General features: G+C 64.3%; 49 protein-coding genes and 1 pseudogene (3 of these 50 running past the window's edge). 39 read left to right on the top strand and 11 right to left on the bottom strand.

Annotated features, from left to right (window positions below):
- The 3 genes and pseudogenes from H4W26_RS14030 to H4W26_RS08320 all read left to right on the top strand — a co-directional run.
- Nucleotides 1-1,361, top strand: partial view of an FtsX-like permease family protein gene (locus H4W26_RS14030; RefSeq protein WP_192591598.1) — the 3' portion only. The gene continues 1,255 nt to the left of window position 1, outside the view; the window shows 1,361 of its 2,616 coding nt (coding positions 1,256-2,616); its start codon lies off the left edge, out of view; its stop codon occupies nucleotides 1,359-1,361.
- A gap of 445 nt (nucleotides 1,362-1,806) precedes the next feature.
- Nucleotides 1,807-3,100: pseudogene (locus H4W26_RS08325) on the top strand (IS3 family transposase).
- A gap of 521 nt (nucleotides 3,101-3,621) precedes the next feature.
- A complete protein-coding gene (locus H4W26_RS08320) occupies nucleotides 3,622-4,416 on the top strand; it encodes a hypothetical protein (protein WP_192591597.1) in 795 nt (264 codons plus the stop codon).
- Between the two features lie 747 nt (nucleotides 4,417-5,163).
- On the opposite strand, the gene H4W26_RS08315 is transcribed toward H4W26_RS08320, so the two are convergent.
- The 5 genes from H4W26_RS08315 to H4W26_RS08295 all read right to left on the bottom strand — a co-directional run bounded on the left by H4W26_RS08315 (nucleotide 5,164) and on the right by H4W26_RS08295 (nucleotide 10,826).
- Nucleotides 5,164-6,687 (bottom strand): aldehyde dehydrogenase (NADP(+)), encoded by a 1,524-nt coding sequence (locus H4W26_RS08315; RefSeq protein WP_225939645.1) that lies wholly within the window; start codon nucleotides 6,685-6,687, stop codon nucleotides 5,164-5,166.
- Nucleotides 6,678-7,814: a mandelate racemase/muconate lactonizing enzyme family protein gene (locus H4W26_RS08310; RefSeq protein WP_192591596.1), complete on the bottom strand. Its 1,137-nt coding sequence runs from the start codon at nucleotides 7,812-7,814 to the stop codon at nucleotides 6,678-6,680. The genes H4W26_RS08315 and H4W26_RS08310 overlap by 10 nt, the downstream gene beginning before the upstream one ends.
- The gene (locus tag H4W26_RS08305; protein WP_192591595.1) at nucleotides 7,811-8,722 is read right to left on the bottom strand and encodes a dihydrodipicolinate synthase family protein; all 912 of its coding nucleotides are present in this window, start codon (nucleotides 8,720-8,722) and stop codon (nucleotides 7,811-7,813) included. The genes H4W26_RS08310 and H4W26_RS08305 overlap by 4 nt, the downstream gene beginning before the upstream one ends.
- Nucleotides 8,719-10,062 (bottom strand): MFS transporter, encoded by a 1,344-nt coding sequence (locus H4W26_RS08300; RefSeq protein ID WP_192591594.1) that lies wholly within the window; start codon nucleotides 10,060-10,062, stop codon nucleotides 8,719-8,721. The genes H4W26_RS08305 and H4W26_RS08300 overlap by 4 nt, the downstream gene beginning before the upstream one ends.
- Nucleotides 10,063-10,172: 110 nt before the next feature.
- Nucleotides 10,173-10,826 (bottom strand): GntR family transcriptional regulator, encoded by a 654-nt coding sequence (locus tag H4W26_RS08295; RefSeq protein ID WP_225939644.1) that lies wholly within the window; start codon nucleotides 10,824-10,826, stop codon nucleotides 10,173-10,175.
- Between the two features lie 477 nt (nucleotides 10,827-11,303).
- On the opposite strand from H4W26_RS08295, the gene H4W26_RS08290 reads away from it, so the two are divergent.
- Nucleotides 11,304-12,581, top strand: a complete 1,278-nt coding sequence (locus H4W26_RS08290) for an ABC transporter substrate-binding protein (protein ID WP_192591593.1) — start codon at nucleotides 11,304-11,306, stop codon at nucleotides 12,579-12,581.
- A 550-nt stretch (nucleotides 12,582-13,131) separates the two neighbouring features.
- On the opposite strand, the gene H4W26_RS08285 is transcribed toward H4W26_RS08290, so the two are convergent.
- Nucleotides 13,132-14,112, bottom strand: a complete 981-nt coding sequence (locus H4W26_RS08285) for a LacI family DNA-binding transcriptional regulator (RefSeq protein ID WP_318779849.1) — start codon at nucleotides 14,110-14,112, stop codon at nucleotides 13,132-13,134.
- 224 nt (nucleotides 14,113-14,336) lie between these two features.
- Here H4W26_RS08285 and H4W26_RS08280 point away from each other — a divergent pair, with 224 nt between their 5' ends.
- From H4W26_RS08280 to H4W26_RS08245, 8 genes are all read left to right on the top strand, one after another.
- Nucleotides 14,337-15,455: a Gfo/Idh/MocA family protein gene (locus H4W26_RS08280; protein WP_192591592.1), complete on the top strand. Its 1,119-nt coding sequence runs from the start codon at nucleotides 14,337-14,339 to the stop codon at nucleotides 15,453-15,455.
- 4 nt (nucleotides 15,456-15,459) lie between these two features.
- Entirely contained in the window at nucleotides 15,460-16,437 is a 978-nt protein-coding gene (locus H4W26_RS08275) for a DUF6807 domain-containing protein (protein WP_192591591.1), read from the top strand.
- Nucleotides 16,437-17,201, top strand: coding sequence for a cupin domain-containing protein (locus H4W26_RS08270; RefSeq protein ID WP_192591590.1), 765 nt, complete (start codon nucleotides 16,437-16,439; stop codon nucleotides 17,199-17,201). The genes H4W26_RS08275 and H4W26_RS08270 overlap by 1 nt, the downstream gene beginning before the upstream one ends.
- Before the next feature lie 512 nt (nucleotides 17,202-17,713).
- The gene (locus H4W26_RS08265) at nucleotides 17,714-19,027 is read left to right on the top strand and encodes an ABC transporter substrate-binding protein (RefSeq protein WP_192591589.1); all 1,314 of its coding nucleotides are present in this window, start codon (nucleotides 17,714-17,716) and stop codon (nucleotides 19,025-19,027) included.
- A gap of 52 nt (nucleotides 19,028-19,079) precedes the next feature.
- A complete protein-coding gene (locus H4W26_RS08260) occupies nucleotides 19,080-21,119 on the top strand; it encodes a beta-galactosidase (RefSeq protein ID WP_192591588.1) in 2,040 nt (679 codons plus the stop codon).
- Between the two features lie 810 nt (nucleotides 21,120-21,929).
- On the top strand, nucleotides 21,930-22,925 hold the full coding sequence (locus H4W26_RS08255; protein WP_225939643.1) for an aldo/keto reductase: 996 nt from the start codon (nucleotides 21,930-21,932) through the stop codon (nucleotides 22,923-22,925).
- A 78-nt stretch (nucleotides 22,926-23,003) separates the two neighbouring features.
- Nucleotides 23,004-23,240, top strand: a complete 237-nt coding sequence (locus tag H4W26_RS08250) for a hypothetical protein (protein ID WP_192591587.1) — start codon at nucleotides 23,004-23,006, stop codon at nucleotides 23,238-23,240.
- Entirely contained in the window at nucleotides 23,237-23,383 is a 147-nt protein-coding gene (locus H4W26_RS08245) for a hypothetical protein (protein WP_192591586.1), read from the top strand. Before H4W26_RS08250 ends, H4W26_RS08245 begins: the two co-directional genes overlap by 4 nt.
- A gap of 673 nt (nucleotides 23,384-24,056) precedes the next feature.
- On the opposite strand, the gene H4W26_RS08240 is transcribed toward H4W26_RS08245, so the two are convergent.
- Nucleotides 24,057-24,800, bottom strand: a complete 744-nt coding sequence (locus tag H4W26_RS08240) for a FadR/GntR family transcriptional regulator (protein WP_192591585.1) — start codon at nucleotides 24,798-24,800, stop codon at nucleotides 24,057-24,059.
- A 301-nt stretch (nucleotides 24,801-25,101) separates the two neighbouring features.
- On the opposite strand from H4W26_RS08240, the gene H4W26_RS08235 reads away from it, so the two are divergent.
- From H4W26_RS08235 to H4W26_RS08160, 16 genes are all read left to right on the top strand, one after another.
- Nucleotides 25,102-25,836 carry a sugar phosphate isomerase/epimerase family protein gene (locus tag H4W26_RS08235; RefSeq protein WP_192591584.1) on the top strand — a complete coding sequence of 245 codons (735 nt, stop codon included), beginning with the start codon at nucleotides 25,102-25,104 and terminating at the stop codon, nucleotides 25,834-25,836.
- Nucleotides 25,815-26,693, top strand: coding sequence for a phosphogluconate dehydrogenase C-terminal domain-containing protein (locus H4W26_RS08230; RefSeq protein ID WP_318779848.1), 879 nt, complete (start codon nucleotides 25,815-25,817; stop codon nucleotides 26,691-26,693). Before H4W26_RS08235 ends, H4W26_RS08230 begins: the two co-directional genes overlap by 22 nt.
- 163 nt (nucleotides 26,694-26,856) lie before the next feature.
- Complete coding sequence (locus H4W26_RS08225) at nucleotides 26,857-28,257, top strand: GntT/GntP/DsdX family permease (protein WP_192591582.1); 1,401 nt, start codon at nucleotides 26,857-26,859, stop codon at nucleotides 28,255-28,257.
- 115 nt (nucleotides 28,258-28,372) lie between these two features.
- The gene (locus H4W26_RS08220; protein WP_192591581.1) at nucleotides 28,373-28,846 is read left to right on the top strand and encodes a ribose-5-phosphate isomerase; all 474 of its coding nucleotides are present in this window, start codon (nucleotides 28,373-28,375) and stop codon (nucleotides 28,844-28,846) included.
- A gap of 10 nt (nucleotides 28,847-28,856) precedes the next feature.
- Nucleotides 28,857-29,840 carry a sugar-binding transcriptional regulator gene (locus H4W26_RS08215; protein ID WP_225939642.1) on the top strand — a complete coding sequence of 328 codons (984 nt, stop codon included), beginning with the start codon at nucleotides 28,857-28,859 and terminating at the stop codon, nucleotides 29,838-29,840.
- Between the two features lie 109 nt (nucleotides 29,841-29,949).
- Nucleotides 29,950-31,680 (top strand): dihydroxyacetone kinase family protein, encoded by a 1,731-nt coding sequence (locus tag H4W26_RS08210; RefSeq protein ID WP_192591580.1) that lies wholly within the window; start codon nucleotides 29,950-29,952, stop codon nucleotides 31,678-31,680.
- Nucleotides 31,677-32,447 carry a triose-phosphate isomerase gene (locus tag H4W26_RS08205; protein WP_192591579.1) on the top strand — a complete coding sequence of 257 codons (771 nt, stop codon included), beginning with the start codon at nucleotides 31,677-31,679 and terminating at the stop codon, nucleotides 32,445-32,447. Before H4W26_RS08210 ends, H4W26_RS08205 begins: the two co-directional genes overlap by 4 nt.
- Nucleotides 32,448-33,261: 814 nt before the next feature.
- Nucleotides 33,262-34,554, top strand: coding sequence for a glycine oxidase ThiO (gene thiO / locus H4W26_RS08200; protein WP_192591578.1), 1,293 nt, complete (start codon nucleotides 33,262-33,264; stop codon nucleotides 34,552-34,554).
- 117 nt (nucleotides 34,555-34,671) lie between these two features.
- Complete coding sequence (gene thiS, locus H4W26_RS08195) at nucleotides 34,672-34,911, top strand: sulfur carrier protein ThiS (protein ID WP_192591577.1); 240 nt, start codon at nucleotides 34,672-34,674, stop codon at nucleotides 34,909-34,911.
- Nucleotides 34,912-34,921: 10 nt separating this feature from the next.
- Nucleotides 34,922-35,737, top strand: coding sequence for a thiazole synthase (locus H4W26_RS08190; RefSeq protein WP_318779812.1), 816 nt, complete (start codon nucleotides 34,922-34,924; stop codon nucleotides 35,735-35,737).
- A 14-nt stretch (nucleotides 35,738-35,751) separates the two neighbouring features.
- Complete coding sequence (moeB, locus tag H4W26_RS08185) at nucleotides 35,752-36,933, top strand: molybdopterin-synthase adenylyltransferase MoeB (protein ID WP_192591576.1); 1,182 nt, start codon at nucleotides 35,752-35,754, stop codon at nucleotides 36,931-36,933.
- Nucleotides 36,934-36,961: 28 nt separating this feature from the next.
- Nucleotides 36,962-37,978, top strand: coding sequence for a carbohydrate kinase family protein (locus H4W26_RS08180; protein WP_192591575.1), 1,017 nt, complete (start codon nucleotides 36,962-36,964; stop codon nucleotides 37,976-37,978).
- A 4-nt stretch (nucleotides 37,979-37,982) separates the two neighbouring features.
- Entirely contained in the window at nucleotides 37,983-38,933 is a 951-nt protein-coding gene (locus H4W26_RS08175; RefSeq protein WP_318779811.1) for an HAD family hydrolase, read from the top strand.
- Nucleotides 38,934-39,767, top strand: a complete 834-nt coding sequence (locus H4W26_RS08170; RefSeq protein ID WP_192591574.1) for a glycerophosphodiester phosphodiesterase — start codon at nucleotides 38,934-38,936, stop codon at nucleotides 39,765-39,767.
- Entirely contained in the window at nucleotides 39,752-40,327 is a 576-nt protein-coding gene (locus tag H4W26_RS08165) for an AbrB family transcriptional regulator (RefSeq protein ID WP_318779847.1), read from the top strand. Before H4W26_RS08170 ends, H4W26_RS08165 begins: the two co-directional genes overlap by 16 nt.
- Nucleotides 40,324-40,893: an AbrB family transcriptional regulator gene (locus H4W26_RS08160; protein ID WP_192591573.1), complete on the top strand. Its 570-nt coding sequence runs from the start codon at nucleotides 40,324-40,326 to the stop codon at nucleotides 40,891-40,893. Before H4W26_RS08165 ends, H4W26_RS08160 begins: the two co-directional genes overlap by 4 nt.
- Nucleotides 40,894-40,923: 30 nt before the next feature.
- Here the strand turns inward: H4W26_RS08160 and tctA are convergent, their stop codons facing one another.
- Genes tctA through H4W26_RS08145 form a run of 3 tightly spaced genes read right to left on the bottom strand, consistent with a single transcriptional unit; the run spans nucleotide 40,924 to nucleotide 44,040 of the window.
- Nucleotides 40,924-42,429, bottom strand: a complete 1,506-nt coding sequence (gene tctA / locus H4W26_RS08155; RefSeq protein ID WP_192591572.1) for a tripartite tricarboxylate transporter permease TctA — start codon at nucleotides 42,427-42,429, stop codon at nucleotides 40,924-40,926.
- A 1-nt stretch (nucleotide 42,430) separates the two neighbouring features.
- Nucleotides 42,431-43,027, bottom strand: a complete 597-nt coding sequence (locus H4W26_RS08150) for a tripartite tricarboxylate transporter TctB family protein (protein ID WP_318779810.1) — start codon at nucleotides 43,025-43,027, stop codon at nucleotides 42,431-42,433.
- On the bottom strand, nucleotides 43,024-44,040 hold the full coding sequence (locus H4W26_RS08145) for a tripartite tricarboxylate transporter substrate binding protein (protein ID WP_192591571.1): 1,017 nt from the start codon (nucleotides 44,038-44,040) through the stop codon (nucleotides 43,024-43,026). Before H4W26_RS08145 ends, H4W26_RS08150 begins: the two co-directional genes overlap by 4 nt.
- A gap of 183 nt (nucleotides 44,041-44,223) precedes the next feature.
- On the opposite strand from H4W26_RS08145, the gene H4W26_RS08140 reads away from it, so the two are divergent.
- Nucleotides 44,224-44,589 carry a universal stress protein gene (locus H4W26_RS08140; protein WP_192591570.1) on the top strand — a complete coding sequence of 122 codons (366 nt, stop codon included), beginning with the start codon at nucleotides 44,224-44,226 and terminating at the stop codon, nucleotides 44,587-44,589.
- A gap of 7 nt (nucleotides 44,590-44,596) precedes the next feature.
- Here the strand turns inward: H4W26_RS08140 and H4W26_RS08135 are convergent, their stop codons facing one another.
- Nucleotides 44,597-46,297, bottom strand: a complete 1,701-nt coding sequence (locus tag H4W26_RS08135) for an alpha/beta-hydrolase family protein (RefSeq protein ID WP_192591569.1) — start codon at nucleotides 46,295-46,297, stop codon at nucleotides 44,597-44,599.
- A 173-nt stretch (nucleotides 46,298-46,470) separates the two neighbouring features.
- Here H4W26_RS08135 and H4W26_RS08130 point away from each other — a divergent pair, with 173 nt between their 5' ends.
- Entirely contained in the window at nucleotides 46,471-46,842 is a 372-nt protein-coding gene (locus H4W26_RS08130; protein WP_192591568.1) for a PLD nuclease N-terminal domain-containing protein, read from the top strand.
- Between the two features lie 3 nt (nucleotides 46,843-46,845).
- Nucleotides 46,846-48,258 (top strand): sensor histidine kinase, encoded by a 1,413-nt coding sequence (locus H4W26_RS08125; RefSeq protein WP_192591567.1) that lies wholly within the window; start codon nucleotides 46,846-46,848, stop codon nucleotides 48,256-48,258.
- Nucleotides 48,255-48,944, top strand: a complete 690-nt coding sequence (locus H4W26_RS08120) for a response regulator (RefSeq protein ID WP_192591566.1) — start codon at nucleotides 48,255-48,257, stop codon at nucleotides 48,942-48,944. Before H4W26_RS08125 ends, H4W26_RS08120 begins: the two co-directional genes overlap by 4 nt.
- A gap of 97 nt (nucleotides 48,945-49,041) precedes the next feature.
- Nucleotides 49,042-49,704 carry a cyclodeaminase/cyclohydrolase family protein gene (locus H4W26_RS08115; RefSeq protein WP_192591565.1) on the top strand — a complete coding sequence of 221 codons (663 nt, stop codon included), beginning with the start codon at nucleotides 49,042-49,044 and terminating at the stop codon, nucleotides 49,702-49,704.
- A gap of 129 nt (nucleotides 49,705-49,833) precedes the next feature.
- Entirely contained in the window at nucleotides 49,834-50,583 is a 750-nt protein-coding gene (locus H4W26_RS08110) for an ABC transporter ATP-binding protein (RefSeq protein WP_225939641.1), read from the top strand.
- On the top strand, nucleotides 50,580-53,213 hold the full coding sequence (locus H4W26_RS08105) for an FtsX-like permease family protein (protein WP_192591564.1): 2,634 nt from the start codon (nucleotides 50,580-50,582) through the stop codon (nucleotides 53,211-53,213). Before H4W26_RS08110 ends, H4W26_RS08105 begins: the two co-directional genes overlap by 4 nt.
- A 253-nt stretch (nucleotides 53,214-53,466) precedes the next feature.
- Nucleotides 53,467-54,885 carry a cytochrome ubiquinol oxidase subunit I gene (locus tag H4W26_RS08100; protein ID WP_192591563.1) on the top strand — a complete coding sequence of 473 codons (1,419 nt, stop codon included), beginning with the start codon at nucleotides 53,467-53,469 and terminating at the stop codon, nucleotides 54,883-54,885.
- Nucleotides 54,886-54,921: 36 nt separating this feature from the next.
- The gene (cydB, locus tag H4W26_RS08095) at nucleotides 54,922-55,938 is read left to right on the top strand and encodes a cytochrome d ubiquinol oxidase subunit II (RefSeq protein ID WP_192591562.1); all 1,017 of its coding nucleotides are present in this window, start codon (nucleotides 54,922-54,924) and stop codon (nucleotides 55,936-55,938) included.
- 14 nt (nucleotides 55,939-55,952) lie between these two features.
- On the top strand, nucleotides 55,953-57,671 hold the 5' portion of the coding sequence (gene cydD, locus H4W26_RS08090; RefSeq protein WP_192591561.1) for a thiol reductant ABC exporter subunit CydD. It continues 3 nt past the right edge of the window; the window shows 1,719 of its 1,722 coding nt (coding positions 1-1,719); it begins with the start codon at nucleotides 55,953-55,955; the stop codon falls past the right edge of the window.
- Nucleotide 57,671, top strand: partial view of a thiol reductant ABC exporter subunit CydC gene (gene cydC, locus H4W26_RS08085; protein ID WP_192591560.1) — a 1-nt sliver only. The gene runs 1,778 nt beyond the window's last position; a 1-nt sliver of its 1,779-nt coding sequence is all that appears in the window; the start codon is cut by the window's right edge — 1 of its three bases falls inside, at nucleotide 57,671; its stop codon lies off the right edge, out of view. Before cydD ends, cydC begins: the two co-directional genes overlap by 4 nt.

The following is a 57,671-nucleotide window of genomic DNA, read 5'->3' as shown; positions in this document are numbered from 1 at the left end:
CCGAGGACCAGCGCACGTACAAGCGACGCACGGTGCTCGGAATCCTGTTCACCGCCGGTGGACTGGGCGGGGTGCTACTCGCCGCGACACTGCCTGAACCGCTGCTTGGCGTAACCGGTGCGCTGCTGGGATTCACCGGGGTTCTTGTCCTGGGTCGACGACTGTTGCCAGCCGCAGTCTCAGGGCTGGGACAGGTAGTCGCGATGTGGCCTCGACTTCGGGTTCCTGGGCGGCTCGCGGCGCAAAACGCTAGCGCCGTGCCAGGTCGGACTGCGGTGACTGCTTCGGCGCTGCTAATCGGGGTGACTCTGGTCTCCACGATGACCATGGGTGCGACGACGGCGCAGTTTTCACTTGGTCAGGAGTTGTCCGAACGCAACCCCGTGGACGCCAGTCTCGGTGACTCCTCCGAGGAGATTGATCGGGTGCTGAAGGATTCACCGATCGTGGTCGGTCACCAGAGTCTCCCCGGTGCGCCGGCAACACTGGAGGGTGAATCGCTGGAAACGGGGTCGACCCAGGGGCGAGTCGTTCTTGCAGACGAGTCATCCTTCGAAGACATCACCCGTCGAGACTCCGTGTTCTTGGACGAAACAGGCGGGGGACCGGTGGCTTTGATCTCACCGGACCTTCTCGACGACCGCGAACAAGGACGCATTGAGGTGGCTCTAGTCCCCGCTGACGCCGGGGACGGCCGCGCTTCTGAAGCGACCACGACCCTTCCCGCGGTTGCCACCCCATGGGTTCCAACCGACACGGTGGTGGTGCCTTCTGCTCTGATAGAGGAGGCTGAGCAGTGGTCCTTGGAGAACACTGACGCGATGACAGTCATGCAGATTTCCGAGGCTGCAACGATGGGGGATCTGACCCGCTTGGGAGATGAGGTCGGAGCTTCAGGGGGCGACGTGTTCTTGGACGCGGCGATGGCCCGAGCCAGTTACACCGAGGTGATCGATACCGTGCTGGTGATCGTGCTGGTCTTACTTGCCGCCTCGGTGCTGGTGTCTGTCGTCGGGGTGAGCAACACCCTGGCATTGTCGGTGTTCGAACGGCGACGGGAGGCCGCCCTCTTGCGTGCCCTGGGGATGACCCGAGGCTCTGTAGGGGTAATGGTGACTCTGGAGGCGGTCCTGATGGCCGTGGTCGCGCTTGGCCTGGGTAGTGTTCTGGGAGCGTTTTTTGCCTGGGGTGGCGTCAGTTCACTGGTGGGACGTGATGACGTTTCGGTAGCGCTGAGTGTCCCGTGGGGGCGTATGGGCATGATTTGGGGTGTCACGATCCTGGCCGCAGTTCTGGCGTCGGTGATTCCGGCGCGAAGCCTATCCCGGACCCCTCCCGCATCTGGACTCTCCGCGCAGTAGGGGCAGAGTTTGGATTGAGGCGAAGAATGACCCGTGGCCTGAGGCTGTGAACCCTCTATGAGGGTGGCCTACACCTCAACAGGGTAGAGGCCAGCAAGGGAGCCGTTTCCGCTCTAGGAAGCGACGCCGAAAACAGGTTTCATAGAGCTTAGTGTTTTGAGTCACTGTGTGGCTTTGGTTCACGGGTGGTCTCGGAGCTTAGCGGCGCTCGATTTTGCGTGGGTTGCCAGGTTTCGCTTTGGCCGTGCCGGTGAAAAGTCGCTAGTTCAAGACTGGGGACCCTCATCCCGTGGTCTGATGTGTTCAAGTCTGAGGGTTTGTAGCGTGGTGCCGTGGGCAGGGTTATAGAGATTTGGGAGTGGTTGACCCAGGTGTCTGCATTTCTAGCAGCTGAACCGCCCTGGGATGCTTGGAGACTCCATCGTTTGGAAAGGATGATGGAGACATGCCACAAGAGATTAAACCGGGCAACGCGACCACACGCCGCTACTCCGAGCAGGAGAAGGCCGCGGCGGTGCGGATGGTCCGCCAGCTGCGCCGGGAGCTGGGCACTGACCGCGGCACCGTGAAGAGAGTCGCGACTCAGCTCGGCTATGGCCCCGAGTCTGTCCGGTCCTGGGTCCGCCAAGCAGACATCGATGAAGGCCACGCCCCGGGCCAGAGCACCGAGCAGTCCGCGAGGGAGAAAGCCCTGGAACAAGAGAACCGGGAACTGCGGCGCGCCAACGAGATCCTGAAACGGGCCGCGACTTTCTTCGGGGCGGAGCTCGACCGCCAGTCACCGAGATAGTCGCGTTCATCGACGCCAACAAAAGACGACGTCATCGACGGCCGTCGACTCGGAGTCGAGCCCATCTGCACGATGTTGCAGGTGGCTCCGAGCACCTACTACGCCGCAAAGAACCGTGCCCCCTCGGCCCGGAGCCTCAGAGATGCTGAGCTGATCCCGCAGCTGGTGAAACTCCATGCCCAGAAATTACGGGGTCTATGGAGCCAGGAAGCTTTGGAAGGCAGCGAACCGGGTCGGCCTGAGTATCGGCCGCGATCAGACGGGCAGACTGATGCGCCACGCGGGTCTCGAAGGTGTGCTCCGGCGCAAGAAGATCCGCACCACCACACGTGACCCGGAAGTCCCGCGGCATCCAGACCTGGTCAATCGCGAGTTCACCGCGATCGCGCCGAATCGGCTCTGGGTCACCGATCTGACCTACGTGCCGACCTGGGCCGGTGTCGCCTATGTCTGCTTCATCATCGATGCCTTCAGCCGCATGATCGTCGGGTGGAGGGTCGCTTCTACGATGCGCACCGACACAGTGCTCGACGCGATCGAGATGGCCCGATGGTCCCGAGGCCCTCGGCATGAGCAACTGCGGTGCCACAGCGATGCCGGATCTCAATTCACGTCCATTCGCTACGGCGAGAGACTGGCAGAGATCGGGGCCACCCCATCAATCGGAACTGTCGGGGATAGCTACGACAACGCTCTGGCCGAGACCGTCAACGGCTACTACAAAGCCGAACTCATCCGAGGACCGGTCCGCGCTCAGCGCGGTCCATGGAAGACGGTCGAAGATGTGGAGCTGGCGACTCTGGGATGGGTCCACTGGCACAATACCGAGCGGCTCCATGGATACCTCGGTGATAGACCGCCGGCGGAGTTCGAGGCTGGCTTGCCGTTAGGTGTTGTGCTGCCCGATCACATGCTGCTCAATGACGAGATTCAAGACTTCTTTTCCTAAACCACACACCTGAAGGGGTGTTGATGATGAGTCCTTCGGCGTTCGCGCTCGGGCAACCGGGCCTGGGGAAGTCCTCGCTGATTAAGCGCATGGTCGCGGTCCTGTTGGATTGGGGCATCATCCCCATGGCGCTCCCTGACGCTCGGCCCGATTATGTGGACCTCATTCGGGCTGCCAATGGCCAGGTGATCGAGTTCGCTCCGGGGCGGGCGCATATCACCCTATGGATATGTCAGCCTTCGCGGCCGCGCTGGCGGACGTGAAGAACGAGAACGCCCGGGAAGAAGGGCTCAACGATCTGCGCACGCGGCAGCTCTCGTTGATGAGCGGGCTGGTGGCCATGTTCGCGCGGCGCAGCCTCGAACCGCACGAGACCATGATCTTGTCTCACGCTAGACCCAGAACTGACCACCCCAGCGCTGATCCCGGATCTGACCGAGTTCATTCAGTCCCGGCCGGCAACGCTGCGGACTCTGACCCACGAGGACGAGAACGCCTATGACGCTCGCGTGCGGGGCCTCTTGAATGCGCTGATCTCGATGGGCCCAAATGGGCTCTACGGCCCCCTGTCTTCTCGGCCGACCTCGGCGCACATCATCCCCGGTAAGCCGGTCGTGTTCGACCTCTCCGGCGTCAACGAGAACGACACCGTTCTCATGGCTGCGGTGCAGTCGCTGTGCTGGAACCTCGGCACCGTCACCGTGGCCACCGAGAAGATCGTGACCACGGATCTCGGGATACCGCCAAAGCATTACCTCCTGGTGATGGATGAGCTGTGGAAGGTGCTGCGCGCCTCCGATCAGATGGTCTACTTCGTGGACTGTCTGACGCGACTGAACCGTGGTCGCGGCATCGATCAGATCCTGATTACCCACACCATGAATGATTTGAAGCTGTCTTCCGAGACGCTGACCGATGTGGCGTGGGGGTCCGTGAACCGTTCCGAAATGGTGTTCCTCGGGGGTCTCGCCCCCGATGAGATGGGGAACCTCGAGACCGTGTTCGCCGTGTCTGACACGGAGAAGTCCTGGATCACGGACTGGACGGATGATTCCGGTGGGGGAGCAGGGGTCGAGCGACGCCCCCACACGGGGAAGTTCATCCTTAAGACAGGTAAGCGCCCTGGTATCCCGTACAAGGTGCTCCAAGTTGCGGCGGAGGTGGCATTCATGGATACGGACCAAGCGTGGATCACAAAGGCTCCAGTCCAAGAAAACGTTATCGAACTTGGAGATTTTTCCAGTAACACAGGGATCCAGGAATGCCACCAACGGACGCGGCAGGCCAATGCGTGGGTAGTTGGCAAATCGACGTGACCTACAGACCGAATGTACCGGGGCCGGTTTCTAGGCCCGGAAAGTATCTTGCGCTCCTCCCTTCGCCAGTCCGGGCTCCGGCCGATCCATACGACCCGCAGCGCGACTTTGCGACGGCTGGCCATCACCTGGTTTGAGCACTCGTGGGGATGCGCAGAAGATGCACGAGCAGGTCGCCCAGATGACTCGTATGGTTCCACTCAGGCGGTCGCTGAGCTCTGCGTCACCATCTGGCAGAGTTACCTCACGAGGCGGGGGATACCCCAATCGGACTTCATACTTGCGGAACCAAAGGAAGGCGTCGCCGGGATGCCCGCAGCTTAGATCCCGCCCCATCCGGCTTTCCGAATCCAAGATAAACCCGTAGCGCGTTCGCGATGAGAACCCGTGTCCTTAGACGTTGACCGGTATAGCTGCTAGTTGGTTTCCCCCATGATTTCAAAGATCATCAATCAGCCTCCTTAGGATTTCCGAGGCGGTGATGCCTTGATCGGAGGCTGTCTCGTTGAGCTTCGCGCGGCGAGCCGCGTCCATGCGAAATGTGAAGGGACTTACGTGTTCGCCAATACTTGCCGGTCTGCCTACTCGTGAAACCCGATGATGATCCCGCGTTTCTTCATTCTCGTGGGTCGTGTAGTGGGCCGGCGTATCGGAGGTGGGGCTTAGTGAGACACCCTGTGACTCCTTGGGAGATTCTGTCATATCAAGACATTTCTCCGTTGATGGACGCCCCAAGGATTTGGGGTTTCATCGATGCCTGCTGGGTTCAGTCACTGAGCCTGTAAGCGTGCCGTTGACCCGTGTGGGCACGTCGGCGCTGTGATCCTGCAGCTCGGAGGGGAGCGCGTGTTGTGGAGCGTTTTGCCACACCATGGGCCTCAGAAAACGACGTGTGGCGGTCATGCCCACTGACGAATGCAGAGAGTTTGTTGAGGGCCACGGGCCACCGTGGTGCTGGGCCCAAGACACCGCTACGCCAGTGGGGTAATCGTTGATGAGTACTCGCCCGGCACGACGGCTCAAGGCACTGAACATTGGGGAAGCGGATATGTCTTCGGTAGCTCCGGTGAGCAACGTGGCAGTTAGTGAGCCTCTGAGTCGATTCGCGACGGAGAGCGCTTCATCGTTGCTGGAGTATCGGACCACGACGACCAGGGGGCCGAAGCACTCTTCGAGAAGTTCCTCTCGCGCGTCTTCGGCGTGGACTTCAATCACCGTCGCCTGATTCGACCCCTCGGACGCGTCCTTGCCGACTGCGAGGACCGTGCCCTGTTGAGACCTGGAGGTAGCCCCTCGGGCGTACCCTGACGCCATAACACTGGTCAGCGCCGGGAAAGCTTGTGCTTCGCTCATGTCCGAAGTGATGTGCTCGATCATGGTGTCGCCAGCCTGCCCAGTGGGGATCAGGACGAGCCCTGGCTTGGTGCACAGTTGCCCGCCGCTTTGCAGCACTGATGCCGCCACGCCTTGACCGAACTCAGATCCTCGCTCTGTGACTGCTTGTTGTGTGGCGAACACTGGGTTGAGGCTTCCGAGTTCACCATAGAACGGGATGGGCTCCTCCCGAAGTGCCGCCTCACGGGCGAGCGCTTGCCCCCCGTGCACGGAGCCAGTGAATGCACCGGCTCGGACACTCGGGTGCTGAATAAGCGCGGTCCCCGCGTCAAACCCATGGACGAGAGTAATCGTTCCCGGATGCCAACCCAGGTGAGAAAGAACCTCCGCGGCGAGCTCCACCACCTTCTGCGAGGTCCGAGGATGGCCCGGGTGAGCCTTGACCACGACGGGATTCCCTGCAGCGAGCGCGGATGCAGTGTCGCCTCCGAGGACGGAGAAGGCGAACGGGAAGTTACTTGCGCTGTAGACCGCCACGACCCCTAGGGGTACGAGCATGCGGCGGAGGTCGGGGCGTGGCCCCATAGGGGTTTGTGCTGGAGAGTCGATAGTCGCTTCTAGGTAGCTACCCTCTAGGACCGCAGCTGAGAATTCTCGAAGTTGGAATGCTGTTCGCGTGATCTCCCCGTGCAGCCGTGTACGGGGCAACCGTGTTTCTTGTTGTGCCAGGTCCACAAGCTCGTCCGCGTGCGATTCGAGCGTGTCGGCTAGCGCGGAGAGCATTGATGCTCGATCGGTTCGTGCGCCCAACTGTGGATCTTGGCTCGCGGCTGTCGCTGCGAAGACGATGGCGTTGAGTTCATCGCTCGAGGTATCGGGGATTTCAAGGGAGGGTGGTGCCATGTCGTCGGACTGTGCGCGAGATGTCACATCCATGCAGTCGCTCCGTCCTTTGTCGTGGGGACTTTGCGTTCCCAATGGGTCCAGTCGTCTTGAGTAAGTGCATCTTCATCAATATCTACGCCCCAGCCTGGACGGTCTGGACGTAGCTGGAGGTGCCCGTCGACCGGGAGGTAGGGGTCGGGACACCATGTGGTCGTTTCTGGTTTGTATTCGAGGATGGAAAAGTTCCAGGTCGCGGCAGCAAAATGGAGGTTCGCGGCCGTCGCTAGCGGCCCCATCGGGTTGTGTGGTGCTACCGGGACGTTGTGGACTTCTGCCAGTGTGGCAATCTTGAGCATCTGGGTGAGGCCACCCACGACGCAGATGTCGGGTTGAATGATGTCCGCCCCTCCAGCGTCGAGGAGGGCGCGGAACTCGTGTGGTGAGTAGAGGGATTCGCCGGTCGCCAGAGGTACGGGCATCTCTGAGCGGATCCGCCCCCATGAAGGGACGTGTTCTGGCCGGATCGGCTCTTCGAGGAACAGGGGATCGTAAGGGGCCAGGGCATGCCCCATTTGGACCGCCTTACGTGGCTCCCACAGGCAGGCGTGAGCATCAAAGGCAAATTCCCACTCTTCCGGGTGGCTTTCTCTGATGGCACCGAACCAATGAGAGAGCTCCTCTGTCACGAGCCCGAATCGGGACTTGTGCAGGTCACGACGGTAGGGGCTCAGCTTGAAAGCGTCGACACCGGTTTCCTCATGGAGATGGGCGGTCTGGTCACGCAGTTGGACGACGTCGGGGGCGGCGTACAAGCCGGTATACACGCGCACCCGGTCTCTGACTCGACCGCCAAGAAGTTGATAAACGGGCACTCCTGCAGCCTTTGCTGAAAGGTCCCAGAGTGCGTGATCGATTGCTGCGATAACGGCGAGTCCCAGAGCGCCTTGGGGGAACCGCGCTGACTGGTGCAGACGCTGGTTGATGTAGGCCACCCGGGTCGGGTCGGCACCGGTGATCTGGCTTGCCAAGTATTCGATGATGACGGGGTATGCCAGGTCTGGCCCGTGGTTGTAGAACTCGGCCCACCCAGTGACTCCGGTGTCGGAGGTTATTTTCAACAAGACTCGTGGGCGATCGCCCACTCTTTGGAGGTAAGTATCGAGGCGTTCAATTTTCATGCTCTTGATTCCTCCCACACGGCGAGGATGCGCAGGACGGCCTGTTGTCCTTCGGGATTCAGCGGGGCGCTAGGTGGTCGTACCGAACGATCGCATAGCCCTCGCTGGTGCATCGCTTCTTTGACGACTGAGACATTGTCGGCATCGCGGTTGCGTCCACGCAGGTCTTCGAACTCGCGGATCTGACGCCAGAGGCGGAGGGTTCCTTCTCTGTCCTGGCGCTGCAGCGCGGAGAGCAGGTCCAGAGAAATCTGGGGATCGACGTTGACGAGCCCGGAGGTGAAGGCCTGGGCTCCGGATTGCCATGCTGACGGCGCGTAGGATTCTGCCAGTCCCGCGATCCACAGCAGTTCCGTCGGGCTCTCTTGGACTGTGCGGGCGAACCCGACTGGATCAGGCACTGAGTACTTGAGGCCGACTACGTTGACGCATCGCTGTGCGAGCTCGCTGATAGCTGCGCCGGTGATCACTGGTGAGCTGACGTAGGGTACGACCGCATGGTCGGGGACCGCCTGAGCAATGGTTGCGACATAGTCGACCCACCCTTGTGGGGACATATACGGCAGCACTGGTTGGTGAACCATGATCGCGTCTGCGCCCTCCTCGACAGCGAACTGAGCCTCGTCTACTGCGGTAGCCAGGTCGAGCCCGACACCGGCGATCACTGTGGCTCGGGAGTCGACGCCTTCGATCACTCCGGTGACCGCGGCACGTCTCTCTCGGGGCGCGAGAGCGTAGAACTCGCCGGTGTTTCCGTTGGCCGTCAGAGCGCGCACCCCAGAGGTCACCAGTCGGTCTGCCAGCACTCGAATCTGGTGTTCGTCGAGTTCGCCGTCGGGCCGGTAGGGGGCCACCGGGATTCCTACGACTGTGCGCAGTGCTTGGGCGGTGTTCTGTATCGAGGTCATGATGCTCCGTTCTGGACGTTCTCCGAGGCTTGGTAGACCTGGACGGGTTTGATGTTGACCCATAACCCGTATATGGCTGCACTGATGAGGCAGCTGAGTGCTGCGAAGATCATCGGTCCGGTGTAGGAGCCATTCGAGAAGGTCAGGAAGAGGCCGATGGCGATGGGGCTGGTGAGGTTGCCCAGCTGTGATCCGAAGTTTTGGAATCCGCCCAGGGAGCCAACCTGCTCCGGTGACTTGGCGACTTCAGCAGGAAGACTCAGAATGGCTGCGCCCGCGAATGAGTGGGCCGCACTGGAGACGACCAGGATCGTCATCACGACGGCGTTGCTGTCGACGAATGGGCTGAACCCAATGCAAGCGCTAAGTACCAGCCCCGAGAGGATCGGGATCTTGCGGGCGAGGTTCGGGGAGAAGTTCGCGGCCAACAGTCTGTCGGAAACGATGCCGCCTAGGACGGTGGATCCGACGGCAACGAGTGCCGGCAGCGCCCCGACCATCCCAAATTCGGCTTCGCTGAACCCGCGCTCATTGAGCAGATAGCTCGGGTACCACGTGAGGAAGAAAGCGCCGGCGAGGGACCGGAACGTGTATCCCAAGGTGAGGGCCCATGTCTGGTTGTTGGTCAACAAATCCCGCCAGCGCGGCGCAGATCCCGGCTGTTGGACCATCTCAGCTTGATCAGATCGGATATAGGTCAGTTCTTCGGCGTTGACGCGCTTATGCTCCTCGGGTTCACGGTAGATCGCCAGCCACCCGATCACCCAAAGGAACCCGACGAGCCCGATGAGGACGAAGGCCCAGCGCCAGCCCGCGAAAACAGCGATCGCGGTGACTACGGGGATCGACAGTGCTTGTCCGATCTGTTGGCCCATATCAAAGAGACTGGAGGCGAAAGCCCGCTCTCTGCGAGGGAACCAGCGAGAAACCACCTTGATGTTCGCTGGCTGGACCGGCGCTTCGCCGATGCCCAGTCCGAGCCTGAATACGATCACGCTGGTCACACCGGTGGCCGCGGCCATGAGCGCCGTCCAGATCGACCACCAGCCCACGGCGATCGGGTAGATCAGGCGGGGACCGAACTTATCAAGCAACCAGCCCGAGGGAATCTGAAAGAGCGCATACGTCCAGAAGAAGGATGACAACAGGAGGCCCTGGACTGCCGGGCTGACATGAAATTCTTCGGTCATGAAGGGCAAAGCGACGCTGAGCGCCGCACGATCCAGGTACGCGATCGTCAACCCCAGGGAGGAGAATGCGACGATAGAAAATCGCATGCGGCTTCGGCGCACTCGTGCGCCATCGGAGCGCGCCGGGCGCGTCCTTGTATCATGAGTCATAGTTGCTCCTCGAGTAGCGTCACTTCCCGCATCGTGGGGAGCGAATTAGCCGAGGTGCGGTCCTGGATCTTGGCGGTGAACGGGCCGCACCTCGCGTGATGGGCCGCCTTCTAGACGGCTTGCTTTCCCTCAGGAAGGCGGTCCAAGAAATTCTTGATATGTATGTAGGTAATTCGTGAAGCAGTCTCTGCGTCTCCTCGCTGCGCTGCATCGAGGATCTCCAGATGCTGTCCCGCCTCATCGCGCCAGCGCGGGTCGCGGTTCCACGTCGCGACTGTGACAAGAGCCGTTTGGTCCCTGAGACCTTCAAGAATGTCGACCATCACGTGGTTTCCGCAGTTAGCCCAGAGGCTCGCGTGGAAGGCTCTGTTCGCGAGGCTGCGCGCCGGAGCATCCGCCGCTGCCTCCGCTTCAGCAAGAGCCTCACGCGCACGAGCGACATCCACACCACGACCCACGCTGCTTCGCACCGCTTCAGGCTCAAGCAGAAGACGAGTTTCGTAGATCGCGATCGCGTCGTCTCGATTGAGTTCGCGAACCCGCGTGCCTAGGTAGGGCCGAACAATGACCAGCCCACTTCTCTCCAGAGTCTTGAGCGCTTCTCGCACTGGGGTCTTAGAAATACCTAGTTCTGAAGCGATTTCCGTTTCAACCAGCGCCTGCCCCTGGGAGAGTCGTCCACCGAGGATTGCCCCCTTGATATAGGCAAGCGCATACTCAGTCCGAGAAGGTAGTGGAGTCGGCATCGACGCAGTGGTTGGCATGAGATACATCATATATGAGATGCCACACATTCCAAGTTTGCATGTTCTAGGTCCCACAAATCTTCACTCAGGCGCCAGGTCCAGGATGGACATGGGGGTCCCCGCCGGCCGAGTGACAGTCAGCGTTAGCAGTCGGTCACGGCGCCTTGCACATTAGGCAGATCCATCCACTCGCGTCGCTCCCACTGGGCGCTATGAGTTAAACGACCAGCGTGCAGGATATGTCGATCGGACGAGCGTCGGGTCTCTCATATTTCTGGATCCCTCTATTGCCTGACTCTCCAACGACAAGGTCCAGCGCGGTGCCTCGTGCGCTGCGGACTTTCAGAAGCAGCCCCTCTTGAAAGTCTTTGCCGGCGACCTCGCGCATACCGGGGAATGGCTGATGCCGACCCACGCCGCGGAATTGGGTGTCTGGCGTCTCATATATGATGCGTGATATATGTGTAACGCAGATCACAACTAAAGGGGACTGATATGAGAATCACGAAGAGCCAGGGCACTGCATTGGGATTACTTGCGGTGCTTGCACTGTCCGGGTGCGGGGCGAGTGGCGAGGAGGGCGACTCCGACACCGGCGATGTAACCCTTCGATTCGCGTGGTGGGGGTCGGATCACCGGGTCCAGCAGACTCAAAAGATCATCGAGATCTTCGAGTCCGAGAACCCTGGCATCACTATCGAAGGGGAGTACCGCGACTCCGGTGCCCACTGGGACACCATTGCGACTCAGACCGCAGGGGGTGAGGCGCCCGACATAATTCAGATGGACGACAAGTATCTTCGGGAGTACGCAGACCGCGGAGCTCTTCTCGATCTTGCGGAGGTGGATGTTTCAGAGTTCGACCCGGCGGTCGCTGAGAACGGACGGACCGAGGACGGGATGATGGGTGTCACCACAGGCACGAATTCCCAGGTCCTGATGGCCAACCCCCGTCTGTTCGAGGAAGCCCAAGTAGAGTTGCCAGACGACACGACCTGGACCTGGGAGGATCTGCGCGAAATCACCATAGAGATTAGTGATTCAGTAGATGATGCCTGGGGCATGGCAAACCCCAACGAGCCTGCGAGCTTCCAGGTCTGGCTCCGTCAACAGGGCAAGAACCTCAGTACCGAAGACGGCGAGCTGGGGTTTGAGACAGGTGATGCTCAGGAGTACCTGCAGATGTATCTCGATCTCATGAAGGCCGGCTCCCTGCCCCCGGCTGAGGTCCTCTCTGAGGTCCAGGCAGCTCCCTCGGATCGGTCCCTTACCGGCACGGCCCGTGCCGCTTTGGGGCCATGGTGGACCAACCAGCTTCCAGGTCTTTGGGATGCTTCTGGTGATGACCTCGTTCCTCTGCGTTGGCCCAGCGAGACAGGCGACGTTGAGGACAACGGGATGTGGTTTAAGTCTTCAATGTTCCTCTCAGCTGCTGAGAGCACCGAACACCCACGGGAAGCTCAGGAGTTTATCGACTTCTTCGTGAACTCCGAGGAGGCGGGCCTACTGAACATGGTGGACCGAGGCCTCCCAGCGAATCTCGAAGTACGAGAAGCGGTCTTTGAGGAGCTGGAAGGCGCAGATCTCCTGTCATCGGAAATCATGGTGGACATGGAAAGTGAAATCACTGAGGCCGAACCCCTGCCTCCTGTCGGGTTCAGTGCAATGCAAGAGATCATCATGCGGTACGAGCTCGAGGTCTTCTTTGAAAGGCTTTCGCCCGAGGAAGCGGCCGAACAGATGGTCGCTGAGATGAGCGCTGAACTGCTTTAATGCCACGTCGGCTCGTGGGTCCGCGCGGATAAGGTGTTGGAGAACCGTCAGCGCTCGGGTGTCGAAGTGGGCCCGAGCGTCGGCGAGTTCGTCCATCTCCTGCGATGACAGGTCCGTTGGTTTTTTGACCAGCGCCGTGACGCCGCTGCGGATGACCTGGGTGGTAATCGGGCTATGGGTCTGAGGCGACCCCAGCCACTCGGGCGGACGCAGCAGCTCTCGTTGATGAGCGGGCTGGTGGCCATGTTCGCGCGGCGCAGCCTCGAACCGCACGAGACCACGATCTTGTCTCACGCGATCCGCACTCTCGACCCAGATCTGACTACCCCGGCGCTGATCCCGGATCTGACCACGTTCATTCAGTTCCGGCCGGCCACGCTGCGGACTCTGACTCTGACTCTGACTCTGACCCACGAGGACGAGAACGCCTATGACGCTCGCGTGCAGGGACTCTTGGATGCGCTGATCTCGATGGGCCCAGATGGGCTCTACGGTAACCCGTTCTCTCAGCCGACGTCGGCGCACATCATCCTCGGTGGGCAGGTCAGCTTCAAGCCTCCTGCAAAGGGGCAGGGCCTGTGGTCTCTCGTAGAACAAGCCGATTCGCCATGGGCGCACCGGATACTCCATCATGCTTTTCTAGCAATGCGACCAGCCTGTTCATCGCGTAGCTCCCTTGACCTCGGTGATCTACTGACACGGTGGACAGAGACGGGGTTCCGTATTGCGCGATTCTAAGGTCATCCCACCCGACAACACTTATCTCCTTGGGCACTTGCCAGCCGCGTTCGTGGAGGGCGCGAATTGCGCCGACAGCGACGAAATCATTAGCCGCAATGACGGCGGTCACAGCACTAGAGCCGCTGAGTCCATGAATGGTTCGATAGCCAACCTCGGGGTCCCATCCCGCCTCTTTGGACGTTTCTGCGGTGAGACCTAACCTTTGGATTGTCTCGTTGAAGACATGTTTGCGAGCTCGAGCTGACGACCAGTCTTGAGGGCCTTGGATATGCAGAAAGTTAGTGTGCCCCCATCGCGCCAAAGTCTCTACTATCTCCGCCATGACAGATGCATCCGTAAGCGGTCCGATATTTCGCAGATCGTCGTCGAACTCCTCGATGACCATGAGCGCTGCAGCGCTGGACGGTCTCATCGCAGGAATTCCCGCTGGAAGTGCTGCGAGACTCAGGACGCCTTCGACACGCCCTGAATTCAGGAGCTCCATCACTCGCACCGCCCGATCTTCGGAATTGCCATCGACTACAGCCGTCTCAACCGCGTATCCGGCGGCGTGTGCAGCATCGGCAGCACCCGCCAGCGTAGGGGTGGGTAGTGCAGTGGGTTGGGCCGGAAGAACCACAGCGAGAACCCCTGAGCGCCTAGTGCGCATCGACCGAGCGATCGTGTTTGGCCGATAATTTAGCTGCTCAACAGCGTCCCTCACTCGGGCCCTATTCGCAGGTTTCAGTTGATTGTGATCGCGCAAATAGCGCGACACCGTTTGGTGCGAAACACCGGCCAGCCTCGCCACCTCATAAATCGTGGCAGCTCGTGCGGGCTCCTGGATATCTTCCACTTTCGGTTCCCCTCATCGTGTCTCGCTAGGGAACAGCACCAAGCGTGATCCACGCTACATTTTTTGTTGACAGCAGACTACATGCCTACATACTCTACGAGATGACAAAGTGATCGATAACTCAGGCGTTCCTGCTAACTTCCGTTGACGCTGAACCGAACTTAGGAGATTACCTTCTCGTGAAGCCCACGAATTCATTCACGCCCCGCCTCAAAGCGGGGCTCATCGGCGCCGGCGGCATCGCCACTATCGCCCATCTACCCACACTGAAGGCCCACCAGGACCGCGTGGAGGTCGTCGGCATCGCCGATGTGGACCCCGATCGGGTGGGTCAGGTCGCCGACGAGTGGGAGATCCCCGGCCGGTATGCCTCCGCCCAGGAGCTGCTCGACGCGGAGTCGCCCGACCTGCTGATCATCTGCACCCCGCCCTCGGCGCACAAGGACGCGGCCATCCAGGGTCTGCGGGCGGGTGCCTGGGTCTGGTGCGAGAAGCCACCGGTGCTCACCCTGGCCGAGTACGACGCGGTCGCCGCCGAGGAGGTGGAGGGCGGTCCCTACGCCTCCTACGTCTACCAGCACCGCTTCGGATCGGGCGCGAAGACGCTGAAGAAGCAGGTCGCCGAAGCCACCCTGGGCCGCCCGCTCGTCGCGCTGTGCAACACCCTCTGGTATCGCCCGCACGCTTACTATGACGTGCCGTGGCGCGGGAGGTGGGCCACCGAGGGCGGCGGACCGGCGATGGGTCACGGGATCCACCAGATCGACCTGCTCCTGGAGGTGCTGGGGGAGTGGGCAGAGATCACCGCTGTTGCCGAGAAGCTGGACCGCGATGTGGAGACCGAGGACTTCTCCTCCGCCATCGTGCGCTTCGCCAGCGGGGCCATCGCCACGGTGGTGACCAGTGTGCTCTCCCCCCGCGAGGTCTCCTACCTGCGCTTCGATTTTCAGGACGCCACTGTGGAGGTGGAGCACCTCTACGGCTATGACAACAGCTCCTGGACCTGGACCCCGGCACCGCACGCAGCCGAGGATCTGGCCACGGTGGACTCCTGGTCCCCGCAGGAGAACGTGCCTTCATCGCACCGGCAGCAGCTGTCCGAGCTCCTCGACGCGATGGAGGCCAAGGAGCGCCCGCGCGCCTCCGGGGAAGAAGGACGCCGCACCCTGGAGTTCATCGCGGCGCTGTATCAGTCCGCCGAGACCGGGCAGCCGGTGAGACGCTCCGAGATGCGTCAGGACGGCACCTACTACACCGGGATGCACGATGAGTCCTATATCTACGGAAAGCAGAGCTGACCCGATGCGCACCGAGCAGAGCACGCTGGCCGCCACCGGCCCCGCGGCCGAGAGCGAAACCGGCCCCGCACGATTCGAGGTCACCGCCGGAGAGAAGGAGATCGCGGTGACCGCCGCGGGCACCGAGATCCTGCGCTACGTCACGCACTCGGACTCCCCGCAGGAGGAAGCGCCCAAGCCCTACCTGTATCCGCTGCGGTTCCTCGACGGCGGAGAGGCCTCCGTCCGCCGCCCCTGGGATCACCGGTGGCACACCGGGCTGCAGTTCACCTGGTCCCATGTGGCGGACCAGAACTTCTGGGGCGGGCCCACCTTCGCCGCCGATGACGGCTACAAGATGCGCGGCAACCTGGGACGCATGGTCCACACCGGGTTCAACGTCACGCCCAGCGGTGGCGACGCGGTCACCTTCGACGAGACACTGGAATGGATTACCTCCCGCGAGGAACACTGGATCGACGAACATCGTGTCCAGCGCGTGCACTCTCTGGACGTGAAGCGAGGCATCTGGGCCATCGACCTCACCACGGAGCTCACCAACGTCTCCGGGGCCACCCTGCCCCTGGGCAGCCCGACCACTGCAGGACGCCCCAATGCGGGTTACACCGGGTGGTTCTGGCGCGGCCCTCGGTCCTGGACCGGCTGCCAGGTGGTCAACTCGGCCGGGGCTCAGGGCGACGAGAACACCATGGGCCAAACGGCGGACTGGGTTGCCTTCTCCTCGGAGCACGATGGCCTCGACGGAGGCGGCACCATCATGGCCTTCGCGGGCACCTCGGAATGCCCCGGAACCGCGCTACCGCCGATCAAGTGGTTCACCCGGAGCTCGATCTTCGCCGTGGCCAGCCAGTCTCCCGCTTTCGACGAAGAGATCCATCTTTCGGCCGGATCCACCCTGCGTCTGCAGCACCGTTTCCTGTTCATCGCCCGGGTTCTGGAACCTGAGGAGCGGATGCGGATCGGGCAGGAGTTCACCCTCTGATGTCGGCTCAGAATCCGATCCCGAGGCCAGCACACGCGGCGCTGCCGCGGTTTCCCGGCGGGACCTCGCTGAGCCACCTGTGCGTGTACGACTGGGAGACCCACGATGGACTGCACGGCGGTTCGCCGCATCTGCACACCGTCTCCACGGAGGCCTACGTGGTCACGGCCGGCCGAGGCGCGGTGCACACCATCAGTTCTGTTGGCTCGGCCGTCGACGAGCTCGCCGCCGGGTCGCTGCTCTGGTTCACCCCGGGCACGGTGCACAGGCTGGTCAACCACGACCAGCTCCAGATGCAGGTCATCATGTCCAACGCGGGTCTCCCCGAGGCGGGCGACGCGGTGCTGACCTTCCCTGAGGAGGTCGTCGCGGACCCGGCGCGCTATCAGGAGGCCGTGACCCTTCCCTCCAAGGGCAACGAGGCGACCCGGGCCGCTGCGGCTCGGGCGCGGCGAGACCTCGCCCTCACCGGCTACGAGCAGCTGTTGGCCAGGATCCAGACCCAGGGTCCGGTGGCCATGCAACGCTTCCACGACCTCGCGGCGGCCCTGATTCGCCCGCGAGTGGCGGATTGGCAGCAGATCTGGGAGCACAATGTCGAGGCCGAGACCGAGCGCACTCGGACGCAGCTCCGCGCGCTGAGCGCCGGGGACGGCGCACACCTTCGCGAGGCGGCGGTCATACGCGGCGAACCGAAGCCCGAGCCTCGGCTGTGGGGCATGTGCGGACGGCTGCAAACCTGGACTGGTCAAGTCTCCTCGTAGAAGTCCTAGCGACATTGAGGGGGCGAGGCCAACATGAAGCGCATGCGCGCGTCCGCTAGAGCGCGCTGCCTCTTCAACCGGTATTGCAAACGCAGATCGGAGACATTCTTCAACATGGGGCCCTACGCATTCGCCTGCGGAGGGACACGGATGTGTGTCGTCACTCAGGCCGAACGCCCCCGAGAGCTTTCGCCGATGAATGTGGCTCGGGTATAAGCGGAGCTCCAGACCGGTGGGGGGGGCGAAGGCCCTCAGGCGGCCATGGCGGCGCACCGCAGATGGGCGAGCGAAGTCAAGGCACGAGTATTTTTGCCCCGCCCATAACTTTCCAGGGAAAAAGGGCCTGGGGGTTGACAGCCGACCTAATGTGACCGATAACATATAAATGTGCCCTAGGTCACATAAAGCCTCTAAGCGTGGCGTAAAGTCCGCTGCTCACCAAATTGTTTTCGATCACACAACCTCGGTTGCACCAGACCCATAAACTCGCAAAGCCGACAGGAGCCACCACCATGACAACCTCACCTCACAAGAGCAGTTCACACCGGGCCCACTCCCGTGCCGGATACAAGGCCACGGGGGTCATCGCCGTGAGCGCGTTGCTTCTCTCCGGATGCGGAGGCGGCCAGGGGGACGACGACTCGGTGGAGCTCCAGCTTGGTTTCTGGGGTGCTGAGAACCGCGTCGAGAACACCGAGGAAATCGTCGCCGCTTTCGAGGAAGCAAACCCGGGAGTCTCTATCGAGGTGTCATTCTCCGACTGGGGAGGATACTGGGATCGACTGACGACCCAAAGCGCCGGCGGTGACGCTCCAGACATCATGCAGTTCTCAAACCCCTACCTGCGAGAGTACGCCGAACGTGGCACGCTGCTCCCACTGGACCAGGTGGAAACCGCGTCCATTGACGAAAGCGTCGTCGACAGCGGCGTTGTCGACGGGGAAATGTACGGAGTCCCTGTGGGAGTTAACATCATGGCGATTGCCGCCAATGAAACACTCTTCGAAGAAGCCGGGGTAGAGATCCCTAATGATGAGACGTGGACCTGGGAAGAGATGGGCGACGCGGCTGCTGCCGTGGCCGAGGAGACGGGCGTCTACGGGATGGGCGCACCCATCCAGGAGGCGACCTTCGAAATTTGGCTGCGTCAGGTCGACAAAGGCATCACGGACGCCGACGGGGAGGTGGCCTTTGAGCCTGAAGACGCCACTGAGTACTTCCAAATGCTGCTGGACTTCGAAGAACAACGGGTTCTTCCTCCAGCTTCGGTCATCTCCGAACAAAACTCCGGCACCCTGGATCAGCTGCTCATCCGGAACAACGAAGCAGCCTTGGGCATGGAGTGGAACGCCGGTTTCGGCCTGCTTACGGAAGCAAGCGGTGAAAGCGAGTTCGAGATCCTACGCTTCCCCAGTCGAACCGGAGAGGCCGAAAACAACGGCCTCTACAACAACGTCTCGATGTTCTTCTCCGCCTCGGCCAACACAGAGCACCCTGAGGAAGCGCAGGCTTTCATCGACTTCATGGTCAACAGCGAAGAAGCTGGCGAGATCAACCTGATCGAACGCGGCTTCCCCGCCAACACAGAGATCCGCGAAATGGTCCTCCCCGAGCTCGAGGGCGCTGACCGTCGGGCTGCAGAGTTCCTCAACGACGTCACCCCAGAACTGGGCGAACCGCGCCCCATCACACCGCTCGGATTTGAACCTATTCTCGACGAGATCTACAACCACGAACTGGGCGTGCTCTTCGGAGACATGACACCCGAAGAAGCCGGGGAATCGTTGCACTCGACGGTGCAAGAACTGATCACCAGCGCCCAGTAAGTCCACGACCCCTCCTCTGAGTAAGTCAGCACAATGCAACCGAAAGGTTCCCATGACTAGCCCGACACGTCAGCGCTCGAAGATTCTCTACGGCGGCGACTATAACCCCGAGCAGTGGGGGGAAGAGACCTGGTCGGATGACTACACGGCGTTCTCCGAAGCCAGCATCGACACTCTGACACTGAACGTATTTGCATGGTCCCACCTACAGCCGGCAGAGGACACTTTTGACTTCACTCGCCTCGATCGGAGCATCGAGCAGGCGGTGGCCCATGGCAAGAAGATCGTGCTTGCCACGGCCACCGGGGCATTGCCTCCGTGGCTTGCCCATCAGTACCCCGAGGTGACTCGCGTGGACTTCGAGGGACGCAAACACGTCTATGGCCAAAGGCACAATCACTGTCCCAGTTCACCGGTCTTCGCGCGCCTCTCTAAGGATCTCGCTGGACGCATCGCTGAACGCTACGCCGGCACCGAGGGGCTCATCGCCTGGCACATCGGCAACGAATACGGCGGCGCCTGCTACTGCTCACAATGCGCAGCCGGCTTCAGAGTCTGGCTCCGAGAGCGCTACGGCTCCCTAGATCGGTTGAACGACGCATGGAACTCGATGTTCTGGTCACATTTGTTCACCGACTTTGAGGAGATCGAACCCCCGAATGCCCTTTCCGAACATTGGAAAGGACCCAACCACACTGCCTTCCAAGGCATCACTCTGGACTACCTTCGATTCATGTCCGACGCGATGCTGAAGAACTACCGCACCGAAAGAGACGCGATCCGGGACCACGATCCCGACACGCCAGCCACCACGAACTTCATGGGCCTGTTCCGGCCGATCGATTACCACCGGTGGGCCGAGGACCTGGACTTCGTCTCCTGGGACAACTACCCACCCGGTCAGCAGCAATTCCCACGCATGGCTCTAGCCCACGACCTCATGCGAGGTCTCAAAGGAGGCCAACCGTTCTGGGTCATGGAACAGACTCCCACCATCACCGCCAGTCGCGACGTCAACCCGGTCAAGCGCCCTGGGGTCCTCAGGGCCTGGTCCTGGCAATCCGTAGCGCACGGAGCAGACGCCGTTCTGTACTTCCAGATGCGACAATCCAAGGGAGCCTGCGAAAAATACCATGGGGCGGTCCTCGATCACGCGGGGCGTCGGGACACCCGAGCCTTCAAAGAGGTCGCCGAACTCGGGGGCGAGTTCGAGACAGTCGGCAAAGAACTGACTGGTGGGCGCACACCCGCGCGAACGGCGCTGGTTTTCGACTGGGACAGTTGGTGGCTCGCAGAGAGTACCGATGGCTTCAACCGTCATGTCAAGTATCCGGACGTGGTGTTGCGCTATTACGAGGCACTCTGGCAAGCCAACATTGACGTCGACGTCGTGGCCTCTGATGCGGACCTCTCCGGATACGATCTCGTGGTCGCACCCCTGCTCTATGTTCTCAAGGGCAGTATCGCCCAGCGCCTGGAGCAAGTCGTAGAACGCGGCGGCTCAGTGGTCGCTAACTTCTGGTCGGGCCGCGCCGATGAGGATGGCAACGCTCATCTCATGGACGCCCCGGGCCCGCTTTCCTCGATGATGGGTGTCCGGGTCGAAGAGACCGACTCAGCCCATCCAGGTGAGACCAATCCGGTCGAGCTGAGGACAAGTACCAACAGTCCCACGTTCTCGGATGCTGAACTCGTCATGGAGCTACTTGTTCCCGAAGGTGCGGAAGTCATGGGAACGTACCAGAGCGATTTCTACTCTGGTAGAGCTGCAGTCACAAAGAATGCGCATCCCAGCGGCGGTGAAGCGTGGTATGTGGGCACTGATTTAGATCTCTCGGGTGTCTCCTGGGTGCTTCGCGAGGCAGCAGGAAGCCACGATCTGGTGGGCCCCTACCAGGACTACCCCGATCTCGAACTGTGCGTTCGCGTGGTCGGGCTGCAGCGATTCTCCTTCGTCATCAATCACTCCTCGGAAGCACGCTCCATAAGCATTCATACTGCTGGTACGGATCTTCTGACAGGGCGGCGTTTCGTGAAGGGAGAAAAGGTCGGTATGGACTCCCAAGCGGTTCTCGTCGTCCGAGAGGAATGAACGCCTCGTCCTAAGAGAGCCGTAGAAAGCTGCCCCGGCCACTTCCCCGAACCGCCGATGCAGCAGGCTCATTTTCTCCTTCGTCGCAACGACTCAAGGGGATAGTCACACCTTCAGACGCCGAAGAAAGACTTCTCCGGCGTGGGAGGGTATTGGCGGCTCCCCGTTGACCCCGAAGAAAAAGTCACAGGTCACCAAAATGACCTTCGACGCGAGCTGCGACAAGCAAGAAGGTCTGTCAGAGACACCTCTCGCTACCACCGACGCCAGCATGGACGGGTTCCCGACCTTGTTGGTCTGGCCGTCGAGATCGCCTTCGTCACGCGATCACGAGACAGAAGAGCGGAAAGCGGGAGGTAGTTCCCACAACATGATCTGGGTCGATCGGCGGCCCTGTCAGTGGGAACAGACTGGCGTTGGACCCGAGAGGTCCAACGCCAGTCGCACTTTGCTCCCCCCGGCGCAATAACAGTTTCAATGATTCTGCACGGACCCGGGGAAGGAGATGGCAAGAAGAAGCTACGCAGCAGAGCCCAACTCGCAAGGACCGCGCTTCACACGGGACACGGCCGCGCGAACGCCCACGACGAGTCGGCCCACCAGTAGCCAAATGTCTAGCTCCTGAACCATAAGACCGGACCAACCATACGGAGTTCCCGGGACCAGACCTGGACGAGAACGCCGAATTCCCCGCGGAAGAGAAGCATTCCGCGGAATCGATCCCGAGGCTCATTACCACGACCGTATAACCACGGCGTTGGCTCATAATCGGCCACGGGGCACCGAATTCCGTGCTCCACCAAGCCTCGTATGACCGAGACCAGCACTTCGTCGGAGGCACAACCCTGTACTGGCGACGTTGCGAGCAACCACAGGGATCACTACATCTCACAAGATTTCAGGGGAAGTCTCATGTTTAACAAGACATCTATTCAGCCTGTGACGCTTGGGACAACAGGTTTAGGGCAACGTGAAGGAGCTGATGCCAGCCTCGCAACTGCGCTCCTTGCTTCGCCAGTCCATCAGATTGACACCGCGAACATGTACGCAAACGGATCCAGCGAAGCGCTACTAGGCGAAGCAATCCATGCTAACGGAGGTCTACCCTCGCACAAGCTCATTTTCTCTAAAGTGGATCAGGATCCGACCACGGGGCAGTTCGACGGCGATAGAGTGAAACGTTCGTTTGAGGAAACGATGGCGCGGCTCGGACTCGAGACACTACCCCTGTTGCATTTTCATGATCCCTACACAATTGGGGTTGCTGAGGCGATGGCTCCTCGTGGGGCCGTCGAAGCCCTCGTTTCCCTACGCGAGGAGGGACTCGTTGGGGCTATTGGTATCGCGGCGGGTCAGCGCGATCTGGTGGAGCAGTATGTCAGCACCGGTGTCTTCGACGCCGTGTTGACTCACAACCGCTATACCCTTGTCGACAGAAGCGCCGAGGAGATTCTTCGACTGGCGACCGAACGAAACATGATGGTTTTCAACGCGGCGCCGTTCGGCGGTGGGATTTTAGCCCGATCGGGTCCGCACGGCGCTAAGTACGGATATCGGACAGCCTCGACGGACTTACTGATCTTTATTGAGCGACTACACGAAGTATGCGCTGCCCACAGTGTCAACATTGCCGCGGCAGCCCTTCATTTTTCGTTGAAAGAACCACGCATCCACTCGACCATCGTAGGTATCTACTCCCATCGCCGTCTCGAGGAGCTCCTCACCATAGTTAAGAGCCAAATTCCCGACACGTTCTGGGAATCAGTGGAAGCACTTGGCACTCCGCCAGCCTCCCCGACAGACTAACTGCGGTCGAGCCAGCGACTCCTCCCGCCTCCGCAAAAAACGCCGCAGGCCCGGAGCTGTGACGGACAACCAACCTCGGTGCACATCATCCCCGACAGGCCGGTTGTGTTCGACGTCTCCGGGGTCAACGAGAACGACACGGTGTTGGTGACGGCAGTGCAATCGTTCTGCTGGGACCTCGGGACAGTCACTGTGGCCACCGAGAAGATCGTGACCACCGATCGCGGGATACCGCCGAAGCATCACCGTCTATTGACGGGTGAGCTGTGGAAGGTGCTGCACGACTCGGCGGAACCGGGGGAGGGATGCCGGTGAGTGACTTGAAGCCGTCGTCCGAGATGTTGAGTGATGTGGTGGGGGGCGTCCGCGCCGATACGGTGTTCCTCGGCGGGTTCGCTCCCGATGAGATGAGGAACCTCGAGACGGTGTTTGCGCTCTCGGACACGGAGAAGCCGTGAATCACCGATTGGACCGATGATTCCGGTGGGGGGAGCGGGCACCGAACGACGCCCCAACGCGGGCGAGTTGGTCTTCAAGACGGGAGAGCGCCCGGGCATTCCCTTCAAGGTGATCCAGTAGCGGTAGAGGTCAGGGTGACTGACATCAGTCAGGCGTGCATCACGCACTTTAACCCACCGCTTAGGTAAGCGGACTCTTGTCCGAGGTTGCTGGCGAAGAGTTCCCTCACGTCGAGCAGTGAACCCCAACGACGCCGAACCATGGACTGCCAATACTGTTGCAGGGTCTTTAGGTGCTCGGACGGTTGAGCAGTCCATAAGCGCACGGTATTCAGCCAAAGTACGACATGCATTTTGCTGGCTGTCCACACTGCAGTCGAACCACACGCAAAGCAGGGGGTGCGCACTTTATAACAGGCCTGTCAGAGTTGAATCCTTAGCCACGTCCGCAATGTCTTGGTGGAAACTCGCGTAAGGCTCCCCGCATTTTGGGGATTCTCACGGTCTACACGTTCCGACAAGTTAGTGACGGGGTAGTGGGGAAGGATGTGCTCCGCATCGCCGTTCTGTGCGGCGAGCCGGGCAGCCAAGACCTTCAATGAAGAGCAGAACTCCACCCGCTTGCCACGTCTAGGTGCTCTTCCCCAGCTTGCGTCCCCAACCTCACGGGGAACTACAGCTTGCGTCCCCCTTTGCTGAGTAGTCGTTCATTCGCGGTTTCCATGTGGGACTCCATGGCCTGCCGGACGGCTGCAGGATCGCGAGTAATCAGTGCGCTCAGGACTTCCCGGTGCTCTGCAATTGCGTCACGAGCCTCTTTCTGATCGCTGATACTGCGATCCACCCAAATCCGAAGCAACGCGCGAACGCTCTGCAGAATACTTCCCAGAGTCTCGTTTCCAGAGATGGCAGCCATCTCTTGATGAAAACGCATGTCCGCCTCAACGAACGCCCGATAATCACCCTGGTGGGCTTCCATTTGCACCAAGTGAGCCTGCAAGGCTGCGAGGTTCTCGGGTTCAATTACCGACGCGGCGCTCTCAGCGGCAAGCACTTCAAGTGCAGTTCGGATCTGGAGCAAATCCTGGACTCGTTGTTCACCAAGCATCAGACCCCAGCTGAGGGTCTGAGGAAGTAGCTCGGAGGCACTGGCCTTCAAGTATGTGCCTGAGCCGGGACGAACATGGACGATACCCAAAATCTCTAGGGCAGCCAGGGCCTCACGCACAGCAGACCGACCCGTGCCCAGCATCTGTGCCAGTTGCCGCTCAGGGGGAAGCCGTGCACCGGCCTCCAGGTCTCCACTTGTGAAGTACGTCAGGAGCTGCGAAGCCACCGCACCCGCCGGCGTATCCGCGGGAACGGCCGAAAGCTTCCCCTTCAATTCGAGCGTCGGGTTCTTGGGATAGGCGGGCATAGCTTAATCTTATCCTTCCCAAATTGGTCAACCGGTTGACAGATGTGAGCCACGCAACATACCGTTTCTTCCAGTCCGAAAGGGCCCACATTCGGAACCGTCGAACCTTGAGAGTTTCCCTAGGTGGGAACACACCGCAAAGAGAGCGAGATGAGATGAGCAGCCCAGCCCGCGCATCAACGCGCATGTGTGCTGAGAACTCCACACAGCCAGCTCACCGATCGACACGCGTGGCGGAACAGTGATCGGACTAAGCACCTACGCCTACTTCTGGCGATGGTCTTCGGAGAGCCCGGAACCTATGGACCTCCAGCAGATGATGGAGGATGCCAGCGCCCACGGAGTCAATCTTTTCCAGATCTGCGACTATCCGCCCCTAGACCACATGTCGTCCCTCCAGCTTTCCGGCGTCAGAGAATCCGCAGCTGCCCTGGGGATCACTCTCGAGGTCGGCACCCGAGGCACAGACCCCGAACATCTCATGCGCTACCTCAACATCGCCGAGCGGCTCGACGCGGGACTCCTGCGCTCGATGGTCCAGGCAACTCCTAAATCACCAGTCCTTAAAGACGTGATGGAGGCCATAGCGGGATTGTTGCCAGAGTTCGAGCGCCGAGGAGTGACCCTCGCCCTGGAGACCTATGAGCAGGTCCCCACCGAATTTCTCGTGGAGCTGGTCGAGCGCCTCGATCATCCATCACTGGGAATAGTGCTTGACCCAGGCAACTGTGTAGCTGCACTGGAGATGCCCACCGATGTCATCGCCCGCACAGCGCCATATGTCAAGAACATCCACGTCAAAGACTTCGCCTTCAGTAGGCGGGACGGATGGGTTGGCTTCACCTTCACCGGGACACCCCTAGGTGAAGGCCTTCTCGACTACGAGGCCTTGCTGCGCAAGGTCCGCCCGGAGGAACGCGGCATCAACCAAGTCATCGAACACTGGCTGCCCTGGACCAACAATCTCGCCGACACGATCCAGCTAGAACAAGCCTGGACACAACACAATCTGGAATACCTGAGGAGCAAATCATGATCGACATCAATGACTTGACCATCGCCGTCATCGGCGCAGGCGGAAAAATGGGACAACGCGTCTCGAACAACTTCAAAACCACCCAGGCCAAGGTGTTCTACGCCGAGGCATCCCCGGTCGGCCAAGAACGAGTCCGGGCGCTGGGATTGGAGGTGACTCCCACGCAGGAGGCGGTCATCACGGCCGACGTCGTCGTCCTCGCCGTGCCCGACACCGTCCTGGGATCCGTGAGCGAGCAGGTGGTGCCGTTAATGAAGAGCGGAGCCATCCTCATGACCTTAGACCCGGCCGCAGCCTACGCCGGGCTCTTGTTCACTCGCGAAGACATCGAGTTCGTCTGTGCCCACCCCGCTCATCCATCAATCTTCCTCGAGCGCACGACCAAGGAAGAATACGCAGACACCTTCGGCGGCATCGCCGCTCCACAGAACGTCGTAGCTGCGGTTGAATCTGACAGCGGCGACGTCACAGAACGGGCAGACGTCATCATTCGGGCGATGTATGCCCCGGTGATCGACGTGCACTGGGTGACGATCAAGCAGCTGGCAGTGCTGGAGCCGACGTTGGTCGAGACCATCGCTTGCATGATCGGTGAGCTGCTCAAGGAGGCGCTGGAAGAGACCGTCAATACGGTGGGAGTTCCGCGCCCCGCAGCTGAGGCACTGTTCTATGGCCATATCCAGGTCGCCCTCGCCAATGCGCTTCGGGGGGACAACCCGTTCTCCGAAGCGTGCCACATCGCCATGGGGCATGGTCGCGAAATGATCGTGAAGGACGACTGGAAGCGCGTGTTCGACGACGCCGTCCTGGACGACACGATCACCAAGATGCTCAAGATCGATGCCATCAGGCGCTGACCCTTCGCTCCGGTGATCGCGTTTCGCCAGACGGGCCGCCGCGCAGGATCACCCATCTGAGGCGGAACGCAACATGGTGGCTCCTCAACCATCCATGTGCGATCTCGCCGCCCACTTCACCCAGAGTCAGTCGTCTGATGGCGCACGGAAAAGAGAGCCCACCATGAGTACGTTCTATCTGATCGGCATCGCAGTCGCCGCGATTGCAGTCCTGCTGTTCCTTGTGATGAAGCTGAAGATGCCCGCCTTCATCGCCCTGTTGCTGGTAGCTGTCGGGACAGCACTCGCGACGGGCGTGCCGATGCAAGAGATCATGCCCCTGGTCGTTGAAGGAATGGGCGGGACTCTGGGCAACGTGGCCCTGCTGGTGGGGCTTGGTGCGATGCTCGGCGCAATCGTCGAGAAGTCGGGCGGCGCCGAGGTCCTCGCTGAGCGATTCACCGCGAGATTAGGCAAGGAGCGGGTCGGCCCAGCACTGCTATTGGCCTCGGCGGTGATCGCCGTCCCGATCTTCTTCGACGTCGCTTTCATCATCCTGGTACCCATCATGTTCAGCTTCGCCAAAGCGGCCGGACACCGATCGCCAATCTACGTGGGCGTTCCCATTGCAGGGCTCATGGTCTTCATCCACAACCTGATCCCCCCGCATCCAGGGGTGACCGGCAGCAGCACACTTCTCGGCGCCGACCTGGGCCTCGTCACCATCGTCGGTCTGTTGATCTGCCTCCCCATTGGCGTGTTGACCTACTACGCGAGCAAAGTCATCACGTCCCGACGCGACTTCCCCATCGCACCTGCTGTCCAGCGAAACTTTGATCACGCAGGGGCCGCTGACATCGTGGTGCAGGACCGGGAGAGCCCCGGGAGCCTCAAGGCCCAGGTGATCACCAAACCGGGTGCCGTGGCCGTGTTGACGATGATCCTGGTCCCGATCCTGATGATTTCAGTGGGCACCATCGGTGCCATCGTGTTGGAGGAAGGGACGTCCACCGCCAATGCAATCGCCATGATCGGGCAGCCAGCGTTCGCGCTGCTCGTCGCCGTGGTGCTCGCGATGTACGTCCTCGGTGTGCGTCACGGGTGGGGGAGGGAAGAGCTCGGCGGTGTCATGGACTCGGCACTCGCCCCGGCGGCAATCGTGGTGTTCGTGACCGGAGCGGGCGGAGTCTTCGCCCGAGTGCTCACCGAGAGCGGCATCGGGGACAGCGTCTCCGAGAGCCTCATCAGTCTTGGTGTGCCGATCCTGCTGCTGGCGTTCCTGTTGGCGACCGTCTTCAAAGTCGCCCAGGGTTCCGGAACCGTCGCGACCCTTGCCTCAGCGGGACTCCTCCAGTCGACGGTGACGGACGGCAGCTACTCCTCGATTCAAGTCGTCTTGATCGTCCTGGCCATCGGGTGCGGATCAGTCGCGCTCTCCCACATTAACGATTCCGGGTTCTGGATCTTCTCGCGCTTCATGGGGCTGTCGGTGGCCGATGGACTGAGGACCTGGACAGTTCTGGCCACAGTGATCGGCTGGACCGGATTCTTGATCATCGCCGGGGTATGGCTGCTCGTCTCTTGACGCACGTGCGGTCGGTACCTGGACGACTCAGGGTCTATAGAGCCTAGGACTTGTTTCGGGATGGGCCCGCCAACCCAACGAAGCACACCACCTTTAACGAATAGGGAGAACTGTTGTGAAGAGCCAATTTCGCATCGCCATCGGAAGCGACGAGGCGGGATACTCCTATAAGGGCGCGCTGAAGGCAGATCTGGAAGCCGATCCGCGGGTCTCAGAGGTGATCGACGTCGGCGTCGGGGACGACTCTGACAAGACCGCGTATCCCAACATTGCCGTGGCCGCGGCCGAACATGTTGCCGCCGGCCGGGTCGATCGCGCGCTGCTGGTCTGCGGCACCGGACTGGGCGTGGCGATCTCCGCCAATAAGGTCAAGGGCGTGCGTGCGGTCACAGCCCACGATGCCTACTCAGTGGAGCGTGCGGTGCTCTCCAACAATTCGCAGGTCCTGTGCATGGGTGAACGTGTCATCGGCAAGGAGCTCGCGCGCAAGCTCGTGGACGAGTGGCTCAAGCACAAGTTCGACCCCTCCAGCGCTTCGGCGGAGAAGGTCGGCGCGATCACGCGCTATGAGGACACCGGCAGCTGCTAACGCTTGGGCCATGGAGGCAACTGAGGTCATGAAGGAGGCAGCGACGAGCACGTCCGAGCTCGAACGGCTCTACCGCGCCGCCCAGCTCTACTACGAGCAGGGCGCGACACAGGCCGAGGTGGCCGAGCAGCTGAAGATCTCGCGCCCGTCGGCGAGCAGGATGCTCGCCGAGGCGCGATCGCAGGGGATCGTGGAGATCCGCGTCCATCGACCCGCCTCGACGGGCATGGATGAGCTCGGTGAGCGGCTCAAGGCCAAGCTGGGCCTGGACGCCGTGCATCTGGCGCCGGGGGATCAGTCCCAGCGCGTCGGGCTCGGCCTGGGCCCGGTGACCCGAGCCGCGCTGGCCGGAGCGAATCTCCGCGCCGGCGACGTATTGCTGCTGGCCTCGGGGGAGACCACCTACGCCTTGGCGCAGCAGCGGCTCGGGAACTTCTCAGAGGTCGTGGTGGCACCGACAGGAGGCGGGCAGGCCGAACCAGATCCGTGGCACCAGACCAACGAGGTGGTCCGCGCCTTCGCGGCAACCTCAGGCAGCTATCCGCACTATCTGTTCGCACCGTCGTTGCCTTCCGAGGCGCTGCTCTCGGCCCTGCAGGATGACCCTGGGTACCGTCAGGTGGTCGCCGACTGGAACTCGGCGAAGGCGGCGCTGGTGGGTATCGGTGCCACACCCCACTCACGGAACTCGATCGCCCAGTCAGTGCCGCGGCATCACCCGAATCTCGCGAAGTCGATCGGCGACGTATGTCTGGCGTTCTACGACGCGCAGGGCGATGAGGTCACCTTCCCGGGCAGCGAGCGCATGGTCCGGGTTCCCGGTCAGACGCTGCGCGCCGTCCCGACGCGGATCGCCGCCGCAGTGGGTGCCCACAAGGCAGCGAGCATCATCGCAGCCGCCAATGCCAGCTGGTTCAACATCCTGGTGACTGATGAGTCCACTGCTCGCGCAGTGGATCGTCACCTCGAGTTGCAAGAAGCGACCTATAGATGATCAGTCGCAAGTCAATATTTATTCGCTATTCGTTTATTCATCGTGAAATACAACGCATATCTGCACTCGATTTTGTAAATAGTGTGGACCCAAGAACACAAGGACAGTCATGACCTACCTGCTCAACTCTGCATCTGATTTCTCCCACGAAGCGGTGTTAGGCTTCGCCGCCGCGAACTCCCAGTACGTGACCGCAGTGCACGGGGGAGTGGTCCGCTCGACCCAGACCCCTGCCGGTCAGCCTGCACTGGTGATCGGCGGTGGCTCCGGACACTACCCGGCATTCGCCGGCTGGGTCGGTCCCGGCATGGGCCACGGAGCCCCGTGCGGAAACGTCTTCGCTTCACCCTCGGCCTCACAGGTGTACTCCGTGGCCCGCAACGCGGAGAACGGCGGCGGAGTCCTCATGGGATTCGGAAACTACGCCGGAGACGTCCTGCACTTCGGAGCGGCCGCGGAGAAGCTGCGCGCCGAGGGCGTGGACGTCCGGATCATCCGGGTCAGCGACGACATCGCCTCCAACACCCTGGAGAACCATCGCGACCGTCGAGGCATCGCCGGGGACCTTCCGGTGTTCAAGATCGCCGGGGCCGCGATCGAGGCGGGCGCCGATCTCGATGAGGCCGAGCGCCTCGCGTGGAAGGCCAACGACGCGACCCGCTCTTTCGGGGTGGCCTTCGACGGGTGCACCCTGCCCGGCGCCGACGAGCCGCTGTTCCACGTCCCCGAGTCCACCATGGGGGTCGGGCTCGGCATCCACGGCGAACCCGGCATCCGTGACATCCCGATGGGAACGGCCAGCGAGGTCGCGGACCTGCTCTTCGAGGGGATCCTCGAAGAAGCCCCCCAGGACCGCTCCGGGCGGGTCGCTGTCCTGCTCAACGGTCTCGGCCGGGTGAAGTATGAAGAGCTCTTCGTCGTCTACCACCGCATCGCCGAGCGTCTCTCCGAGGTCGGACTCACCGCCGTCGCGCCTGCGGTCGGCGAGTTCGTCACCAGCCTGGACATGGCAGGACTCTCACTGACCCTGGTCTTCCTCGACGAGGAGCTCGAGCAGCACTGGACCGCCCCCGTGGACACCCCTGCCTACCGCCGCGGCGAGCTGCGCGACCTGCCCGCCCACGCCGACCGCGCCCCGCGCACCGAGTCCTACACCCCCGGTGCGGAGCAGGTGCCCGAGGCCTCGGCGGACTCACAGGCTGCGGCCGCTGCCATCCAGGAGATCATTGAACTCTTCGCCGAGGTCTGCGCCACTCACGAGGCCGAGCTGGGCCGCCTGGACGCCGTCGCCGGCGATGGCGACCACGGCCAGGGCATGGTCCTGGGCACGCGCGGCGCCGTGGAAGCAGGGAGCACGGCGCTCGCACGCGGAGCCGGAGCCCGCACGCTGCTGGTTCATGCCGGCGCGGCCTGGGCTGAGTCTGCAGGAGGCACTTCAGGGGCGCTCTGGGGCTCGGCGCTCACCGCGGCGGGACGAGCACTGTCTGACGATTCTGGCGTGGACGAGGCTGCTGGAGTTCAGGCCCTGCTCAATGCCGTCGAGGCGGTCCAGCGACTCGGGGGAGCCCGCTCGGGAGACAAGACCATGGTCGACGCCGCGGCGCCATTCTCCGAGTCGTTGAAACAGCGGTTCGACGCAGGTAATGGACTGGCCGCTGCTCTGGCGTCTGCTGCGACGGTGGCGACCGAGGCTGCGGCCTCGACCGCCGACCTCAAGGCGCGGCTCGGCCGTTCCCGGGTACTGGGGGACAAATCTCTGGGCACTCCCGATCCTGGCGCGACCTCTTTCGCGCTGCTCATGGAGGCCCTGGCGGACCACCTGAACAAGGACTGTGGATGACCCGCTGGATAGGCACCAGCTGGAAGATGAACAAGACCCTGGCCGAGGCGCGCACCTACGCCCGGGGACTGCGCGAGGAGCTCCGCAGCCGTCCAGAGCTCATGGATGGGGTGCAGCCGTTCATCATTCCACCGCACACCGCGCTGACCGCGGTGGCCGAAGAGCTCGGCCCACGAGACGCACACCCGATCCTGATGGGCGCACAGAACGCCCATTGGGAGGACAACGGTGCCTGGACCGGGGAGGTCTCGGTTCCGCAGGTCGCTGACGCCGGGGCCGAGCTGGTCGAGATCGGACATTCCGAACGCCGCGAGCACTTCGGCGAGACCACCGAAATCACCCGGCTGAAGGTGGCGAGTGCGCTGCGCCACGGCCTGGTGCCGCTGCTGTGCATCGGTGAACCTGCCCAGGTCCAGGAGCGAGGTGAGACCTCCGCGTACATCCTGGACCAGGCACGTGGAGCGCTGCGCGGTCTCCGCGCGGACCAGCTGAGCCGGGTGCTCATCGCCTACGAGCCCATCTGGGCCATCGGCGCCCAAGGCCGCCCCGCGACAGCGGAAGAGCTCCGCGGGCCATTCGAGGTGCTGGACGCTGAGTTCGGCGGACGAGTGCAGGCGCTGCTCTATGGCGGGTCCGTCTCCAGCGACAACGCTGTAGAGCTTCTTCTCATCCCCGGGGTCGAGGGTCTCTTCATCGGTCGCGCCGCCTGGACCTTCCAGGGCTATCTGGAAATCCTCGAGATCACCTCCGGGATCGAAACGCACTGATCCTAGGACAGGGGTAATGGCCTGATTCGCGAGAAGAGATACTCCTGTTCTGAGCTTCCAGCTGTTACTAAGAAGACGCATCCGGTGAGGGTGGGCCCGGCGGACGGACGGGTCTGCCTCACCCCTAAGAGGCAATGACAAGCTGGTCGCAGGTCGAATAGACACTTTTACCGGAATACAGATTTACAGTAATACCGGGATCCAAAAATCCGGCACGTCGGAGATATAGGACGGATTGGCTTTCGCGCCCTTCAGCTAAACCTGACACGAGGTAGGTCATTAGATAGCAGTACGGGGGCCGCACCGTCTGCCAGGGTCACGAAACCTGGCACTCGCGAGGAACCCAGGCCACGTGACCTGGATTGAACGGGCATACCACCGGCACATGAATCAGAAAGAGCTCGGGAGGTTGCCCCGGTAGCCATCGAAGACAAGAACCTCACTGCACCATCGACCATCTACCTTCAACCTGACATAAGATAGACGATCGGCGTTTCAGTTGCTTGTCCTAAGTCTCGCCGGCGACCAGTTCACACTGAACAGGCCCGACGCCACCAAGGCTCTGGTGTCCAGAGGGGTGCTCCCAACTTTTACCACTGTGATGCCGGCGCCGATATCCTGTCAGTGTCTCGAGCCATAGGTCACGCCAAACCCTCGGTCATTTTAGATAAGGACGGACATCTGGCGACTGCGGGTCTGGCGCCGCTGATGGCGCAGATTGGCGGGTTCGCCACGCCCCTGAGCCTGAAGACTGACCATGTGCGCCTCGGGCGCGTTCCGGGGTTTGGTTGACCCTTCTCTGACTAGGAGTGATATGTCACCCGACACTGGGCCCCAAGCAGAGGACGCGGGTTTGATTCCCGTCGCCCGCTCTGTGAACACCCCAGCGAGCACGGCAGTGATCGGCGCGGGCGTGGTCGGGCTGCTGACCGCCTGGCAGCTGCGCCTGGCCGGTCACCACGTCGCCGTCATCGCGCCGGACATCGCCCAGGACGCCTCCTATGCCGCGGCCGGCATGCTCGCTCCCATCAGCGAGGTCCAGTACGGCCAGGACGAGCTCTGGCCCATCATGACTGCCTCCCGGACGGAGTATCCCCAGCTTCTGGCCACCCTGTCTCGGGCCACGGATGTCCCCACCGGCTATCGCGAGAACGGCACCCTGCTGATCGCCGCCGACCGCTCCGACCGTGACGCTGTGTCCGAGCTCGCCGTTCTCCAGCGCGAACACGGCATGGAGGTCACCGCGCTGACCAGCTCCACCCTGCGACGTCGTGAGCCTGCACTGGCCCCCGGACTCTCCAAGGGCTGGGATGTTCCCAGTGATCACCAGATCGACCCGCGCCAGCTCGTGGCCGCGGTGCGCGCCGCACTCGAGGCCGACCTGGACCCGCAGGACTTCCCCGGTGCCGGAGAACCCGCGCAATGGCTCACCGCGACGGTCACCGCCGTCGAGGAAGCGACGGAGGCCCCGGGTCACGCATCCGGGTTCACCGTCACCACCGACGACGACGTCGCCCGCCCGTTCTCCGCCGTCGTCCTGGTCCCGGGCCTGGGCTACGCGGGGATCCGTGGTCTCCCGGAGACCTCCCCGCTGGACCTGCGCCCCATCCACGGCGATGTGCTGCGGCTGCGCGTGAACCCCGCCCAGCTCATGCCCGGAGAGACTCACATCCTCGACGCCACGGTCCGCGCCAAGGTCAACGGCCGCTCCGTCTACCTGGTCCCCCGCGCCGATGGGGGACTGGTCGTCGGCGCCTCCTCCCGGGAGGACAGCCTCACCGGCACCCACGCCGGCTCCGTCCAGGAGCTGCTCAGCGACGCCGTGGCCGTGCTCCCCGGGGTCAAGGACATGGAGCTGACCGAGATCACCACACGGGCCCGCCCCGGCACCCCCGACGAGCGCCCCTACCTCGGCACCCTTCGACCCGGCCTCGTGGTCTCCACCGGATACTCCCGCCACGGGATCCTGCTCGCCCCGCTGGCCGCCCGGCTCGGGGCCGCGCTGCTGGATCATTCACGCATCGACACACCACCACAGGCGGCTGCGCTGACCGCAGCCGACGAGGAGCTGCTGGCCAGCATGAGCCTGACCCGGGGCAGGTCCTGACTCACTAGACTGGTCGTGGCCCGCACTCGCTGGCCCGAGGCCTGGATCGGACCAGGAACACACCCGGCCCGTGCCGTGTTGTGCCAAGACCACCCGCACCAGACGACGTGGAGAACCATGCTCACCGTCCGCATCAATGAAGACCATGTGAAGCTGCCCGAGAACGCCACGGTGGTCGACGCCGTCGCGCAGACCATCGGACGCAGCCTCAACCCCGACGGCACCCCCGCCGACGGTGGCCGGCTCGGCGTCGCCGTCGCGCTGAACGCCGCAGTGGTTCCGCGCAGCCGCTGGGCAGCGACCACGTTGACCGGAGGCGAAGAGATCGAGATCGTCACTGCCGTCCAGGGCGGCTGAGGAGAGAGCTATGAGCACAGCACGCGGCATCGTGTCAGACATGCTTCCACCCCTGCAGGTCGGGGACTACACCTTGGAGAACCGGCTCATCATGGGCACCGGCGGCATCACCGACCTCGACGCGCTCGAGCGTGCCCTGGTGGCCTCCGGCACCACGCTGACCACCGTGGCGATGCGCCGCTACAGCGCCGAGACGAAGACCTCGGTGTTCTCCATGCTGCAGCGCCTGGGCATCGACATCCTGCCCAACACCGCGGGCTGCTACACGGTCAAAGACACCGTGCTCACCGCCGAACTGGCACGCGAGGCCCTGGAGACGAACCTGATCAAGGTCGAGGTCATCGCCGACGAGCACACCCTGCTCCCCGACGTCATCGAAACCCTGGAAGCCACCGAGCAGCTGGCCGATCGCGGTTTCGTCCCCATGGTCTACACCTCCGACGACCCCGCGGTCGCGCTGCGCCTGGAACAGGCCGGAGCCGCTGCGGTCATGCCGCTGGGAGCCCCCATCGGCACAGGCCTGGGCATCCTGAACCGACACAACATCGAGCTCATCACCTCCCGCGCCGGGATTCCCGTGGTCCTCGACGCCGGGATCGGCAGCGCCTCGGAGGCCGCGCTGGCCATGGAGCTCGGCTGCGACGCCGTGCTGGTCGCCTCCGCGGTGACCCGCGCCCAGCAGCCCACCGAGATGGCCACCGCCATGCGAATGGCGGTCCACGCCGGCTACCTCTCCGCCCGTGCCGGACGGATCCCGCGGCGTGAGCACGCGCAGGCCTCCTCGGCTTTTGCCGGCCGCATCTCCCCGATCGACGAACTGACCTGAGGACCCACGCACCGATGAATGATCTCTCCCAGTTCTCCGCCTCCCAGATGGAGCGGTTCCAGCGGCACTTCTCGCTCGACGGCTTCGGCATCGAGGCCCAGGCCAAGCTGCTGAACTCTCGCGTCGTGGTCATCGGCGCCGGCGGGCTCGGCGCGCCGATCCTGACCTACCTGGCAGCCGCCGGCGTGGGCACCATCGACGTGATCGACCATGACGTGGTGGACCGCTCCAATCTGCACCGGCAGGTGATCCACTCCGAGGCTGGCATCGGCCAGCCCAAGACCGCCTCGGCCGCCGCCGTAATGCGCGGCCTGCACCCCGAGATCGTCATCCACGAACACCGGGAGCCGATCACCGCGGCCAATGCGCTGGAGCTCATCGCCGAGGCCGACATCGTGGTCGACGGCTCGGACAACTTCGCCACCCGCTATGTGGTGGCCGACGCCTGCGAGATCGCCGACAAGCCCATGGTCTCCGGATCGATCCTGCGCTTCGCCGGGCAGGTCAGCCTCTTCTGGGCAAGCCATGGCCCGACCTACCGGGACCTCTACCCCGAGGCGCCCGACGCCGGCGAGGTCCCCACCTGCGCCCAGGCCGGCGTGCTCGGCGTGCTGCCCGGAGTCATCGGCTCCATCATGGCCACCGAGACCATCAAGTTCCTCACCGGGATCGGACGCACCCTGCTGGGCCGCGTGCTCACCTATGACGCGATGAACTCGAGCTTTCGCGAGATCACTCTGCATCCGGACCCCGCGCGGAAACCCGTGACCACCATCGGGGCTGACGTCACCGGACTGGGCGGCTTCAATCCAGACCCCGAGCCCGAGGTCGAGGACCTCGAGTTCAACCCCTACACCGGGGAGCCCAAGCTCGCCGACGAACTCAGCCCCGCACAGCTGCGCGAGCTCATCGATGCCGGGAAGATCGGCGGCATCCTCGACGTGCGGGAGCCCTGGGAGCACCAGATGGGCACCATCGAGGGTGCGGTGAACCTGCCGCTGAGCGGTCTCATGGGCGGTGCGACAGCCGACGACGACGCCGCCTCCGGACTCGACCAGGCGGCCGGAAAGCCGGTGGTGCTCTACTGCAAGATCGGGGTCAGGTCCCGTCAGGCACTGGAACTCCTGCGCGAGCAGCACCCGCAGGCGGATCTGCGCAACCTGATCGGTGGCTATGAGCTCTACAAACAGCTCTGAGCACGGGCTGGTGCGGTAGTTTAGTGGGGTGAGTTCATACCTAGCGGTCATCGGCGAGTGCTTGGTGGATGTCGTCCAGTCCGAGACATCTGCCCCCAAGGCGCACGTCGGGGGCTCACCGTTCAATGTCGCAGTGGGGCTCGCCCGATTGGAGCACGACGTCGTCTTCGCCGGCCGCCGGGGAGATGACGAATACGGACGCATGATCGCCCGCAGTCTCCGGGCCCAGGGCATCACCGCCCTGCTCGAGGCCGACGCTTCCCCGACCTCCGTGGCTCGAGCCACGCTGGATCCCACCGGGCAGGCCAGCTACGAGTTCACCCTGGACTGGACGCTGCCCAGCGCCGATGAGCTGGAGAAAAAGTTCTGCACTCTCGCCGGAGAGGCCGGACAAGCCGGCCACGCCGGGGGCCTTTCACAGGACCAGGCCCCCAGAGATCAGGACTCCGGCCCGCTGGAACACCTGCATGCAGGCTCGATCGGGGCGATGCTCCAGCCCGGCGCCGAGACCGTGAAGAACGTGATCGACCGCGCGCACGCCGTCGCCACGGTCTCCTATGACCCGAACTACCGGCCCACCCTGGTGCCCAATCGAGATGAGGCGCGCCGCCAGGCCGAAGAGTTCATCTCCCGGGCAGACATCATCCAGGCCTCCACCGACGATCTCGACCTGCTCTACCCCGAGCGCAGCCACCGGGAGACGATGGATGCCTGGCTGCAGATGGGCCCCTCCCTGGTCACCGTGACCCGAGGGCCCTCTGGTGCGATGGGCCTGACCCGCGCGGGCTTCGCCGAGCAGGAGGCCTTCTCCATCGAAGTCGCTGACACGGTGGGGGCGGGCGACTCCTTCATGGCGGCCACGCTCTCCACGCTGCGCGGAATGCATCTCCTCGGCGCCTCCCGTCGTCCAGCCCTGCGCGAGATCAGCACCGACCAGCTCAGCACCGTGCTGCGCACCGCGGCGCGCGCGGCCGCCATCAACTCCTCACGCTTCGGGGCTCAGCCGCCGACCGCTGAGGAGCTCGACCAGGCTCTCCGGGGCTGAACCCGTGACCGAACTCTCGCTTCCGGCGTCCACCTCCGCCCTCGGAGACGTGCAGCTGATCGCCAGCGACATCGACGGCACGATCCTCAGCTACACCCACACCGAGACCGGCTCGGTCTCCGCCAGGACCGTCGAGGCGTTTCAGGCGGCGCAGTCCGCCGGGATCCGTGTGGTGCTGGTGACCGGCCGACCGGTGCGCTGGCTCAAGCACATCAGTGCGACCCTCGGTCAGCCGGGTACGGTCATCGCCTCCAACGGCGCGGTGATCTACGATCTCGCCACCGATCGGGTGGTGCATGAGACCGCGCTGGACGCTGCCGCGCTGTTCACCGTGAAGGACTTGATCTCCGAGATCGACCCGCAGGCCTCCTTCGCCGCAGAGACCCTGGAACACCTGCACATGGAGGAGCCCTTCATCGCCGGCTCGCTCTTCTTCGAAGAGAATCGACGCCGCGCCGCCGGAGTCACCGAACAGGAGCTCCGGCTCGGCCCGCTGGACGAGACGCTGGAGCGCGACGCGCTCACCCATGCGGCGCAGACCCCGGACAGCGACGTCACCAGCGCCCATGTGACCGACCGGGTGGTGAAGCTGCTCTGCAAGACCGAGGCCATGGCGCCCGATGAGTTCCTCGGCAGGGTCCAGTCGGAAGTGGGGGACCTGCTCACCGTGACGCACTCGGCTCCCGGGATCAGTCTCCTGGAGCTCTCCGCCCAGGGCGTGAACAAGGCCTCCGGTCTGGCCCGGTATGCCGCCAGCCAGCAGATCGCGCGTGACCGTGTCATCGCCTTCGGCGACATGCCCAATGACATCGAGATGCTGCGCTGGGCGGGAAGGTCCTGGGCCGTCGGCTCAGCGCACCCACTGGCCCGGTCCGCCGCAAACCACACCGCCGCCTCCTGCGACGACGACGGCGTCGCTCAGGTGATCGAGCAGCTCCTCGCCGGAGAGCTGTAGATGGCCACACCCTACCGTCGCCACACCTATCGCGAGGTTCCCTATCTGCTGAACTCCCGGCCGGGTCCGCTGCACCACAGCCCCCTGGCCTTTGCGCACCGCGGAGCTGATCCGCGCCGTGAGAACACCATGGGCGCCTTCCGTCGGGCGGTCGATCTCGGGTATCGGTATCTGGAGCTCGACGTGCGCACCTCCTCCGACGGCACGCTGGTGATCTTCCATGACGAAGAGCTCGATCGCGCCACCACCGGCACCGGCAAGCTCAGCGAGAAGACCTGGGAGGAGCTCGCCCAGCTCCGGGTCGGGGCCGAGGGCGAGTTCGCCGAAGAACTGGTCCGCTTCGAAGATCTCCTGACCACCTGGGACGATGTCCACCTCAACGTGGACCTCAAGGACGCGGAATCCGTCCCCGAGTTCACCCGCATCGTGGAGAAGCACCAGGCTCACGATCGCGTGCTCGCCGCGAGCTTCAACGATGCCCGCCGACACCGCGTGCGCAGACTGCTCTCCCACCCGGTGGCCACCTCGGGAGGCTGGGTGGCCACGGCGATGATCGTGCTGCTGGGCCCGCTGGGCATGATGCGCCGGCTGACCGGGCGGGTCGCAGAGATCGACTGCGTGCAGGTCCCGATCTCGCATGGACGCATCCGCGTGGTGACCCCGCGGTTCGTGCAGCGCTGCCATCGAGCAGGGCTGCAGGTCCATGTCTGGGTGGTCGATGATCCCCTTCAGATGCATGGGCTTTTGGACATGGGAGTGGACGGCCTGATGACCGACGACGCCGAGGCGCTCGCCGACGTCATGCGTGAACGCTCGGTCTGGCCGCAGCGCTGAAGGGCGCCGATCCGGGAGGAGACGAACTGGAAGCCACCGACGAGGGCGCGCGCCCAGCGGGACTGCTCGGCATCGGCCGACTCCTCCTGGGCGGCGCAAGCGGCGGCGCGCTGCTCGAGGTGCTCGGGGTTCCGGCAGGAATGCTGATCGGCAGCGTGCTGGGCTCGGCGCTGGTGAACCAGCCCTGGACTCGTCGCATGAGGCCCGCCAGGCTCCCGCTCGCGGCCCGGCAGATCGGGCTGACCACCGTAGGACTGGCCTCCGGGGTGCTGCTCACCCTGGACTCGATCATCAGCACGGCAGCGATCGCCGTTCCCGTGGTCCTCGCCTACCTCGCGCTCACGGCGCTCAACCTCGTGTTCATCACCATCTTGATGTCACGCTATCGAGTGGACCCGGTCACGGCGGTGTTGGCCGTGACCCCAGGTGGTCTGGCCGAGGTCTCCGCGATCGCTCTCGACAAGGGTGCCGACGTCGGAATCGTGCTCAGCGTCCACGCCGTGAGGCTGTTCTCGCTGGTGCTCGTCGTCCTTCCCATCCTGCTTCTGGTGCTCTCATGAGCGAGCTCCTGCCGCTGCTCGCGGTGATGGCGGGCTCCGCGACTGCCGCCATGCTCTTTCGGTGGTGGCGGATGCCGCTGTGGCCGCTCACCGGAGGCCTCCTCGGGGCGGCTGCGGTCAACCTCGGATTCGGTCTCGCGGTGCAGGTGCCGAACCTTGTGGTCCTGCTGGCCCAGCTGCTGGTGGGGACCGCGATCGGAGCCACCATCGCCCCGGACACGTTTCGGCAGTTCAGGCGCTTCCTCGCCCCGGGTGCGCTCGCCGTCGGGGCGGTCCTGGGGGCGGGCGTCCTCTTCGGCTGGGCCTTCGCCGCGCTCGGGATTCTGGAACCCGCAGAGTCCATGCTCTCGCTGATGCCAGGAGGCGTGGCCGAGATGGTGACCGCCGGCGTCGCTCTGGGCTTCGACGGCGCGGTGATCATCGGCGCGCATATGGTGCGCCTGTTCACGGTGCTGCTGAGCCTTCCGCTGGTGCTCTGGGTGGCCGCAAGCATCCACCGGCGCTGGATCGCCGATCGCGGGACCCCCGACCCAGAGACTCCCAGTCCAGAGACCCCCGACGCCTAGCCGCTTGCAGCTGACTGCCATGCCCCGGGATCAGATGTCCTGGCGGCTCCGCTTCACCACCGCTGCGCGGACCGTGAAGGCCAGCACCAGCGCGAGCAGTCCATAGATGAACCAGGTGATGGGGCTGTCGATCAGCGCGGAGTAGTCACCGTCGGAGGACAGCAGCGCATCGCGCACCGAGGTCTCCGCCAGCGGTCCAAGCACCATGCCGATCATCAGCGGCGCCAGCGGGTAGCCGTAGCGCCGCATCAGGAAGCCCAGCACGCCGATCCCCAGGAGCAGCAGCAGGTCGAAGACCCGACCGGAGGTGGCATAGACACCGAGCCCGCAGAACACGGTGATGCCGGCGTAGAGGTAGGGCTGCGGGATCAGCAGCAGCTTGGACCACAGCTGGGCGAACGGCAGGTTGATGATGAGCAGGACGACCATGGCGATGAAGAAGCTCGCCAGCAGCGCCCAGACCAGATCCGGATTGCGGTCGAACAGCAGCGGACCCGGCTGCAGCCCATACTGGCGGAACGCCGCCAACATGATGGCCGCCGTCGCGGAGACCGGCAGTCCCAGCGCGAGCAGCGCGCCCATGGCCATGCCTGTGGTGGAGTTGCCGGCTGCTTCCGGGGCCGCCAGACCACGGATGGCGCCCTTGCCGAACTTCGGGAAACGACGACGACGGTCCAGGCGCCGCTCCACATCGAACGCCATGAAGGTGGGCACCTCGGATCCGCCCACCGGGATCACGCCGAAGGGCAGTCCGATCACGGTGCCGCGGCCCCAGGCCGGGGCTGCTTCCTTGAACTCTGCCCACTTCAGCCAGGGGCGTCCGGCAGAGCGTGTCTTCAGGTCGCGCTTGTCCCGGCGCGCTCGCGATGCCACGTAGAACACCTCACCGAGAGCCAGGATGGCCACGGTGACCGTGATCAGCGAGATGCCCTCGAAGAGCTGCGGCGCGCCCAGGGTGAAGCGCTGCGTTCCGGTGACGGAGTCGATGCCCACGGTGGAGAAGCCCAGACCCAGCACCAGGGCCGCCAGGCCCTTCGGCACGGACTCCGAGACCACCGAGGAGGTGGCGATGAACGCGAAGACCGCCAGCGCGAAGTACTCGGCCGGACCGAAGTAGCGGGAGAGCTCGGCCAGCGTGGGGGCGAAGAAGACGACGATCGTGGAGGCGATGATGCCGCCGATGAACGCGCCGATCGCCGCCGTCGCCAATGCCTGGGGTGCCCTGCCGTCCAGGGCCATCTTGTGGCCCTCGAAGGTGGAGGCGATGGCCGAGGCCTGGCCGGGGGTGTTCATCAGGATCGCCATGGTGGAGTCGCCGAAGAGTCCACCGAAGTACACACCGGCGAACAGGATGAACGCGGCCGTCGGGTCCAGGGCAAAGGTCATGGGCAGCAGCAGGGCCACAGCCATGGAGGAACCCAGGCCCGGCATGACGCCGACGGCGGTGCCCAGCAGACACCCCACGACGACCCAGAGGAGGTTGATCGGGGTCAGCGCGCCGCCGAATCCTTCCATCAACAGGGAGAGAGACTCCATGTCAGAAACCACCTCCAAGGATGCCCGAGGGCAGGTTCAGTCCAAGTGCGACGCTGAACGCGAGATAGACCACTGAGCTCATGAAGAGGCTGACGAGGATGTCGAACACGGGGCGGCGGGAGCCGAAGCCGCGGGCGGCACACCAGAAGGCCACGCCGCCGGCGAGGATCCAGCCGAGCCAGGGCAGGAGCACCGCGAACGCGAGGAACCCGCCCACGGTCCAGCCCAGGGCCTGGAAGTCAGAATGGAACCGCCACGTCCTGCCGGACTGGTTCTCCGGGTGTTCCGGGTGACGCAGGATTCCCGCGGCGATGATCGCCGCCAGGATGAGGCCCAGCACGGCGAGGATGGTCGGGAAGAACCGCGGTCCCGGGAAGTCTGCCTCTCCCACATCCATGGTGAGCACGCCGATGAGGATGTAGAGGCTGAAGGCGGCGATCACGCCAGGCATGATCAGTCCCGAGCGCCCATGCCAGAACGTCCCTTCCCCGGCGGGAGCGGGACCGGGAAGCGAGCTCTGCGGCGTCGTCTCGGTGGAGCTCACCGGGGGTGGAGAGTCGGTGTGAGTGTCAGGTGAGGGGTTCATCGGTGTCGTCACTGTCCCATCTCCTCGAACAGGCCGGCGATGCGCTCGGTCTCCTCGGCGATGTAGTCATCCAGCTCCTCGCCCTGCAGGGGGGCTTCTCGCCAGTAGTTCTGTTCCACGGTGGCCTCCCATTCGGGGGTCACCACTGCCTCGTCCACCACCTGGGCCAGTTCGGCGATCTCTTCCTCCGTGGCGCTGGGTGGCGCGAAGAGGGCTCTCCAATTCGTCAGCGTGACGTCGTAACCCTGTTCGGCCAGCGTCGGGATGTCATCCACGCCTTCGAGCCGTTCCTCGGCCACGACGCCCAGGACGCGCAGCCGCCCGGACTCGACCTGTGGGTACATGTCGGCGAAGCCGCCCGCCGAGGCTTCTGCGGTTCCGTTGAGCAGCGCCTGGATCGCCTCGCCGCCGCCGTCGGAGGGGATGTAGGTCATCTCGCTGGGGCTGATGTCGGATTCCAGGGCGGTCTCGGTGATCACCAGCTGATCGAAGGACCCGCCTCCGGTCCATGGCGTGCCGCTCGGGTCCTCGCGCCACGCCTCGACCAGCTCGTCCATGGTCTCGTAGGGCGAATCAGCAGGCACGACGATGATGTCGTACTCCTCGAGCACCTTCGCGACCGGCAACACGTCCTGCAGCTGAGATTCTGTGCCGAACTGGATCTGGGCTGCGATCTGCCCGGTTCCGCCGACCATCAGATTATTCGCGTCCGGGAGCGAGGCCACATTTCCGATCGCGATCGTGCCACCGGCCCCGGGGACGTTGATCACCTGAACATTGCTCACCAGGTCGTTGGTCTGCAGACTCTGCTGCAGCTCGCGCTGGAACGTGTCCCACCCGCCGCCTGCTGCTGCCGGTGCGACCAGCGTCATGTTGCTGCGCACGTCTGTGCCGCCGGAGGCCGACTGGACCGAGAAGAATGACGCCGAGCCGATGCATATCACCGCAACCACGGCGAAGATGATGGTCGAGATCTTCCTGAACGTGGAGCGCGAGGTGGAGTCGGCGTTCACCGGATGACTCATCAGATCCCTTCGGGGCCGAAGCGCATCGTTGCGTCTCGGGCTTGGCGTAGACATGGCGGTCCCGGGTGAGACGTTCGTGATCAGCGTCACCCGGGTCGCGCTTATCCTACAATATGTCAGAGACTTCACCCTCGGCACCGTCGTCCTGGCGCTGCGCAAGAGCCGATCGCAAGGAACCCACCTATGACAGTCCTTATTGCAGGTACCGACTCCGCCGAAGGACAGGCGGCCTACGCCTACGCACTTGCTGAGGCCGCACGTCGTGGTGAGGAGCTGCTCTACTTCGTGCTCAGCGGGGACCGTCCGTCGCCGAAGACCGCAGCGGACGCCGGGGTGACCGAGACCTACGCGGAGCCGGATTCGCGCGGCAAAGACGGTGTGGGCGATCTCCTGGACATGGCCGAGCGCATTGACGCCTCCGCGATCGTGATCGGCATCCGCCACCGCACTCCGGCGAGCAAGTTCATCATGGGTTCGGCCGCGCAGCAGATCATCCTGCAGGCCAATACGCCGGTCATCTGCGTGAAGCCAGGGACCTCCCCGTTCTAGAGCCCAATCATTCCCAGGCGGGGTCCTGACTGTCGATCTGTTCGATGATGCTCTGAATGGCGGCCAGCTGCGCGCCATCGCGATCATGACCGGGCAGCACCTGTGCCCAGCCGTCGACCGCGACATCCCCGAAATTATGGCCATGGCTCGGCGGCACCGCTTCGCTCATGAGCATGTCGGTGACCAGGTGCAGGAAGGTCACCCCCGGGATCCACTGCATCGCATCGCTCACATCCGCCCCGCGTCCGCCGGCGGCCGCGGGGCCCGCCAGCCACGCGGGACGCTGGAACAGCACAGCGGGCTCGAGCCAGGTGATGGGGTCCGTGGCGTGTTGGAGATAGCCGATGCGGGGTTGCCGCCACGGTCCGGGAAGCTCGGCGAAATCACCAGGTTTTGACTGCCACCGAACCTGCTCGCCGGCCTGGTAGACCGGCTGCCACACGGGACTTTCGGCGTCGCGAGCTGCCTGCAGTCCGCGCCAGGGCTGTGAGTTGGCGGGAGGTCCTGTGAAGAGTGCCGCGTCTGTCCGGGTGAGCAGATCATCGAGGCCCTCGAAGCTTCCTGCCATGCCCTGGGCGCCGAGGCTCAGTCCGTAGACGGCCAACCGAGGTCTATCTTCCTCTGGGATGGCTCGCCAGCGGTCATGGACGGCGTCAAAGAGCGCCTCGCTGGAATCCACTGCGAGTCCCGGGCGGAAGAGAAACGAGACCCAGCTTGGCTGGGTGGAGTACTGCATCGACGCCGTCGCGGTGTCACCGCCGTAGAGGTATTCGAAAGAGGCGATGGCCTGCGGTTCGAGCCATCCGGAGCCTGTAGGAGTGGCGACCAGCAGCACTTCGCGCTCGAAGGCGCCGGTGCGCTCAAGTTCATCGACCACCGCGGCCGCGCGGGACGCGGCGTCCGGCGCTTGGGACAGGCCGGCGTACACGCGGATCGGCTCGAGGGCGGGGGTGCCGGTGACATTCGCGATCTGGGCTCCGCTGGGACCCCCGCTGCTGAAGGCCCGCCCATGGCGGCCGAGCCCCTCCCACGTGAGCGTGGAACCGGGCCCGCCCGACCGCTCGGAAAGAAAGGGTCGGGATATCCCTGCCGGCGTGTCGGCGTCTCGGTCCTCGTAGAGCGTGTTCACGGCTGCAAGACCCGCCCCGAGGAACCCGACCACCAGAATCAAGACAGCAGCCACGGAGGAAGCCTGCCCGGCGGAACGCGCCAGGACTGCCGATCCGCCGCCACGTTCAACGCTCCGAGCTATTGCCGAGCGGAGAGCCCCGATTCCTCCGGCGATCCCGTAGAAGAGAATCATCGTCGTGAACATGCTCAGCAGGAAGGCCGCATGCCCGGCGCCGTCTACCGGTTCCATCTCCACGAGACGTCTGACCTCGTTCTGCCATGAGACGACCAGCGCTCCGTATCCGACCACGTAGGCCACAAGGGCGATTCCCAGAACAATGGGACCGGCCGCACTCTGGGGCCGCCGCCGGGCGCGTCCGGTCTTCGCCTCGCTCCTGGGGCGAATAAGTCCTCTCCGCTGAGCCAGTGCACGGATGCCCTCGCAGGCTGCTTGTGCGGCCCATCTGAGCAGGAAGCCGAGCTGGAATCCGATCATGAACCACAGACCCGCAAGGAATCCTTGGAACACTGTGGGACGAGGCACCAGAGACGGAGTCAGCGCGATCGAGGCCAGCGCCAGAGCACACAGCAGATTCACCGCGTGCACCCTGAGAAGGGGGACTCTGCCCTGTACGAGCTCCACGTGCTGGTGATCTTTCGACTCGATGGTGACCGTCGTGCCTGTGCACGATGACCGAAGTGTATTCCCCCGTGCTGATCTGGTCCCACGGTATGAGGACACCCCCTGGTGCCTGCTTCTAGACTGGAGGTGTGAATCCTCCAGTTCTCTCCGCCATCGGTCGCCTGCTCTCGGACGGGAACTCCGTCTGGGCCTGGGCGATCGCCGTGGCGGCCGTCGGACTGCTGATCGCCGCGCTGATGGTGCTTCTCCAGGACAAGGCGCTGCCGCCGCACAAGGGTGCCATCTGGGCCGTCGTGATCTTCGCCCTGCCGATCTTCGGACCTGCCGCCTATCTGGGCTGGGAGACCATCCGGTTCCGCAGTGAACACGGCCGCGACGAGAAGGGCCCGGTGGAGAAATACGCACCGGAAGAGGTGGCGCAGCGCAGAGAGACCGCCGAGCGCAATCAACAGGGCGCCCGGGAGGCGGACCAGCCGGACCGCCCGCACCAGTCGGGCTGAGCGATGACTCTGCTCACGGATACTCACGAAGCTAGGAGTCGCCATCGCCAACGGCTGATCGACGCGTTGGTCAAGGTCCTTCCACTGCTGGCGCTGGTGCTCTTCTCCCAGGTCAGTGGGGGTGGGTCTATGTCGGGCATCGGACTGACCATCCCGTGGTCGGCGAGCGTCCTCCTCGAGCTCCTCACCGTGTTGCCGCTGGCCTTCTCGCGGACCAACCCGGGGCCTGCCGCCGGCACGATGGCAGCCCTCTGCGTCGCACAGCTGATCACGGGCACGGCGCCGGGCGTTTCGGGCTTCGCCGTGCCGCTGATGGTCTACGCCTGCGCGAAGTACGGCACGTCGCGCGTCTCCCGGGCCTACCTGGTGGTGGCGCTGCTAGGTGCTCTTGCGCTTGGCGTGTACTACGTGCTCCTCGACCTCTCCTACGCCAACCAGTATCCGGACGCGGGCCTTGTTGAGAGCACCCTCTGGGGCGTGCCTGTGCGCACCTGGGGCAGTGCCGGGTTCACCGGAGGTTTCGCCGCCGCCGTCGTCCTGGTCCTGTGGCTTGCCGGGCATCTGGCGGGGCGCCGTCGTCGTGAGCTCAGTGCGGTTTTCGAACGCAATCAGATGCTCATGCGGGAGCGCGACCAGGAGGCGCGGCTGGCCGCCGATGCCGAACGCATGCGCATCGCCCGCGAGATGCACGACGTGGTCTCCCACTCCATGTCGGTCATGATCGCCCAGGCCGACGGCGGGCGCTACGTCCTGCAGCAGAGCCCGGATCGCGCGGCTCAGGCCTTCGAAACCATCGGTGAGACCGGTCGCGAGGCGCTCACCGAGATGCGCCGGATGCTCGGAGTGCTGCGCGAGGACGACGGCGCGCTGCAGAAGCGACCGGCACCGGGCGTACAGGATCTGCAGCAGCTCATCGAGGATGTGAGCGCCTCGGGGCTCGACGCACGCCTGAACATGCTCAGCGATTCCATTCCGCGGCTGCCCGAAGGTGTGGGACTCGCGGCCTATCGGATCGTCCAGGAGGCGCTGACCAACACGCTCAAGCATGCCGGACCAGGGGCGAGCGCCGAGGTCTGGGTCGCGGTAGCCAGTGAACCGGACCCGGCCCTGATGCTGGAGGTCCGCGACACCGGACGCGGAGCAGCGGCAGAGAGCGACGGCGGCGGCTCCGGCCTGCTGGGGATGGCGGAGCGCGCCCGGCTCTACGGCGGGACCGTGCAGACCCGCGCCCATGAGTCAGGATTCGATGTGCTGGCCCGGTTCCCGCTGGACGCGCGCACTTTCGCGAGCAGGCCGGACGTGAGACCTGAGAGCGGACCAGAGTCCCCAGCCGTACTTGCTTCCGAACCTCCGGCGACCCGGGCCGCGCCTGTCCAGCACCCCGAACCCCACCCCCACCAGGAGGACGCAGGATGAGCACCGAGCAGACCCCGCTGCGCATCCTGCTCGCCGACGACCAGGCCCTGCTGCGTGCGGGCTTCGCCATGGTCATCGATTCCCAGCCGGACCTGCGTGTGGTCGATCAGGCGGGCAACGGACAGGACGCGCTCACCGCCGCCAGGGTGCACCGTCCCGATGTGGTGCTCATGGACATCCGGATGCCGGTCATGGACGGGCTGGAGGCCACCCGGCTGATCACCGAGGACCCCACGCTGGGCGCCACCCGCGTGATCGTGCTGACCACCTTCGACACCGATGAGTACGCCCTCCAGGCGCTGCGCGCGGGGGCCGCCGGCTTTCTGCTCAAGGATGTGAAGCCCGAGACCCTGCTCGACTCCATCCGCACGGTGACCACCGGGGGCGCGGTCATCGCGCCCACCACCACCCGGCGGCTGCTCGATGCCACGCTGGGCAGCGGCGCTCAGGCGCGGCGACGGACCCCGGATGTCCACCAGCAGGGCAAGCTTGATCGACTCACCAATCGGGAGCAGGAGATCCTGCTCGAGCTCGCCACCGGAGACTCCAACGGCGAGATCGCGGCGCGACTCTTCCTCTCCGAGGCCACGATCAAGACCCACGTGGGACAGGTGTTGGCGAAGCTCGAGGTGCGGGATCGCGTGCAGGCCGTGGTCTTCGCCTATGAGACCGGGCTCGTGTACTGAAAGACAGAGCTTCGAGAGACAGACTGCCAGCGTGCTGAAAAGCCCCGGGCCTGCCGGGGAGGTGGGCATGTGCGCCGGAGCAGGGCAGACTTGGCCTATGGCCGACGCAGCAGAGATCACCACCGAAAATTCCACGCTCGAGAAGTGGACAAGTGCGCTCGCAGAACCCGTCGGCTCGCCCGGGGGTGGCGCCGGCGCCGGGGTGATGCTCGCGATCGCCGCCTCGCTGACCTCCATGGTCGCCGGGTACACCGAGCCCGCCGACGAGCAGCGGGACGAGCTCGACGCCGTCATCGCCAGAGCGCAGAAGCTTCGGCAGGTGGCTCTGCAGCTCGCCGATGAGGACGCCGAAGCCTCGGAGGCATTCGGCAAGGCCTTCGCCATGGAACGCGGGGCCGAGCGCAAGAAGGCGATCCGCGAGGCTTCCCTGGGTGCCGCGCGCTCCTCGGTGATCCTCGGCGAGCACGCAGCCGATGCGATCGATGACCTCTCCTGGCTCGCCGAGCACGGCAACTCCGCACTGATCGCCGACGTCGTCGTCGCCTTCGGTGCGCTCCGCGCCGCCGTGACTGGTGCCCGCACCAACGCCAGCTTCGACCTTGCGGCACTGAAGTCCTCCGGCTCCTCGCTCGAACAGGTCCGTGAGCAGCATCCGAAGCTCTGGGCCAGCGTCGAAGCGCTGGACACCGCCCTTGACCGCATCGACGCGGCGACGAACGCCGTGGACGATCGAGCCGCGCCCACCGACGTGCAGGGCTGAGACCGCGCAGGGCTGAGACCGGGCGGACTGAGCCCCGCCGCGATGGTCCCAGCTCATCCTGCAGGATGAGGTGCAGACCGGCCTGTAGTCCGATGTGGAAGACCCTGGGTGGTTCGTAGGGTGAACAGCATGATGACTGCACTGATCCCCGCGCTGCGCGCCAGGGACCTGAACAAGACCTACGGCTCCGGAGACGCGGCCGTCCATCCGCTGCGCTCACTGAACATCGACTTCCCCGCCGCGCGCTTCACCGCGGTGATGGGACCCTCGGGCTCCGGGAAGTCCACCCTGCTGCATGTGCTGGCGGGACTGGACACCGCCGACGACGGCGAGGTCATCCTCTCCTCCTCGCGCGGCGAGACCACGCTGAGCGGGCTCAACGAGAAGCAGCTCACCCGCGTCCGCCGCGAGTCCATCGGCTTCATCTTCCAGGCCTACAACCTGGTCCCGGCGATGACCGCCGAGGAGAACATCCTGCTGCCCACCAACCTGGGCGGCAACGCCGTGGACAAGGCGTTCTACGCGCAGGTCATCGAGCGGCTGGGGCTGAAGGACCGACTGGGGCACCGCCCCTTCGAGCTCTCCGGCGGGCAGCAGCAGCGCGTCGCCGTGGCCCGCGCTCTGGTCTCGAAGCCCGCAGTGATCTTCGCCGACGAGCCCACCGGCAACCTGGACCAGGCCACCGGCGCAGAGGTGCTGGGACTGCTGCGCACCGCCGTCGACGAGTTCAGCCAGACCGTCATCATGGTGACCCACGACGCCAATGCCGCCGCCCAGGCGGACCGCACGGTGCTGCTGGCCGACGGCCGCGTCGCAGGCACCCTGGAGAACCCCACGGCCGCCCAGCTTGCCGCAGCACTCGTCGAGGCCGGCTCATGAGGCGCAACCCCGTGCTGCAGGTCAATCTTCGCTCAGCCGGGAAGAAGCTGTTCGCCGCGGGGGCCGCCGTCGCCATCTCGGTGGCGTTCATCGTGGCCGGGATGCTCATGGTGGACTCCTTCAACCGCGGCCTGACCCAGCAGATTGAGGCCGAGGCCGCCGGCAGCGACCTGATCATCGACACTGCCATGGCCATGACCTGGGATGAGGACACCGAAGACTATCTGCGCGACGACGTGCCGTTGGCCGAGGAGATCGACGAGCTCGACGGCGTGGACGTCGCCGACGCGGTCAGCGGTGCCTACCTCAGCGACGTGGAAGAGGACGGCTCCGCCACCATAGGGCTTCCGGTGACCGAGCAGTCCGAGACGCGGGAGGGTGAGATCAGCGCGGGACGCGAGGCTCAGGCCCAGGATGAGGTCGTGGTCAGCTCTGCCGCGGCCGAGGGCCAGGGAATCGAACTCGGCACCACGCTGACCGCGCAGGAGTTCGTCTACGAGGAGGGTGCCGCAGAGGATGCCGAGCCCACCGTGATCGAAGAGGACTACACCGTGGTGGGCGTGATGGACACCCAGGGCTCGCCGCGCGGATTCGTCACCCCCGAAGGGATGGAACGCGTCCCCGCCGGCGGGAGCCCGGTCGAGATCCGCGTGAAGCTGAGTCCCGAGGGTGAAGCGACCGAGGTGCAGGAGCAGATCCGTGGGCTCATCGACGAAGCGGTCGCAGGTCTGGAGTCCACCCGGGCCGCGGACCTCGGGTCCCTCGAGGTGAGGACCATTGAGGAGATCGTCGAGACTCGCATGGCGGAGCAGACGGGCAGCGGCGATGCCCTGGGCTATTTCGCCCTCGGCTTCGGAGGCATCTCGGTGTTCGTCTCCGCCCTGGTCATCTCCAACACCTTCCAGGTGCTGGTGGCCTCGCGTCAGCGCACGCTCGCGCTGCTGCGCGCGGTCGGCGCCACCTCGGCGCAGCTCAAGCGCGCCACGCTGATGGAGGGGGCCGTGCTCGGGCTTCTGGGCGGCGCTGCCGGTGTGGTGCTCGGCACCACAGCGGCACTGGGCTTCTCCGCCATCGCCCGGGCGACGTTCGCGCCGGACCTTCCCCTCGCCGGACCCACGCTGCTGGCCACGGTGGTGGGACTCGGGCTGGGTCTGCTCGTCACCGTGTTCTCCGCCCTGCTCCCGGCGCTGAAGGCCGGACGGGTCTCTCCGATGGCGGCTCTGCGCCCAGCAGGGCTCGGTGCCGCCATGCCGAAGATCTCGATCCTGCGGGTGAGCATCGGACTGGTCCTGACTCTTGGAGGCTTCGGTGCGGTCCTGGCCGCCGCCCTGCTCGGTGGGCCCGAGGGCTCGCTCCCGGTGCCTGCCCCGCTTCTCGGCGTCGCCGGTGCTGCGCTGGGCTTCTCCGGGGTGCTCGTGCTGGCGCGAATCGCAGTGCCCGGGTTGGTGGCCCAAGGGGGCCGCCTGCTCGCACGGATCCCGGGGCTGCGCGTCAACGCGCGGCTCGCCGGTCAGAACGCACGGCAGGTGCCAGGACGCACGACGGCGACCGCCTCGGCCCTGCTGGTGGGCGTCACCCTGGTGGGCACCATGATGGTGGGGGCCTCCACGGCACAGACCGTGCTCTATGACGAGCTCGCCGAGCGCTACCCGGTGGAGGCTTCGGTCGCCGCCGTGGGTGAGGATCTTCAAGCGGATCTCACCGAGAGTGATCTCGTCGAGTCCTTCACCAGCGCGCAGGGAACCTCCGCCACGCTGACTGGGGAACTGGGCAGCGCAGAAGGTCGTGTGGTCCTGGTGGACGAGGAGACCTTCGCTGGGGTGGCTCGTGTCGGGGGCCTCGCTCCCGCACCTGGCCAGGCGCTCGTCGCCGGGCAGCTCAACGGCGAGGTGTACTCCGGCAGTGGTGCTGAACTGGAACTCATGCCCTACGGCACGGCGTCCTCCGGCGCCGAGGAGCAGGCGATCACCGTCGAGGCGTCCATCGCGTCCTGGCTGCCTGGGGACACGGTGCTGATCACCGCGGAGTCTCTGCCTGAAGAGGCGCTGGCCGAGGAAGGGTCTCCCTGGACCTTCAGCGATGCGCAGGGCATCACGCTCATCCGCGTCGCCGAGGGCGTGAGCCCCGATGAGTCCTACGGTCTGGCGTCGCTGATGGAGGATCACTCGGAGCAGTTCAACGACGAGGGCGCGGTGATGCGAGCCAGCTACTCGCAGAGCATCGACATGGTGCTGCTGATCGTGCTCGTGCTGCTCGGCGCCTCGGTGCTGGTGGCAGTGATCGGTGTCAGCAACACGCTCTCGCTCTCGGTCCTGGAGCGGCGCCGCGAGGCGGCCCTGCTCCGAGCCGTCGGCATGAATCGACGTTCCGTGGGGCAGATGATCACGATCGAGGCCTTGCTGCTTGCCGGGGTGGCGCTGCTGATCGGCACCGCCCTGGGGGCCTTCCTCGGCTGGGCCGGCGTGGCGTCCATGGTGGCGAGAGAGGACTGGAGCGTGGTCCTGGAGATGCCGTGGCTGCGGATCGCAGGGCTTTGGGCGGTGACCCTGCTGGCCGCCGGCCTCGCGGCTATGCTTCCGGCTCGGGCACTGTCCAAGGTGGAGCCGGCGGCGGGGCTCAGCGAGGACTGAGCCAGCTGCAGCGAAGCCGGCGCGGGGCTCCAGCGGCTCCCGCGCCGGCTCGCTGAGTGCTTGGACACACTTTTCTACATCGTGTAGAAGAACTCTTCTACACGACGTAGAATTCAAAGCACAGCGGACGTCGCACCCAGCGCGACACCATCCGTGGACGGCCAGCATCACCGGGGGACATGCACGCAGAGCCTCCGGAGCAGGTCTGGCGCCCATCAGCGGATGCCCGCCCGTGCTGTTGAGGTGAGTGTGCATGGAAGAGTTCTTCGACCCGCTGGCCCTGGCCCGGTGGCAGTTCGGCCTGACCACGCTCTATCACTTCATCTTCGTCCCACTCACCATCGGCATGGCGCTGATGGCGGCCATCATGCAGACCGCCTGGTACCGGACCAGAGATGTGAAGTACCTGCGGCTGACCCGACTCTTCGGCAAGATCTTCCTGATCAACTTCGCCATGGGTGTGGTCACCGGAATCGTCCAGGAGTTCCAGTTCGGCATGAACTGGTCGGAATACTCGCGCTTCGTCGGAGACGTCTTCGGAGCACCGCTGGCAATCGAGGGCCTCGCCGCCTTCTTCCTGGAAGCCACCTTCATCGGTCTGTGGATCTTCGGCTGGGACAAGCTCCCGCGGCTGGCACATCTGCTGTGCATCTGGATGGTGTTCTTCGCCAGTGCAATGTCGGCCTACTTCATCCTGGCCGCAAATGCATTCATGCAGAACCCGGTGGGTTACTCCATGAATGCCGAGCGCGGACGCGCAGAGCTGACCAGCCTGTGGGAGGTGCTGAGCAACCCAGTGGTGCTCGCGGCCTTCCCGCACACCATCCTGGCCGCGATCATGTTCGCCGCCACCGTGATGATCGCCGTCGCCGCCTGGCACCTGCGCCGCAACCAACATCTCGAGACCATGCGCACCGCGCTGAAGGCCGGACTCTGGACCAACGTGCTGGCCTTCATGGGCGTGGGACTCTCCGGAGATCAGCTCTCGCTGGCGATGGTGGATGCCCAGCCGATGAAGATGGCCGCTGCCGAGGGCCTCTACGAGACCACGAACGCTGCCAGCTTCTCCATCTTCACGCTGGGGACCCCCGACGGTGCCAGCGAGCTCTTCTCGATCCGGATCCCGCACCTGCTCTCGCTGCTGTCCACGCACACCATGGACGGCGAGGTGGAAGGGATCAACAACCTGCAGGCGCAGTACGTCACGCAGTTCGGCCCGGGCGACTATTCACCCATCATCTGGATCACCTATTGGGCCTTCCGCTGGATGATCGGCCTGGGGGTGTTCTCCGCGCTGGTGTCCCTGGTGATGCTGTGGATGACCCGTGCCAAGGCCCCGCAGCGCTCGGCGCTGGTGCAGGACCGGCTCTGGAGGGTTCTCATCTGGACCGCTCCGCTGCCCATGATGGCCTCGCTGGTCGGCTGGGTCTTCACCGAGATGGGCAGGCAGCCATGGATCGTCTTCGGTCTGATGAAGACCGAGGCCGCGGTCTCCCCGAACGTCGCCGGCTGGCAGGTGGCGCTCTCGCTGGCGGCCTTCACCGTGATCTACGGCGTCCTCGCGGTCGTCGAGTTCAAGCTCATCCGCAAGGCGGCCCAGGAGGGCCCACCCGAGATCTCGCAGGGAGAGGACGACAATGCCGAGCCCGACTCACTTGCCATCGTCTACTGAGCCGCCGCGTGACGTCTTGGAATCGAGGACCTTCTGATGGACATCGAACAGATCTGGTTCGCCCTGGTGGCCTTCTTCTTCATCGGCTACTTCGTGCTCGACGGATTCGACTTCGGCGTGGGGATGGCGCTGCCGCTGCTCGGCCGCGATGACACCGACCGCCGCGTCATGATCAACACCATCGGCCCGGTCTGGGACCTCAACGAGACCTGGGTCATCGTCGCCGGCGCCGTGCTCTTCGCCGCCTTCCCCGAGTGGTACGCCAGCCTCTTCTCGGGCTTCTACCTTCCGCTGCTGCTCATCCTGCTGGCACTGATCCTGCGCGGCGTGAGCTTCGAATACCGGCACCAGCGCAGAGAGCCCCAGTGGGCCGCACGGTTCGACCTGATGATCATCATCGGGTCCTTCCTGCCGGCGTTCCTCTGGGGAGTGGCCTTCGCGAACATCGTGCGCGGGGTCCCCATGGACGCTGATCACCAGGTCTCGATCTCGCTGTTCGGCCTGCTCAACCCCTATGGCCTGCTGGGTGGGATCACCCTGGTGCTGCTCTGCCTGGTGCACGGGATGATCTTCATCGCATTGAAGACCGAGGGAGACATCCGCGCCCGGGCACGCGCCATGATCCTGCGCTTCATGCTCCCCACCATCGCGGTCGCCGCGAGCTTCCTCTTCTGGACGGTGCTGATGCACACCCAGGTGCCGCATCTGACCTGGATCATCACACTCGCCGGGCTCGCCGCCGCCTCACTCATCGCGGCCGGACTGTTCAGCCTGCGTGGCCGCGAGGGGTTCGCCTTCACCGCCATGGCATTGACCATCGCGGCCGCCGTCGCGACGCTGTTCGTCTCGCTCTTCCCCAATGTCATGCCCTCGACGACGACGCCGGCCGGAACGCTCACCATCGTCAATGCGAGCTCCTCGGAGTACACGCTCGGGGTCATGCTCTGGGTCGCGCTGATCACCACCCCGCTGGTCATCGGGTACCAGGCCTGGACCTACTGGGTCTTCCGCCGCAGGCTCAGCCGTGATCACATCCCCGCGGCAGCGCACTGAGCCCGGCGGTCGCCATGAAACCCCTTGATCCGCGTCTGCTGCGCTACGCGGCGGCCTCACGCAGCTTCCTCCTCCTGGCGGCGCTGCTCGGGCTGGGCCAGGTGACACTGGTGATCCTCTTCAGCTGGCTGCTGGCCTCGATCCTTGCGCGCGCTGCAGCCTGGGTGGGGATCGTCGGGGAGGTGTCCGGCACCGGCAGCGGCGCTCTGCTCCCTGAGCTCATACCGGCCCTGCTCGGTCTGGCTGGCGTGGTCCTCGGGCGTGCCGCCCTGGCCTGGGCGGTGGAGTTCGCGGCAGCCCGGGCAGCAGTGAAGGCCAAGAGCCAGCTGCGCCGGCGCGCCACCCGGGCACTCGCGGATTCCGTGGCCACCGGTGCCGCCTCCTCGCGTTCCCGCGACAGCGCGCATGCCGTCACGGTCCTGGGCTCCGGGCTCGACGCGCTGGACTCCTACTTCTCTCGCTATCTGCCCCAGCTGGTGCTCACTGGTCTTGCCATCCCGCTTCACCTCGGAGTGCTGGCCACCCAGGACCTGACCACCGCGGTGATCGTCGCGCTGACCCTGCCGCTGATCCCGGTGTTCATGGCGCTCATCGGCTTCTCCACCCAGGCGGCCCAGCAGCAGCAGTGGAGGCGTCTGGATCGGCTCTCCCGCACCTACCTGGACCTCGTCGAGGGGCTGTCCACACTGAAGGTCTTCAACCGAGCGCATCGCCAGCGAGAGAACCTGCGCGAGATCTCTGAACAGCACCGCCGCAGCACGATGAAGGTCCTGCGGGTCAGCTTCCTCTCCGGATTCGTGCTTGAACTCGCGGCGAGCCTGTCAGTGGCTCTGGTGGCCGTCTCCGTGGGCATCCGACTGATCGACGGGCAGATGGAGCTCGCCGTCGGGCTCTTCGTGCTGCTCATCGTTCCGGAGGCCTACGCTCCGCTGCGTCAGGTGGGAGCGAACTACCACGCGGCCGCCGAGGGTGTGGCGGCCGCCGAGGACGTCTTCGAGATCCTCGACGACGCTGCTGGTCACCAGGGCCCCCCAGCGGAGCAGAGTTCGCTCACGGGGGCGGCGCTGCGCGGAGAACCCCTGGATCTGGTGATCACCGGACTTCAGGTGCGTCGCGGGGAGACCGAGGTGCTCCGAGGAGTGGACCTGCGGGCACGTGCCGGGGAGCTCACTGTGATCACCGGGCCCAGCGGGAGCGGGAAGACCTCCCTGTTCGAGGCGATCATGGGGTTTCTTCCCAGCCGCGGAGAGATCCTTCTCCAGCCGACCAGCACCGCCGGCGCGACTTCGCAGCTCACCGGCCCGCAGCGACGCGAGCTCATCGCCTGGAGCGGTCAGCGACATGGCCTGCGCAGCGGGACGGTTGAGGAGAACATCGCGATGGACCAGCCAAGGGACCCACATCTCGCCCGAGAGGTGCTCGAGGACGTCGGACTCCACGTCCAGCTTGATCACCGACTCGGGGTGCGCGGGGCGGGGCTCTCCGGCGGCCAGGCGCATCGAGCAGCGATCGCTCGGGCACTGTTCCGCGTTCGCAGCCTGGACTGTCCCCTTCTGCTGCTGGACGAGCCCAGCGCCGCCCTGGACGCACGAACCGAGGAGCAGCTCATCCACACTCTGCGGGACGAGGCCGCCGCCGGCCGCACGGTCCTGGTGATCAGCCACCACGAGACCATGCGCCAGGCCGCGGATCACCTCGTGGAGCTGCGCACAGCGAATGCTGGGGTGCTGGGA

Source organism: Nesterenkonia halotolerans (genome assembly GCF_014874065.1).
Classification (GTDB): domain Bacteria; phylum Actinomycetota; class Actinomycetes; order Actinomycetales; family Micrococcaceae; genus Nesterenkonia; species Nesterenkonia halotolerans.
The sequence above is the reverse complement of the archived record's forward strand: the minus strand, read 5'-3'. Positions and strand labels throughout refer to the sequence as shown.

Coding starts and splice junctions, on each gene's coding strand:
- H4W26_RS08240 (WP_192591585.1), bottom strand. CDS start 24,800: ATGCCCGCCTATCCCAAGAACCCGACGCTCGAATTGAAGGGGAAGCTT.
- H4W26_RS08160 (WP_192591573.1), top strand. CDS start 40,324: ATGAGCGAGCTCCTGCCGCTGCTCGCGGTGATGGCGGGCTCCGCGACT.
- H4W26_RS08205 (WP_192591579.1), top strand. CDS start 31,677: ATGACCCGCTGGATAGGCACCAGCTGGAAGATGAACAAGACCCTGGCC.
- H4W26_RS08120 (WP_192591566.1), top strand. CDS start 48,255: ATGAGCACCGAGCAGACCCCGCTGCGCATCCTGCTCGCCGACGACCAG.
- H4W26_RS08260 (WP_192591588.1), top strand. CDS start 19,080: ATGACTAGCCCGACACGTCAGCGCTCGAAGATTCTCTACGGCGGCGAC.
- H4W26_RS08255 (WP_225939643.1), top strand. CDS start 21,930: ATGACCGAGACCAGCACTTCGTCGGAGGCACAACCCTGTACTGGCGAC.
- moeB (WP_192591576.1), top strand. CDS start 35,752: ATGAATGATCTCTCCCAGTTCTCCGCCTCCCAGATGGAGCGGTTCCAG.
- tctA (WP_192591572.1), bottom strand. CDS start 42,429: ATGGAGTCTCTCTCCCTGTTGATGGAAGGATTCGGCGGCGCGCTGACC.
- H4W26_RS08170 (WP_192591574.1), top strand. CDS start 38,934: ATGGCCACACCCTACCGTCGCCACACCTATCGCGAGGTTCCCTATCTG.
- H4W26_RS08210 (WP_192591580.1), top strand. CDS start 29,950: ATGACCTACCTGCTCAACTCTGCATCTGATTTCTCCCACGAAGCGGTG.
- H4W26_RS08235 (WP_192591584.1), top strand. CDS start 25,102: ATGGACCTCCAGCAGATGATGGAGGATGCCAGCGCCCACGGAGTCAAT.
- H4W26_RS08265 (WP_192591589.1), top strand. CDS start 17,714: ATGACAACCTCACCTCACAAGAGCAGTTCACACCGGGCCCACTCCCGT.
- H4W26_RS08115 (WP_192591565.1), top strand. CDS start 49,042: ATGGCCGACGCAGCAGAGATCACCACCGAAAATTCCACGCTCGAGAAG.
- H4W26_RS08300 (WP_192591594.1), bottom strand. CDS start 10,062: ATGACTCATGATACAAGGACGCGCCCGGCGCGCTCCGATGGCGCACGA.
- H4W26_RS08100 (WP_192591563.1), top strand. CDS start 53,467: ATGGAAGAGTTCTTCGACCCGCTGGCCCTGGCCCGGTGGCAGTTCGGC.
- thiS (WP_192591577.1), top strand. CDS start 34,672: ATGCTCACCGTCCGCATCAATGAAGACCATGTGAAGCTGCCCGAGAAC.
- H4W26_RS08270 (WP_192591590.1), top strand. CDS start 16,437: ATGTCGGCTCAGAATCCGATCCCGAGGCCAGCACACGCGGCGCTGCCG.
- cydB (WP_192591562.1), top strand. CDS start 54,922: ATGGACATCGAACAGATCTGGTTCGCCCTGGTGGCCTTCTTCTTCATC.
- H4W26_RS08305 (WP_192591595.1), bottom strand. CDS start 8,722: ATGACCTCGATACAGAACACCGCCCAAGCACTGCGCACAGTCGTAGGA.
- H4W26_RS08315 (WP_225939645.1), bottom strand. CDS start 6,687: ATGGATGTGACATCTCGCGCACAGTCCGACGACATGGCACCACCCTCC.
- H4W26_RS08140 (WP_192591570.1), top strand. CDS start 44,224: ATGACAGTCCTTATTGCAGGTACCGACTCCGCCGAAGGACAGGCGGCC.
- H4W26_RS08190 (WP_318779812.1), top strand. CDS start 34,922: ATGAGCACAGCACGCGGCATCGTGTCAGACATGCTTCCACCCCTGCAG.
- H4W26_RS08295 (WP_225939644.1), bottom strand. CDS start 10,826: ATGCCAACCACTGCGTCGATGCCGACTCCACTACCTTCTCGGACTGAG.
- H4W26_RS08125 (WP_192591567.1), top strand. CDS start 46,846: ATGACTCTGCTCACGGATACTCACGAAGCTAGGAGTCGCCATCGCCAA.
- H4W26_RS08310 (WP_192591596.1), bottom strand. CDS start 7,814: ATGAAAATTGAACGCCTCGATACTTACCTCCAAAGAGTGGGCGATCGC.
- H4W26_RS08290 (WP_192591593.1), top strand. CDS start 11,304: ATGAGAATCACGAAGAGCCAGGGCACTGCATTGGGATTACTTGCGGTG.
- thiO (WP_192591578.1), top strand. CDS start 33,262: ATGTCACCCGACACTGGGCCCCAAGCAGAGGACGCGGGTTTGATTCCC.
- H4W26_RS08275 (WP_192591591.1), top strand. CDS start 15,460: ATGCGCACCGAGCAGAGCACGCTGGCCGCCACCGGCCCCGCGGCCGAG.
- H4W26_RS08110 (WP_225939641.1), top strand. CDS start 49,834: ATGATGACTGCACTGATCCCCGCGCTGCGCGCCAGGGACCTGAACAAG.
- H4W26_RS08225 (WP_192591582.1), top strand. CDS start 26,857: ATGAGTACGTTCTATCTGATCGGCATCGCAGTCGCCGCGATTGCAGTC.
- H4W26_RS08145 (WP_192591571.1), bottom strand. CDS start 44,040: ATGAGTCATCCGGTGAACGCCGACTCCACCTCGCGCTCCACGTTCAGG.
- H4W26_RS08215 (WP_225939642.1), top strand. CDS start 28,857: ATGGAGGCAACTGAGGTCATGAAGGAGGCAGCGACGAGCACGTCCGAG.
- H4W26_RS08105 (WP_192591564.1), top strand. CDS start 50,580: ATGAGGCGCAACCCCGTGCTGCAGGTCAATCTTCGCTCAGCCGGGAAG.